At 65.0% G+C, this 56080-nt stretch carries 56 protein-coding genes (2 of these 56 cut by a window edge); 14 read left to right on the forward strand and 42 right to left on the reverse strand.

The genetic code is table 11. The features are described from left to right. From ftsE to H578_RS13090, 9 genes are all read right to left on the reverse strand, one after another. A protein-coding gene (gene ftsE / locus H578_RS16460; protein ID WP_022872363.1) for a cell division ATP-binding protein FtsE crosses the window boundary here: on the reverse strand, window positions 1-570 show its start. Its footprint begins 630 nt before the window's first position; only the first 570 of its 1200 coding nucleotides appear in the window; the start codon lies at window positions 568-570; its stop codon lies off the left edge, out of view. Window positions 571-597: 27 nt separating this feature from the next. Beyond that, window positions 598-1710 carry a peptide chain release factor 2 gene (gene prfB, locus H578_RS0103735; RefSeq protein WP_022872364.1) on the reverse strand — a complete coding sequence of 371 codons (1113 nt, stop codon included), beginning with the start codon at window positions 1708-1710 and terminating at the stop codon, window positions 598-600. Between the two features lie 71 nt (window positions 1711-1781). Then, the gene (locus tag H578_RS13080; RefSeq protein ID WP_022872365.1) at window positions 1782-2261 is read right to left on the reverse strand and encodes a pilus assembly protein TadG-related protein; all 480 of its coding nucleotides are present in this window, start codon (window positions 2259-2261) and stop codon (window positions 1782-1784) included. Beyond that, a complete protein-coding gene (locus H578_RS0103745) occupies window positions 2258-2668 on the reverse strand; it encodes a hypothetical protein (protein ID WP_156837197.1) in 411 nt (136 codons plus the stop codon). The genes H578_RS13080 and H578_RS0103745 overlap by 4 nt, the downstream gene beginning before the upstream one ends. Window positions 2669-2711: 43 nt before the next feature. Continuing rightward, window positions 2712-3119, reverse strand: a complete 408-nt coding sequence (locus H578_RS0103750; RefSeq protein ID WP_022872367.1) for a TadE/TadG family type IV pilus assembly protein — start codon at window positions 3117-3119, stop codon at window positions 2712-2714. Further along, window positions 3091-3279: a hypothetical protein gene (locus tag H578_RS0103755; protein WP_022872368.1), complete on the reverse strand. Its 189-nt coding sequence runs from the start codon at window positions 3277-3279 to the stop codon at window positions 3091-3093. The genes H578_RS0103750 and H578_RS0103755 overlap by 29 nt, the downstream gene beginning before the upstream one ends. 47 nt (window positions 3280-3326) lie before the next feature. Next, entirely contained in the window at window positions 3327-4259 is a 933-nt protein-coding gene (locus H578_RS13085) for a type II secretion system F family protein (RefSeq protein ID WP_022872369.1), read from the reverse strand. Then, complete coding sequence (locus H578_RS0103770; protein ID WP_022872370.1) at window positions 4256-5110, reverse strand: type II secretion system F family protein; 855 nt, start codon at window positions 5108-5110, stop codon at window positions 4256-4258. The genes H578_RS13085 and H578_RS0103770 overlap by 4 nt, the downstream gene beginning before the upstream one ends. Then, window positions 5107-6333, reverse strand: a complete 1227-nt coding sequence (locus H578_RS13090) for a TadA family conjugal transfer-associated ATPase (RefSeq protein WP_022872371.1) — start codon at window positions 6331-6333, stop codon at window positions 5107-5109. Before H578_RS13090 ends, H578_RS0103770 begins: the two co-directional genes overlap by 4 nt. Window positions 6334-6571: 238 nt before the next feature. Between H578_RS13090 and H578_RS0103780 the strand changes: the two genes are divergently transcribed. From H578_RS0103780 to H578_RS13095, 3 genes are all read left to right on the forward strand, one after another. After that, entirely contained in the window at window positions 6572-10390 is a 3819-nt protein-coding gene (locus H578_RS0103780) for an FtsK/SpoIIIE domain-containing protein (RefSeq protein ID WP_022872372.1), read from the forward strand. 76 nt (window positions 10391-10466) lie between these two features. Next, window positions 10467-11117, forward strand: coding sequence for a PepSY domain-containing protein (locus tag H578_RS0103785; protein ID WP_022872373.1), 651 nt, complete (start codon window positions 10467-10469; stop codon window positions 11115-11117). A gap of 86 nt (window positions 11118-11203) precedes the next feature. Further along, window positions 11204-11704, forward strand: a complete 501-nt coding sequence (locus tag H578_RS13095) for a MarR family winged helix-turn-helix transcriptional regulator (protein WP_022872374.1) — start codon at window positions 11204-11206, stop codon at window positions 11702-11704. Here the strand turns inward: H578_RS13095 and H578_RS0103795 are convergent. The 6 genes from H578_RS0103795 to H578_RS13100 all read right to left on the reverse strand — a co-directional run bounded on the left by H578_RS0103795 (window position 11701) and on the right by H578_RS13100 (window position 16178). Beyond that, window positions 11701-12564, reverse strand: a complete 864-nt coding sequence (locus H578_RS0103795; protein ID WP_022872375.1) for an SseB family protein — start codon at window positions 12562-12564, stop codon at window positions 11701-11703. The two genes, H578_RS13095 and H578_RS0103795, sit on opposite strands and share 4 nt — an antisense overlap. Beyond that, window positions 12561-13307: a bifunctional 1-(5-phosphoribosyl)-5-((5-phosphoribosylamino)methylideneamino)imidazole-4-carboxamide isomerase/phosphoribosylanthranilate isomerase PriA gene (gene priA / locus H578_RS0103800; protein ID WP_028463911.1), complete on the reverse strand. Its 747-nt coding sequence runs from the start codon at window positions 13305-13307 to the stop codon at window positions 12561-12563. Before priA ends, H578_RS0103795 begins: the two co-directional genes overlap by 4 nt. A gap of 24 nt (window positions 13308-13331) precedes the next feature. Beyond that, complete coding sequence (gene hisH / locus H578_RS0103805) at window positions 13332-13973, reverse strand: imidazole glycerol phosphate synthase subunit HisH (protein ID WP_022872377.1); 642 nt, start codon at window positions 13971-13973, stop codon at window positions 13332-13334. Beyond that, entirely contained in the window at window positions 13970-14596 is a 627-nt protein-coding gene (gene hisB / locus H578_RS0103810) for an imidazoleglycerol-phosphate dehydratase HisB (RefSeq protein WP_022872378.1), read from the reverse strand. Before hisB ends, hisH begins: the two co-directional genes overlap by 4 nt. Continuing rightward, window positions 14577-15710 (reverse strand): histidinol-phosphate transaminase, encoded by a 1134-nt coding sequence (locus H578_RS0103815; RefSeq protein ID WP_028463912.1) that lies wholly within the window; start codon window positions 15708-15710, stop codon window positions 14577-14579. Before H578_RS0103815 ends, hisB begins: the two co-directional genes overlap by 20 nt. Window positions 15711-15812: 102 nt before the next feature. Continuing rightward, window positions 15813-16178: a LysM peptidoglycan-binding domain-containing protein gene (locus H578_RS13100; protein ID WP_169558494.1), complete on the reverse strand. Its 366-nt coding sequence runs from the start codon at window positions 16176-16178 to the stop codon at window positions 15813-15815. A gap of 244 nt (window positions 16179-16422) precedes the next feature. Here H578_RS13100 and lexA point away from each other — a divergent pair, with 244 nt between their 5' ends. After that, complete coding sequence (gene lexA / locus H578_RS0103830) at window positions 16423-17133, forward strand: transcriptional repressor LexA (protein WP_022872381.1); 711 nt, start codon at window positions 16423-16425, stop codon at window positions 17131-17133. 53 nt (window positions 17134-17186) lie between these two features. Here lexA and H578_RS0103835 read toward each other — a convergent pair whose 3' ends face one another. Next, window positions 17187-19214: an ATP-dependent DNA helicase gene (locus H578_RS0103835; RefSeq protein ID WP_022872382.1), complete on the reverse strand. Its 2028-nt coding sequence runs from the start codon at window positions 19212-19214 to the stop codon at window positions 17187-17189. A 3-nt stretch (window positions 19215-19217) separates the two neighbouring features. Continuing rightward, on the reverse strand, window positions 19218-20765 hold the full coding sequence (hflX, locus tag H578_RS13105) for a GTPase HflX (protein ID WP_022872383.1): 1548 nt from the start codon (window positions 20763-20765) through the stop codon (window positions 19218-19220). A gap of 189 nt (window positions 20766-20954) precedes the next feature. Here hflX and H578_RS0103845 point away from each other — a divergent pair, with 189 nt between their 5' ends. Then, window positions 20955-21569 carry a class I SAM-dependent methyltransferase gene (locus H578_RS0103845; protein ID WP_028463914.1) on the forward strand — a complete coding sequence of 205 codons (615 nt, stop codon included), beginning with the start codon at window positions 20955-20957 and terminating at the stop codon, window positions 21567-21569. Further along, complete coding sequence (locus H578_RS13115) at window positions 21566-23026, forward strand: folylpolyglutamate synthase/dihydrofolate synthase family protein (protein ID WP_022872385.1); 1461 nt, start codon at window positions 21566-21568, stop codon at window positions 23024-23026. The genes H578_RS0103845 and H578_RS13115 overlap by 4 nt, the downstream gene beginning before the upstream one ends. A gap of 27 nt (window positions 23027-23053) precedes the next feature. On the opposite strand, the gene dapF is transcribed toward H578_RS13115, so the two are convergent. The 11 genes from dapF to H578_RS0103905 form a co-directional block, all read right to left on the reverse strand. After that, window positions 23054-23962 carry a diaminopimelate epimerase gene (dapF, locus tag H578_RS13120; protein ID WP_022872386.1) on the reverse strand — a complete coding sequence of 303 codons (909 nt, stop codon included), beginning with the start codon at window positions 23960-23962 and terminating at the stop codon, window positions 23054-23056. A gap of 8 nt (window positions 23963-23970) precedes the next feature. Continuing rightward, window positions 23971-24888, reverse strand: a complete 918-nt coding sequence (gene miaA, locus H578_RS0103860) for a tRNA (adenosine(37)-N6)-dimethylallyltransferase MiaA (RefSeq protein WP_022872387.1) — start codon at window positions 24886-24888, stop codon at window positions 23971-23973. After that, on the reverse strand, window positions 24888-26405 hold the full coding sequence (gene miaB / locus H578_RS0103865; RefSeq protein WP_022872388.1) for a tRNA (N6-isopentenyl adenosine(37)-C2)-methylthiotransferase MiaB: 1518 nt from the start codon (window positions 26403-26405) through the stop codon (window positions 24888-24890). The genes miaA and miaB overlap by 1 nt, the downstream gene beginning before the upstream one ends. 43 nt (window positions 26406-26448) lie before the next feature. Further along, on the reverse strand, window positions 26449-27117 hold the full coding sequence (locus H578_RS0103870; RefSeq protein ID WP_022872389.1) for a regulatory protein RecX: 669 nt from the start codon (window positions 27115-27117) through the stop codon (window positions 26449-26451). Between the two features lie 14 nt (window positions 27118-27131). Then, complete coding sequence (gene recA, locus H578_RS0103875) at window positions 27132-28175, reverse strand: recombinase RecA (RefSeq protein WP_022872390.1); 1044 nt, start codon at window positions 28173-28175, stop codon at window positions 27132-27134. A gap of 182 nt (window positions 28176-28357) precedes the next feature. After that, window positions 28358-28591, reverse strand: coding sequence for a DUF3046 domain-containing protein (locus H578_RS0103880; RefSeq protein WP_022872391.1), 234 nt, complete (start codon window positions 28589-28591; stop codon window positions 28358-28360). Beyond that, a complete protein-coding gene (locus H578_RS13125) occupies window positions 28588-29205 on the reverse strand; it encodes a MarR family winged helix-turn-helix transcriptional regulator (RefSeq protein ID WP_022872392.1) in 618 nt (205 codons plus the stop codon). The genes H578_RS0103880 and H578_RS13125 overlap by 4 nt, the downstream gene beginning before the upstream one ends. Before the next feature lie 59 nt (window positions 29206-29264). Beyond that, entirely contained in the window at window positions 29265-29666 is a 402-nt protein-coding gene (locus H578_RS0103890) for a helix-turn-helix domain-containing protein (protein WP_022872393.1), read from the reverse strand. Between the two features lie 69 nt (window positions 29667-29735). Beyond that, the gene (locus H578_RS15435; RefSeq protein ID WP_022872394.1) at window positions 29736-30356 is read right to left on the reverse strand and encodes a CinA family protein; all 621 of its coding nucleotides are present in this window, start codon (window positions 30354-30356) and stop codon (window positions 29736-29738) included. Between the two features lie 67 nt (window positions 30357-30423). After that, window positions 30424-31032, reverse strand: coding sequence for a CDP-diacylglycerol--glycerol-3-phosphate 3-phosphatidyltransferase (gene pgsA, locus H578_RS0103900; protein ID WP_022872395.1), 609 nt, complete (start codon window positions 31030-31032; stop codon window positions 30424-30426). Window positions 31033-31090: 58 nt separating this feature from the next. Further along, on the reverse strand, window positions 31091-34069 hold the full coding sequence (locus tag H578_RS0103905) for an FtsK/SpoIIIE family DNA translocase (RefSeq protein WP_022872396.1): 2979 nt from the start codon (window positions 34067-34069) through the stop codon (window positions 31091-31093). A 219-nt stretch (window positions 34070-34288) separates the two neighbouring features. Here H578_RS0103905 and H578_RS0103910 point away from each other — a divergent pair, with 219 nt between their 5' ends. Next, window positions 34289-35497 (forward strand): amidohydrolase, encoded by a 1209-nt coding sequence (locus H578_RS0103910; RefSeq protein ID WP_033420261.1) that lies wholly within the window; start codon window positions 34289-34291, stop codon window positions 35495-35497. Window positions 35498-35538: 41 nt separating this feature from the next. Here H578_RS0103910 and H578_RS0103915 read toward each other — a convergent pair whose 3' ends face one another. Next, window positions 35539-37173, reverse strand: coding sequence for a ribonuclease J (locus tag H578_RS0103915; RefSeq protein ID WP_051130776.1), 1635 nt, complete (start codon window positions 37171-37173; stop codon window positions 35539-35541). Between the two features lie 153 nt (window positions 37174-37326). Next, complete coding sequence (gene dapA, locus H578_RS0103920) at window positions 37327-38289, reverse strand: 4-hydroxy-tetrahydrodipicolinate synthase (protein WP_022872399.1); 963 nt, start codon at window positions 38287-38289, stop codon at window positions 37327-37329. A gap of 22 nt (window positions 38290-38311) precedes the next feature. Between dapA and H578_RS0103925 the strand changes: the two genes are divergently transcribed. Genes H578_RS0103925 through H578_RS0103935 form a run of 3 tightly spaced genes read left to right on the forward strand, consistent with a single transcriptional unit; the run spans window position 38312 to window position 40756 of the window. Then, on the forward strand, window positions 38312-39517 hold the full coding sequence (locus H578_RS0103925) for a heparan-alpha-glucosaminide N-acetyltransferase domain-containing protein (RefSeq protein ID WP_022872400.1): 1206 nt from the start codon (window positions 38312-38314) through the stop codon (window positions 39515-39517). Window positions 39518-39535: 18 nt separating this feature from the next. Further along, on the forward strand, window positions 39536-40294 hold the full coding sequence (gene dapB, locus H578_RS0103930) for a 4-hydroxy-tetrahydrodipicolinate reductase (protein ID WP_022872401.1): 759 nt from the start codon (window positions 39536-39538) through the stop codon (window positions 40292-40294). 9 nt (window positions 40295-40303) lie between these two features. After that, a complete protein-coding gene (locus H578_RS0103935; protein ID WP_022872402.1) occupies window positions 40304-40756 on the forward strand; it encodes a hypothetical protein in 453 nt (150 codons plus the stop codon). A 4-nt stretch (window positions 40757-40760) separates the two neighbouring features. Here the strand turns inward: H578_RS0103935 and H578_RS0103940 are convergent, their stop codons facing one another. The 4 genes from H578_RS0103940 to H578_RS0103955 are packed head-to-tail and all read right to left on the reverse strand — an operon-like array spanning window position 40761 to window position 43715. Further along, window positions 40761-41258 carry a molybdenum cofactor biosynthesis protein MoaE gene (locus tag H578_RS0103940; protein ID WP_022872403.1) on the reverse strand — a complete coding sequence of 166 codons (498 nt, stop codon included), beginning with the start codon at window positions 41256-41258 and terminating at the stop codon, window positions 40761-40763. Continuing rightward, window positions 41255-41845 (reverse strand): MogA/MoaB family molybdenum cofactor biosynthesis protein, encoded by a 591-nt coding sequence (locus H578_RS13135; protein WP_245554890.1) that lies wholly within the window; start codon window positions 41843-41845, stop codon window positions 41255-41257. The genes H578_RS0103940 and H578_RS13135 overlap by 4 nt, the downstream gene beginning before the upstream one ends. After that, window positions 41842-42330 (reverse strand): cyclic pyranopterin monophosphate synthase MoaC, encoded by a 489-nt coding sequence (gene moaC, locus H578_RS16160; RefSeq protein WP_022872405.1) that lies wholly within the window; start codon window positions 42328-42330, stop codon window positions 41842-41844. The genes H578_RS13135 and moaC overlap by 4 nt, the downstream gene beginning before the upstream one ends. Beyond that, window positions 42327-43715, reverse strand: coding sequence for a molybdopterin molybdotransferase MoeA (locus H578_RS0103955; RefSeq protein ID WP_022872406.1), 1389 nt, complete (start codon window positions 43713-43715; stop codon window positions 42327-42329). The genes moaC and H578_RS0103955 overlap by 4 nt, the downstream gene beginning before the upstream one ends. On the opposite strand from H578_RS0103955, the gene moaA reads away from it, so the two are divergent. Continuing rightward, window positions 43714-44811, forward strand: a complete 1098-nt coding sequence (gene moaA / locus H578_RS0103960; RefSeq protein ID WP_051130766.1) for a GTP 3',8-cyclase MoaA — start codon at window positions 43714-43716, stop codon at window positions 44809-44811. The genes H578_RS0103955 and moaA overlap by 2 nt on opposite strands. A gap of 4 nt (window positions 44812-44815) precedes the next feature. After that, window positions 44816-45181, forward strand: coding sequence for a MoaD/ThiS family protein (locus tag H578_RS0103965; protein ID WP_022872408.1), 366 nt, complete (start codon window positions 44816-44818; stop codon window positions 45179-45181). 25 nt (window positions 45182-45206) lie between these two features. Here the strand turns inward: H578_RS0103965 and H578_RS0103970 are convergent, their stop codons facing one another. From H578_RS0103970 to H578_RS13150, 4 genes are read right to left on the reverse strand one after another with little or no spacing between them, the layout of a single operon-like run. After that, window positions 45207-46733 carry a tripartite tricarboxylate transporter permease gene (locus H578_RS0103970; protein WP_028463920.1) on the reverse strand — a complete coding sequence of 509 codons (1527 nt, stop codon included), beginning with the start codon at window positions 46731-46733 and terminating at the stop codon, window positions 45207-45209. 12 nt (window positions 46734-46745) lie between these two features. Next, entirely contained in the window at window positions 46746-47198 is a 453-nt protein-coding gene (locus tag H578_RS15440) for a tripartite tricarboxylate transporter TctB family protein (protein ID WP_028463921.1), read from the reverse strand. A 60-nt stretch (window positions 47199-47258) separates the two neighbouring features. Further along, entirely contained in the window at window positions 47259-48254 is a 996-nt protein-coding gene (locus H578_RS13145; protein WP_022872409.1) for a Bug family tripartite tricarboxylate transporter substrate binding protein, read from the reverse strand. Window positions 48255-48283: 29 nt separating this feature from the next. Beyond that, window positions 48284-49045 (reverse strand): GntR family transcriptional regulator, encoded by a 762-nt coding sequence (locus H578_RS13150; RefSeq protein ID WP_169558495.1) that lies wholly within the window; start codon window positions 49043-49045, stop codon window positions 48284-48286. Window positions 49046-49158: 113 nt separating this feature from the next. Here H578_RS13150 and H578_RS0103995 point away from each other — a divergent pair, with 113 nt between their 5' ends. Then, window positions 49159-50232: an acetamidase/formamidase family protein gene (locus H578_RS0103995; protein WP_022872412.1), complete on the forward strand. Its 1074-nt coding sequence runs from the start codon at window positions 49159-49161 to the stop codon at window positions 50230-50232. A gap of 23 nt (window positions 50233-50255) precedes the next feature. Here H578_RS0103995 and H578_RS0104000 read toward each other — a convergent pair whose 3' ends face one another. Then, window positions 50256-51557 carry a M16 family metallopeptidase gene (locus H578_RS0104000; protein WP_022872413.1) on the reverse strand — a complete coding sequence of 434 codons (1302 nt, stop codon included), beginning with the start codon at window positions 51555-51557 and terminating at the stop codon, window positions 50256-50258. A gap of 217 nt (window positions 51558-51774) precedes the next feature. On the opposite strand from H578_RS0104000, the gene H578_RS0104005 reads away from it, so the two are divergent. Further along, entirely contained in the window at window positions 51775-52851 is a 1077-nt protein-coding gene (locus H578_RS0104005; RefSeq protein WP_156837201.1) for a CDP-glycerol glycerophosphotransferase family protein, read from the forward strand. Between the two features lie 101 nt (window positions 52852-52952). Here H578_RS0104005 and H578_RS0104010 read toward each other — a convergent pair whose 3' ends face one another. From H578_RS0104010 to H578_RS0104020, 3 genes are all read right to left on the reverse strand, one after another. Then, the gene (locus H578_RS0104010; protein ID WP_022872415.1) at window positions 52953-54485 is read right to left on the reverse strand and encodes a variant leucine-rich repeat-containing protein; all 1533 of its coding nucleotides are present in this window, start codon (window positions 54483-54485) and stop codon (window positions 52953-52955) included. A gap of 118 nt (window positions 54486-54603) precedes the next feature. Continuing rightward, a complete protein-coding gene (locus tag H578_RS13155; RefSeq protein WP_033420211.1) occupies window positions 54604-55680 on the reverse strand; it encodes an LCP family protein in 1077 nt (358 codons plus the stop codon). Window positions 55681-55774: 94 nt separating this feature from the next. After that, window positions 55775-56080 carry the 3' end of a glycosyltransferase family 29 protein gene (locus H578_RS0104020; protein WP_022872416.1) on the reverse strand. It continues 1374 nt past the right edge of the window, so the window shows 306 of its 1680 coding nt (coding positions 1375-1680); its start codon lies beyond the right edge, outside the window; it ends in the stop codon at window positions 55775-55777.

Consider the following 56080-nt stretch of genomic DNA (forward strand, 5'->3'; position numbering starts at 1 on the left):
CGTGGTGCCGGCGTCGTTGATCCAGTGCAAGACTTTCATCACCTCCGCCGAGGCCAGAGGGTCCAGGTTTCCGGTGGGTTCGTCGGCCAGCAGGATGGCCGGTTTGTTGATGACCGCCCGAGCGATCGCCGCTCGCTGCTGCTCGCCGCCGGAGATTTCATGGGGATAGCGTTTGGCCAAGTGGTCCAGTCCCACCCGGCTGAGCGTCTTCATCACCCGGGGGCGAATGTGGGTTCGTTTGGCACCGGTGACCCGCATGGCAAAGGCCACGTTCTCATAGACGGTTTTGTCCGGCAGCAACCGGAAGTCCTGGAAGACCATCCCCACGCTGCGTCGATACTCGGGCACCCGACGTTCCAACATCAAAGAGAGGTTCTGTCCGGCCACGGTCAGTTTTCCTGCCGAGGGTAAGCCCTCACGCAGAATCATGCGCAGCAGGGTGGACTTCCCGGAGCCGGAGGCTCCGATGAGGAAGACGAACTCTCCGCGACCGAACTCCACGGAGATGTCTTCGAGCGCGGGTTTCTCAGCGGAGCCGTATACCCGGCTGACCTTCTCAAAACGGATCACTGGTGGCGACCTTTGCGTTCCGGGGAGCTACTCGTTGTCTCCGCCTTGGGCCCGCCAGCGGATGCCGGCTTCGATGAAGCCGTCAAGGTCGCCGTCGAGCACTTTATCCGCGTTGCCGACTTCGTAACCGGTGCGGAGATCTTTGACCATCTGGAAGGGGTGGAGCACATAGGAGCGCATCTGGTCACCCCAGGAGGCTTTGATGTCCCCGGCGAGTTCCTTCTTCTCTGCGGCTTCCTGTTCTTTCTTCACCAACAGCAGACGGGCCTCGAGCACGCGCATCGCTGCAGCACGGTTCTGGATCTGGGATTTCTCGTTCTGCATGGACACCACGATCCCGGTGGGCAGGTGGGTGATCCGCACGGCCGAATCAGTGGTGTTGACCGACTGCCCCCCGGGCCCTGAGGAGCGGAAGACGTCGATCTTGAGGTCATTCTCATCGATGTCGACCGACTCGGTACCCTCCAGCAGAGGGATGACCTCCACAGCGGCGAAACTGGTCTGCCGGCGCCCCTGGTTATCGAAGGGGCTGATCCGCACCAGCCGGTGGGTGCCGGCCTCCACGGACATCGTGCCGTAGGCGTAGGGGGCGTTGACCTCGAAGGTGGCGGATTTGATACCGGCCTCTTCGGCGTAGGAAGTATCGAGGATCTTATAGGAGAAGTCACGGCGCTCGGCCCACCGGGTGTACATCCGCAGCAACATCTCAGCGAAGTCTGCGGCGTCGACCCCACCGGCTCCGGCGCGGATGGTGACCACCGCGTCGTGTTCGTCGTACTCCCCGGACATCAGGGTGACGATCTCCAGGGAATCGAGGGCTTGACGAATGGAGGCGAGTTCACTGACGGCTTCGCTGAGAACCTCGGTGTCGTCTTCCTCTTGGGCCATTTCAGCCATGAGTTCGACGTCGTCAATCCGGCTGGCCAGCCGGGTCACCCGATCAAGCCGAGCCTGTTTGTGGCTCAGTTGGGAGTTCACCCGCTGGGCGTTGGTCTGGTCATCCCACAGGTTGGGGTCAGCGGCTTGCTGTTCGAGTTCCGTGACTTCGGCGCGCAGGGACTCGACGTCGAGAACATCGGTGATGCGCCGCAGGGTGTCACGTAGCTCGGCGAGCTCGGTGGGAAAGTCAGTCTCTGCCATAACGGCACCACACTACCGGGGTGCATCGCCGGGTGCGGACAGGCGCACCCGAACGGGCTTGAAGGTCCCGGTCAGCGTTCCACGGTGAGACGGGCATGGGATTCCGCAGAGACTGGCACCTCAGCCGGTAAGACCCACCGCAGCACGGGCAGCTCCACCACGGCACCCAGTTCCACATGAATGGTCTCTCCCCCATCGGAGGTCCAGGTGCGCCGTACCTGCAGATTACTGTGACGGGTCGTGGCGCCTGAGGCCTGGAGGTAATCCTCGGCGGCGGCACGGGCCTGCTGACTACTGAAGACCGGAGGGTGTGGTCCTCGAGTGGTGTGGGCTGCCTCTGCTGCGGCGGAGGCGGCCCCGTCGGCAGCAGAGAGCACCTGCCGGGTCTCAACGGTCACCGTGGCAGCACCGATCACCACTGCCGATAGCATCAGAAGCATCGTGACCATCCCCACGGTGAGGATCGTGATCTTGCCGGTCTCGTCGCTGAATCCTGCGGTGGAGCACCGCTGTGTAGTGGATCCTCGGCGCTGAAGACCCCCTTGGCTCATGGCACCTCCTGCCGAACGACGTCCGATGCTGTGGCACTGACATTGACCAGTGTGAGGTCCACCCCACTGATCCGAGGCAACCCCGGCAGCGGTACGTGGACTTCCACGGTGATGGAGACCACTGATCCACTGCTGGTGCAGTCCGGGGTGCACTGACGAGTTACTGTGGCGTGCTCGGCGCTCACCCCGTAATCGCTCAGTGTCCGGGTGACCGCCTGTTCCGCGGCGACTTCCGGGGACACTGTGGATGTGGTGTGAACTTTCGCTCCCTGGTCCGCAGCCCCGGTGGCAGCGTAGGTAGCCGCCTGTACCTGTCCGATGGCCAGAAGGAACCACACCACCGGGATCATCAGCAGCACGCTCAAGGCAAGGAACTCCACGACCGCTGATCCGTGTTCCTCACGCATCAGCTGACGCAACGGTCCACGTCTGCGCCGGAGTCGACGTCGTCTACTCCACGACATAGGCTCCCGCAGTCACCTCCCAGTGTTCGATCCCCGGCAGAGCACTGATAAGTGGTAACTCAGCGGTCACGGTGATTCGCAGCACCTCTCCTTCTGGGGTGCTGACCTGCTCGTAGCGGACATCACGCGCTACCGATGAAGCCACACTGGAGTCCAGCAGCTCGCGGGTGCGCTGGGCTCCGTCCGCGCCGGTGCGGTCAGCGAGAGCCCCAAACCGCGCACCAGTACTGGCGGCATCGATGAGGGAATTCCGCACGTGTAAGGCCAGACCCAGTTGCACGGCGGCCAGGGTCAGCAGCACCAGCAGTGCAGCCACCATGGTGAACTCCACGGTGGCCGCACCGCGCTCTTCGGCTCCGAGCCGTTTACGGTGTGACCTGGTTGATGGCGTCATAGAACAGGTCAGACAGTGCGGGCCGAGCAATGGCCAGTAGGCCGGCGACGAGCACTGCGGACATCACGCAGATCATGACCCAGCCAGGAACATCGGCCCGTTCCTCCCGGTGTACCTCGCGCAGCAGAGTGGTCATCCAGGTCCAGATCGTGTGCATCATTGCTCTCCTTTTCCGTTCCGTTCATCGGTATGTGGTGGTCAGAGGTGTCATATGCCCAGCGACAACAGATGGAAACCGGGATAGGCGGCGAAGATCACTGCCAAGGGCAGGATCCCGAAAACCAGGGGAACGAGCATGCCGATCTCCTTCTGCCCTGCGGATTCCATGAGGTCGCGTTTGGACATCTCCCGGACATCTGCCGCCTGGGCGCGCATCACCTCAGCCATGGGAGTGCCGCGATCCAGCGCGACGAGCACACCGTCGAGGAATCGGCTGATCGGGGCGGCGTCCACACGGCGGTCCAGGTTCCGAGCTGCAACGGCGAAGGGGGTACCCGCCCGGATTTCGGCCAGCATCCGCTGCAGTTCGGTAGCGAACTCTCCGTGGGTCAATCGACTCACGCGTTCGAAGGCGGCCGGTGCTGTTTCGCCCGCGCTGACCGCCAGGGCGATCATCTCCGCCACCACGGGGAATTCCTCAAGGATCCTGCCCCGCCGTTTGGCCACCCGTGCCGAGAGGGCGGCATCACGCAGGACCACGCCGAGCACAGAACTGGCGACGATGCACACTAGGGCTAACAGCACATTGAAGGTATGCGCCACAGCAGAGACCAGACTCAGCACTGCTCCCCCTGCGGCACCTAAGGCTGAAGCGGCAAGCTGCTGCAGCCGGTACTGACTGACGGTGAGACCGGCATCGGCGGCATCAAGTCGCCTGGCCAACTGGTACGAGTCGACACCGAAACGGTCAAGCTGTCGCATCGCCGCGCGAACCGCTGGGGCGATGAGTTCAACCGCGGCCGGCAAGGAGGATTCCCGCTCATCCAGGGTGGCGGCAGTGCTGCGCACATAAGGAGCGATGCGCTCAGTCATTGTCGGCTGATTCCACGCCGGCACTGCGCCCAGGGCGAGGATCAGTCCCAGCCCGACTCCTATCCCCGCGGTGACCGCCCAGATGAGGACCGTGGTCTCCACTGTCACACCAGCACCCGCCTCTCCTGGGACAGCCGTCCAATACGCAGCATGGAGTGGTAACTGATAACTGAAACCACCAGTCCGATGCCTAATAACAGTGTTCCGGCGGCATCCGAGTACGCCTCGGCGGCAGCGGGCTGGGCAGCCATCAACAGGACGATGACCCAGGGCGCAGCCACTGCGAGCTTGGCGGCGTTGGTGATCCAGGACTGACGGGCCGACAGTTCACTGCGAGTGCGGGCATTCTGGCGCAAAAATTCACTGAGGGTGCCCAGTAGTCGCCCTAGATCAGTTCCTCCGACTTCCCGGGTGATGAGCAGCGCCGCGATAATCCGGTCCCCGACGGGATCGGCGAGCCGGTCCTTCAACCGGCGCAGGGCAGGTTCCAGATTTTGCCCGGATCGCCAGTCTCGCCCGAATTCAGCGAACGGCTCCCGCAATGGTTGGGGTCCGGCATTGCCCAGCCCGATGAGCGCTTCGGGAAGGCTGAGTCCCGAGCGCACCGCAGAGCGCAGGTGGTCTACGGCGTCGGGCCACACATCCGCTAACACGGCGCGACGGCGACGAGCCTGCCACCGCAAACCAGCCCATGGAGCGGCTCCGGCGAAGACCGCGAAACAGGCAGCCACCGGTGGTGCCTGGGTCAGGGCGAAGACCAGAAGGAAAACGAGGGCCGCACTGCCGACTATGACCAGTACAAGTGCGCCAGTAGAAATCCGCTGGTGCCCGGCTTCGTCGAGCAGTCGCCGCAACGGTGGGATGGTCACCTTCCGGGAACGCGGGGCCGACGGGGGCCAGAAGGATAAGTACATCAACAGCAGGCCCGTGCCCAGGCCGAGACCCAGCAGGACACTCATGCGACCTCCCCCTGCGCCTGTAAGAGGGACTGGGCTTGCTCGGAGAGTCGCGGGTTCTCGAAGACGGCGTGGGCATTGGGGCGTAGCTGCTCGCCGTCGTGACGGAACAACGACGTCGTCTCGATCGTCTCATCCTCGAGTCGCCCGGAGATGCCCAGGATCTCTTCGACGTAGCGGGTCCCGTTCCGATCCCGGCGACAGTGGACCACCAGATCAATACAGGAAGCGACGGTGGGCACCGTGAAGCTGCGGGAGATATTCGCACCGGCGAGCATCGGCAAGGTGGAGATCTTCGTGAGTGCATCGGCGGCGGAGTTCGCATGCACCGTGGCCATACCGGGTAGCCCACTGTTGAGCGCAATGAGCATATCGAGACTTTCGGCTTCCCGGACCTCTCCGACGATGAGCCGATCCGGGCGCATCCGTAGCGCTTCCTTGACCAGCCGACGTAGCGGGATCTCACCGGTGCCCTCAAGGCTGGGCTGCCGGCACTGCATACCGATGACATCACGCAGTGGTACGTCGAGTTCGAAGATCTCCTCGACGGTGATGACCCGTTCCCTGGCGCCAATGGCACCGGTGAGGCAGTTGAGCATCGTGGTTTTACCGGCTTGGGTGGCACCGCTGACCAGGATGTTCATTCCGTCGGCGACAGCCTGGGAGAGAAACTGGGCGGCGTGGCTGCTGAGGCTCCCCAGTCGGACCAGATCCTGCAGGCTGTGGGCCCGGGAGATGAACTTGCGAATATTCACCGCCCAGTGACGCCGGGTGATATCCGGGATGACCACGTGTAAGCGTGACCCATCAGGCAGCGCGGCATCGACGAACGGACTGGAGACATCGAGTCGGCGTCCGGAGGTCTTGAGCATGCGTTCCACCAGGTCACGGACACGCTCTTCGGTGAGGGTGATGGACGTCAGCTCAGAGCGGCCACCACGCGCGACGAAGACGGCGTGCGGGGCGTTAATCCAGATCTCTTCGATCGAAGGGTCATCAAGTAGAGGCTGAAGTTCGCCGAACCCGGCTACGGAGTTGAGGATGTCTTGCGCGGTCTGCTCGGCCTGGCGCAGTACTGGCAGTGAGGAGACCATGGAGCGCCGGTCGTAGTCGGTGATGACCGCATCGACGAGCTGACGGACACTCTCCGGATCCTCAATGGGGTCGATACCGGCTGCGCGAATTTTTTGCCGCACTTCGTCTTCGACGATCGCCGCCGCGTCCACGGTGTTGCCTCCTCTTCCGCTGGTGAACGCTCAACGCAAGGGGTGTGGCCGCCTGAAAGAGCGGACACGAGCTACACCTTAACTTCACGTTGAGGTGATCGCCAGCTGATGTGCAGCCTATGTGGAAAACACGCTTAGCAAAGGTGGTTTTCCACAAGATGGGACCCCGGCTCTGCGAGGGCAATACGGACTGCTTTATGGTCCTGCCGACATCCTTCAACGGTGTGCAGGAGGTGCGATGAGCCTGACGGTCACGGTAGTCCACGCCCCCGGAGCGGTCAGTAGCACACAGTGGAAACGGCTACGCGAGGAGGCACCGGGAGCTTATGACCACGAACTACGGCTGAGACTGGCCGGCACTGCCGCCTTCGACACCGTGGAGGGCGCCGAGATCGACAAGGCCCTGCGTACTGCCCTGGAGCTGCCACCCACTGTTCAGCTCAGTACCGGCGGGATCCTGCTGGCAGATCTGCCTGCCGGCTCCGACCGGCTGCATCCGGGCATGGTGGTGCTCTTGGCCCCTGAAGGCTTACCGCTGCGGAGTCCGCGGCACACTTTGGGTCTGTGCGTGGATTCCGGTCCCGATGCCGGACAGCTGTTTCCACTACGCCGGGGCCGATGGCGTCTAGGCCGAGGCGAGGTTGACTTGCCCGTGGCGGACCCGGCCATTGCCCGCCATGCCGCCGATGTCGTCGTCGGCTCCCGTGAGGTGCGGTGGAGCGATCACATAGAGGACCGGCCACTGACCACCGAAGATGTCATCGAAAGGGGCTCCACACGTCTGCTACTGAGCCGCAGTGAACCAGAACCCGGGGGCGGAGCCTGGCCCCCGAGCCCAGAACACGTGGATCAGAAACCACCTGAGGGCAAGCACCGCATGATGCTCGCCTTCGCTTGCATTCCCTTGGTGGTAGGTATCGTGCTGGTCCTCACCACAGGGATGTGGTTCTTCCTGGTCTTCTCGCTGGCCTCCGCCGCGGTCGCCGGGGGTGTGGCGGTGGCGGCTGGGCGCCGACGTCGGCAGTATCGGCGAGCCGTGCGCCACGCAGCCCGGCGATGGGCCCAGCAGTGCGAAACTGCCCTGCCCTCCCCTGGGATTGTGGCACGTAGATTACGCAGCCCGGTGGCCGGTCCCTCACCTGTGGAAACCCCTGCAGACGCCGTGCGCCTAGGACGCGGCAGCATCACGGCTGAGCTGGAATTCAGTGCTGCAGCATCGGATTCGCCCTGCAAGGAGATGCAGGTGAATTGCGCCACGGGCCTGTCGGTGGCTGGCGGGGAGGTCACCTGGCTGCGCGGATCAGCCCGCGATACCACCCGCCTCCTCCGGTGGATGGTGCTGCAGCTGTGCCTGCGCAACACCATCGACCATCATCTCCTCATAGCCGACGGCGGGACATTCAGCATCCCGGAGCTTCGTGACCTGCCTGTCGGGAGGCTTCAGCCCCATGAGGCTTCCACTCCTGATGAAAGTCTCGCACCGGGGGTGGCGGTGTTTCCTCTCGGTGCCCGCTGCGCCACACCGGATCTTTCCTCTTTCTTACGTGCGGGGTGGCATGTCATCGTTGCCCAGCCCACCTCTGGACCCGGGGTCGACACTGCCCCATCCCCGGGGCTCGGCCAGCATTCCGGCTGGATTGTTGATCTCACCGCACGGCATCTGCTCCGCATCGACGACGCCGGACGGCGCCACGAACACGCCACGGACCTCCGCTGGGACGGACTATCGGCTGAGACCTTTGCCGAACTGGCGCGTTTGGCAGTTCCACATACTGCCACAACGCACCGAACAGGCTTACCCACCCAGTGCACGGTCCCCTTGCCGGGGCAGCTGTTCACCGCCTCTGCTGGAAAACAGCTGGTGGCCCAGGTGGGTCGAAGCCAGACCGGTGACACCGTGCTGGATCTGGTCTCCGATGGTCCCCACGTGCTCATCGCCGGGACGACAGGCTCAGGGAAATCGGAACTGTTGAAGACGCTACTGCTCTCCCTGGCGGCGTCGTACTCTCCGGAGGAATTGAACTTTGTCCTCATCGATTTCAAAGGTGGTGCGACCTTCCACCAACTGGGCCGACTCGAGCACACCCTCAGTGTGGTCACCGATCTCTCCCAGGCGCAGGCGGAGCGAACATTGGAGGGAATCCGCAGTGAGCTGGTGCGGCGTGAGGAACTCTTCCTGCAAGCCGGTGCCGGTGATTACACCGAATACCGCCAGCTGAAACCCCAGGATCCTTTGGCTCGTATCTTGCTGGTGATCGATGAGTTCCGCATCTTCTCTCACGAACTTCCGGACACGATGGACGAACTCATGCGAGTAGCCACCCTGGGTCGTTCCTTGGGGTTGCATTTGGTGCTGGCGACCCAGCGCCCCCAGGGGGTGGTGACCGCTGATATCCGGGCCAATATTGGTGCCACGATCGCTCTTCGGGTACGCAGTGAGGATGAATCCCGGGAACTGATAGGCACTGCTGAGGCTGCAGAGATTCCGCGCACGGCCCCGGGGCGGGCACTGCTGCGCCGTGCCGGAGAGAAGCCCGAGGTGTTCCACACCGCCCAATTGACGTGCGGGCAGACCCTGCGCGCAGCGCCGGAGGTCGCAGATCCTGGCGCGAGGGCCCACGCCCAGGGTGCCGGTGTGGCGGAGCTGGTGGACCGGCTGGCCGATGAGATGAGCGCGCGCAGCCTACGACGCCGCCACTCACCTCTACAGCCGTCTCTACCCTCCTGTCTGCGGATCACTTCTGAGGATCAGGCACTGCGTCTGGGGTTGTTCGATGAGCCGATGGCTCAGCGCCAGTCCCCGATGGTCTTCACCCCAGATGAACCCCGCACCATGGCCCTGGTGGGAGAGGCCGAAGCCGGCGGCAGCCGGGTACTGCACGCACTCGGCCGGGGAGTGCTGTCCCTGCAGTCGACCTCGTTGTACATCTTGGACGGGGACCACAGTCTCAGCGATCTCAGCAGCCACCCCGGCGTGGGGGCCTATCTGACCTGCGATGACCTGCCCGAAGTCGACTATCTCCTCACCCAGTTGAGAGCCCGCCTCACGGCTCGCCGCACACGCCGATCCGGGCAGCAGGCCGCCGTTGCCGCAACCCCCATGGTGCTGCTGGTCACCGCGTACGGGCAGTGGCACGTAGCGGGGCAATCAGGACCCGGCAGCGGGATGGAACACCAGCTGGGCACGCTCATCGCTGAGGGCCCGGAGGCGGGGCTGTCTGTGATCGTCTCAGGAGGCCGGGAACTGAGCACCGGCAAGCTCGGCGGGCGCATCCCCACCAAGGTGTTTCTGCCGTTGGGCGTCAGTGAGGAGGTGAAATACCTGTGGCCCAAGCTGCGTCCTACTGACCCGCTGCCCGGCCGCGGGGTTTACCTCAGCCCCACCACGCCTTCGCCGGGATTGGAAGTGCAGCTAGCCACCGAGGCCGAGCCTGCTGAGCCAGACCACCGGTGGTCCGGGCCTGCCCCTGAGCTGCACGTGGCGCCACTGCCGGAGCAATTAAGCCGCAGAGAACTGCCACCGCCCCGGCCCGAAGAACTCTCCACAGGGATCATGCTGGGGATGACGCAATTCAGCCGGGAGCCGGCCCGGCTCCGTTTGGGGCAGGTCACGCTGCTGCTGGGCTCCCCGGGAACAGGGAAAACCAGCACCCTAGAAATGCTGCGGAACCGGCTGGACCAGATCAACCGTGGCCAGGCTGACAGACTACGCATCGTCCGGATCACCGGCGGGGCGGATTGGGATCTTTCCCACCCTCCAGAGATCCTGCTCCTTGATGATGCTCATCTCTGCCGGGCCGAACAGCACCAGCAGCTCTCGGCGCTGGTCTCAGCGGGCACCCGAGTGGTGGCCTCCGCGCTGCCCGGTGCAGGGGTCTTCACGCAGCTGCCGTGGGCGCACCCGGCACGCACCGGGGAGAACCTCGTCCTCAGCCCGACCCATCGGGCGGAAACGGATGCTTTCGCCGTCGTCGCGCCGGTGCTCGAGCGCCCCGTCCCGGGCCGTGCCGTACATCTGCGTCCCGAAGGTCCACGACTGATCCAGCTGGCGTTGTGAAAACTGCTCGAGTCGTCAGCAAAGTCACAGCATCTCAGCAGCGCCACCTCAGAGAACGGGCGTAGACATACCGACTATGGACAACACATCACGATCCACCACTGCAGGACTGATCTCCGTTGCCACCGCCGCAGCCCTGGCGCTGGCGGCCTGCGGATCAGACGACACCACTGAAGACACCACCGAACCGGCTCCGCAGGACACCACGGAGGCTCCCGAGCCCACCGAGGCAGAGGAGGAAGAATCCCCTGGGGTTGCTGAGCCGGATGAAACGGAGGACGCCGAGGCGACCGACCAGACACCCGATGCTGAGGAAGCCACCTCCGACCAGCAGGCCGGTGACCAGCCTGTCTATCAAGCTCTGGCTACTGTCCAGGAGGAGTACCCCGACGGTGTCATCATCGACTTCGACACCGAAGGAAACCACATCGAGTTCTCCGTCTTCGATGGAAACACTGAGTGGGAGGTCGACGTCGACGCCGAGACGTTCGAGATCATCGACACTCGCCAGGAGGGCCTCGACGCCGATGACGAACAGGAGGCACTCGCCGTGGAGACCGACTTCGGTGAGGCTTTGGCCACCGCGGAGGCAGAAGGCGGGGCGGAACCGCAGGAGGGCGACCTCGACACCGAAGACGGTGTGGTGGTGTGGCAGATTGAGCTGAGTAATGACACCGAGGTGTCAGTGGATGTCGCCACAGGGGAGGTTGTGCGTGTCGACACCTAAGCAGTGACCGGTTCGGCCGACTCCATAGGGGCCTGGGGATACACTTGTCCAGTTGAGACAAGTCCCAGGCCCCTATGGAGTGTGTTGTGAGCATCGACCCCGGGCAGTCAGCTGCGCGCCGGGATCTCACCGGCTACTCCCCTAAGGCGAAAGCGTGGCGGGCGTTTTTCGAAACGAGTGCGGTGATCTCTGACCGCATGGAGAAGCGGTTGCACACCACCACGGGACTGAAGCTTTCCGATTACAACCTGCTGTTGATTCTCACAGAGGCTGAAGACCACCAGCTACGCATGGGAGAGCTGGCCGAACGCATGGTGTTCTCTCCTTCCCGACTGAGTTACCAGGTCAAGTCCCTGGCTGCCCGGGGACTGATCGAACGATGCATCCACGAGCAGGACAAGCGGGGCATGACCGCTCGGCTCACCGCGGAGGGCCGGCGGGTCTTCGCCGCCGCCTCGCGCGTGCACGCCGAGCACATTCGGCAGCTGTTTCACCCCGCCTTGGACGATGAGGAAGCCGATGTGTTGCGTCGGATCTGTGAGTCGATCCATCACACGGTGGTCACCGTCGATGATGATCTCGCTTAGCTCTCCGCCAGCACAATTTCGACGGAATCCGCCCGGCGACGCAACGCCTCGGAGGCGGCGGCTTCCGTTTTGACACTGGCTAAGGCCAGTCGCCGGTCGACCGCGTCAAGACCTTCAGCGGTGACCACGCCAATACTGAGCTCCGGTCCCTGCCCACCGCCGAGTACCCGCTGGCCGGTGGCCGTGGCGGTGGCGATGCCCAAAGCAGGTGACAGACGCAAGCCGGTCACTCCGGGGCAGGCAGCGACGATCTCCTCTAATGCTGCGGCGAGTTGCTCGTCGGCATAGGAGGGCAGCCAGGGTTCACCTTGGGCGAGCTGTTCAACGGCGGGGCGTCGCAGCACAAACGTCAGCTCGGCCCCGGGGTCGAGCACCGCCAGCTCCGCTCCTTCGGCCAAGGCAGCCAGCATGACGCGTTCGGTTTCCGCCGCCACGGGTCGCCCCTGCGGATGCCAGGCGGTCAGTGCCTCCACGGAGGTGAACACCGGCATCGCGGTGCGTCCATCTCCGGCCTCCAGGGTAATGAGTGAGATATCTGCTTCTTTGTCTCCGGTGGCGATATCGCCTGAACCGGTGGCAAGCACCGCGGCGAAGAGCCGCTGACCTCGCAACACATTGACGAAACTGGCCTCATCGATCTCTCCGGCCAGCAGTTTCTTCCGCGCGGCAGCCACCACCGGCGCGGTGTGCCCATCGTCTGTGGGCCTGGTGTGTAACGGGTTACCCTCGGCGGAGAGGTCGCGTCCGTCCCAGGGGATGCCGGCAGAGTCGGCCGGGCGTCCGTCTGCACTTCGGTGCTGCCGGGCGAGCAGCTGGGCGATATGCCCCGGGAGCTGCCGTGCGTTTGGCTCGCTGCTCATGCCGAGTCGGCGGCGACCGCCAGCGCCTCAGGCAGTGTGAACTTCCCCGCGTAGAGCGCTTTGCCCATAATGGCCCCCTCCACCCCCGAGGAGACCATCTTCGCTAAGGCTGCGACATCTTCCAGGGAGGAAATCCCTCCGGAGGCGACAACTGGTTTGTTCGTCCGGGCACTGACTGCGGCCAACAGCTCGGTATTGGGGCCACGCAATGTGCCGTCTTTGGTGACATCGGTGACCACATAGCGGGGACATCCGGCGTCTTCAAGCCGAGCCAGCACCTCCCAGAGGTTTCCGCCCTCTTTGGTCCAGCCGCGGGCTGCCAGTGTTTCTCCTCGGACGTCAAGGCCGACGGCGATGGCCTCGCCATGGCGGGCAATGACCCGTGCGGTCCACTCCGGGTCCTCCAGAGCGGCAGTGCCCAGGTTGACTCGGGTAGCCCCGAATTCCAGGGCGCGTTCGAGGGACTCGTCATCCCGGATGCCCCCGGAGAGTTCGATTTTGATATCGATGGCTTCGACGACGCGTCGCAACACCTCACGGTTGTGTCCGCGGCCAAAAGCGGCGTCGAGGTCCACCAAGTGGATCCACTCCGCTCCCTGGTCCTGCCAGGTCTGTGCGGCCTCCAAGGGGTCGCCGTACCCGGTCTCTGATCCGGCTTCTCCTTGAACGAGCCGGACTGCCTGGCCGTCAGCGACGTCCACAGCGGGCAACAGCTCGAGGGCAGGCACAGTGGAAGGAGTCATATCAGTCAAAGTCCTCACGTTTTTCTACAGGCTGGTGATCCAATTGCGCAGCAGTTGGGTGCCGGCGTCCCCGGATTTCTCCGGATGGAACTGGGTTGCGGCCAACGGGCCGTTCTCCACGGCAGCGACGAAGTCGGTCCCGTGGTGGGACCAGGTGACTTTCGGTGGGGCCATGGCGGGGATGGTTTGGTCGAAGTCCCAGGACTGTACGGCGTAGGAGTGTACGAAGTAGAACCGTTCGTCCTCGATTCCCTCGAAAAGCACACTGCCCTCCGGTGGCCGCACGGTGTTCCACCCCATATGAGGGACCACGACGTCCTCCGGCAAGGCGGTGACCTCCCCGGGCCATTCCCCCAGACCCTGTGCGGTGACGCCGTGTTCGACACCTCGTTCGAAGAAGATCTGATGACCCACGCAGATACCCAGGACCGGGCGTCCCCCGGCGATCCGTTGTCCGATCCAACGGGGTGCACCGGTGGCGTTGAGTGCTTCCATCACTGCGGCGAACGCTCCAACACCAGGGACGACCAACCCATCAGCATTGAGCAGGGTCTCCGTGTCCCGGGTGAGTTCAACGGTGCCGCCGGCGCGTTCCAAGGCCCGCACCGCCGAGTGGACATTGCCAGACCCGTAATCGAGAACCGCCACTGTGGCAGAGGCGCTCATAGGGCACCCTTGGTGGAGGGGATCTCGTCAGTCCGGGGGTCGGATTCCACCGCAGCCCGCAATGCCCGGGCAAAAGCTTTGAACTGTGCTTCGACAATGTGGTGGGGATCGCGACCTGCGAGCACCCGCATGTGCAGGCAGATGCCGGAGTGGTAGGTGATCGCCTCGAAGACGTGCCGGGTCATGGAGCCGGTGAAGTGTCCACCGATGAGGTGATACTGCTGGCCTTCAGGTTCTCCACTGTGCACCAGATATGGGCGGCCGGAGACGTCGACGACGGCGTGGGCCAGTGCCTCATCCAGGGGCACCGTGGCTTCACCGAAACGCCGGATGCCTCGTTTGTCTTCTAGGGCGGTGCCCAGCACCTGACCGAGGACGATCGCAGTGTCTTCCACGGTGTGGTGGACATCGATCTGTGTGTCGCCTTCGGCGTCGACATCGAGGTCGATGAGGGAGTGTTTCGCCAGGGCGGTGAGCATGTGGTCGTAGAACGGAACGGTGGTGGAGATATTCGATGTCCCCGTTCCATCAAGCTTCATGCGCACCTTCACACGCGACTCGCTCGTGCGACGCTCCATACGTGCCTCGCGGGCGCCGATGAGTTCAGCGGGGGTCTCTGCCATGGGTCTCCTCTAACCAGTTGCGCAGTGCGGTGAGAAACGCTGTGGTCTCTTCCTCTGTTCCCGCGGTGACCCGCAGGTGCCCGGGAATACTGACTTCTCGGATGAGCACTCCCTCTTCAAGCAGGTGCTGCCACGCCGCGTGGGCGTCGTCGAGCCCGCCGAAGAGAACGAAGTTGGCATCAGATGGATAGGGCCGCAGTCCCATGCGCTGCAATTCGGTGACGATGCGGTCTCTCTGGACCTTGATTCGCTCCACGTTGGCCATGAGCGTCTCAGCGTGATCCAGAGCCGCACGAGCAGCCGCCTGGGTGACGGCCGAGAGGTGGTAGGGCAGCCGGACCAGCCGCAAGGCGTCAGTGACTTCCGGTGCGGCAGCCAGGTAGCCCAACCGTCCGCCGGCCAGCGCGAAAGCCTTGCTCATCGTTCGGGTCACGATCAGTCGAGGTCTGCCGTGGAGCAGCGTGAGGGCAGAGGCTGTGCCGGGCTGACGGAACTCCCCATAGGCCTCATCCACCACGACCATCGTCTCCCCCTCAGTGGCGGCATCATAGGCAGCCTCGACCACCTCAAGCCCCAGAGCGGTGCCAGTGGGGTTATTGGGTGAGCACAGAATCACCACATGCGGTTGATGCTGTCGAATCTGGGCCGCAACATCCTCCGGGGTCTGCGTGAAGTCGGCGCTGCGCGTTCCAGCAATGTATTCGCTGTAGGTCCCCCGGGCGTAAAGGGGGTACATCGAATAGGTCGGAGGAAAGGCCAGAACGGACCGCCCCGGTCCGGCGAAGGCCTGCAGGATGTGCTGCATCACTTCGTTGGAGCCGTTCGCTGCCCAGATGTTCTCGGCGCTGAGATCCGGAGTCGGCAGGTCTCGGTTGAGGAAGTCGGCGAGTTTTTCCCGCAGGGCAGTGAATTCCCGGTCGGGGTACCGGTTCAGCGTCTCCGCGGCGGCGCGAACTTCCTTCGTTATCGCATCGACGACATCCGCCGGCACGTCATAGGTTGTCTCATTGACATTGAGCATGGCCTTGACCGTTAACTGAGGAGCACCGTAAGGCTCTTGGCCCTTCAGTTCATCCCGCAACGGCAACCGGTCTAGCCGCTGCGCGCGTGTCATCTCGGTATCGGTCACGCCTCCATCGTATCGGCCCGACTCATTCGCCAGCGCCTCATCTTCCGGTGCCACGTCCCCGGGCCGTTGATGAAGGCATGGTGGATATCACTCGGCAGGGATGTACAGACGCTCACCCGGTTGTAGCTGTGAGGACTCCAGTCCGTTGAGCTCGGCAATCCGTTCAACGGTGGTGTGGATGTCTTCTTCAGTATCCGCCTGGGCCGCAAGTGACCAGAGCGTATCCCCCACCCCCACGGTGACTTCCTCTGCCTGTACCCCGGAGACCTCATGAGAGGCCGCCTGCGCCTGGTTCAGCGTACTGATCCCCAGGAATAGCCCCGCGGTGAGCAACCCGCAGACCACGGTGAGAACTGGAATGCCCAGCAGAACGAAGCGCCCCCGGCGGGTCAGGCTGACGTGCCCCGGTGCTGCCCCGAATGTGGTGGTGGTCATCTCATCTGTGGTGTTCATCTCTTCCTCCGTGATCGATCCGTTGAACGAAGCGCTCATCGAACTCGTGTTCTATTTTTAGCACACATCTTCGAATAGATCCACGCTGAGTCGCACACATCTCTGGAATCTGTCTGCGATGTGGCGTAGTGTGAAGCTAACTTCGAAGTGACATTCGATGCTGACTTCTATTCCAGCAAGGGGGTCGGACACGTCGAATGTCCCGGCAAGAGACCGCGAAGCCACACGATGAAGGAGGTACGCCTTGTCTGAGAGCTCAGAGTCGGTGCCGCCGCTGACCACACGGCAGCGGCAGATCGTCGACGTCATTCAGAAATCCCTGGCTGAGCGCAGCTACCCACCCTCTATGCGGGAGATCGGTGATGCCTGCGGTCTGGCCTCGCTCTCATCGGTGACCCACCAGCTGGCTCGTTTGCAACAGCTCGGTTACCTGCGTCGGGTCCCTGGTAAACCGCGGGCTATGGAGGTGATCCGGGATTCCTCGGGTCGCTTGGTCCATCAAGAGCCGTCTGCGTCCCCCGAATCCAGCGGGGACTCCACCGTGGTGGATCTCGATAGCTACCGCACGGCCAGCGACTCACGCCTCAACGAGATCCCTGTGGTCGGCCAGATTGCCGCCGGTGGACCGATTCTTGCCGAACAGAACGTCGAGGATGTCATGGCTCTGCCGCGTCAGCTCACCGGGGAGGGTGAGCTGTTCATGCTGCAGGTCCGTGGTGATTCGATGATCGACGCCGGAATTTTCGAAGGTGACTGGGTGGTGGTGCGCCGTCAGCCCGATGCGGACAACGGCGATATCGTCGCCGCACTGTTGGACGATGAGGCCACTGTCAAAGTCCTCAAGCGCAGGGATGGGCACCAGTGGTTGCTGCCGCAGAATACGCAGTACGAGCCGATCCTGGGCGATGAGGCCACCATCATGGGCAAGGTCGTCACCGTCCTGCGCAGCTTGTAACGGCAGTTCATTTTCCCCGCTTCCCGGCATGCCAGGCTGTGGGGAAAGCGGTCTCAGGCGTTGCGTAGCCTGTTAAGCGCCTGACGCACAGCGGTACCGTCAGTGGTACGCCACAATCCGGGCATGGATTTCACAAGGAATGTTCCATACTGTTTGGTCGCCAGCCGGGAGTCCAGCACAGCAAGAACCCCCCGGTCCTCAGAGCTGCGAATCAACCGTCCGGCTCCTTGGGCCAGGCGGATGGCCGCGTGAGTGGCCGAGACCTGCATGAACCCGTTTCCACCGGCCCGATCGGCTTCCACCGTCCGCGCAGTGGTCAGCGGGTCGTTCGGCCGAGGGAAGGGAATCCGGTCAATGGTCACCAGGCGGCACGAGCGTCCCGGCACATCAACTCCCTGCCAGAGACTCATCGTGCCAAAAAGGCAGGTCTCCTCCTCGTCAGCAAATTGCCGGATGAGCGCAGACATTGTGGCATCCCCCTGACAGAGAATCGGGACATCGAGTGTGCCCCGCAATTCTTCGGCGGCCTCTTCGGCGGCACGCCTGGAAGAGAACAGCGCCAGGGTGGCTCCGCCGGAGGCGTGAATAAGCCCGGCGAGTTCTTCTCTCTGATCCTGTTGGGTGCTCAGTGAGGGCGCAGGCAGGTGCCGAGCAACATAAAGCATCCCCTGCCGGGGGTAGTCAAAGGGCGTACCGACATCAAGGGGGTCCCATGGCGGGGCCTTCTCACCGCGCAACCCCAGCTGCCCGGCCATCACATCGAAACTCTCCCCAATGGTTAAGGTCGCCGAGGTCAGGATCACCGTACGGGTGCTGAAGAGCCCCTCCCGCAGTCGAGCTGCCACGGTCGTGGGCGCGACGTAGATCAGCGGGGGCTCCTCCGGGCCCGCCTCCTGGTACCCCTTCCCCGGCACGAAGGTGCCAGGCCGGGTCAGCCAGATGACATCGGGGGTCTGGTCCGCCTCAAGCATCCGCTCAGCAACAGTGCACACAGCCTGCAAGCGAGCTCGGGCGGTGGTCCGGCCGGCGTCTGCCTCGGAGGCAGCCTCCCCGCCGCTGTCCTTGGAATCCGCCAGAGCCGTACGAGCTGCCTGCCTGGCTGCGTCCACTGCCGCAGTCTGCTGCTCATTGAGCCCCCGGTGCAACAGTCCCGAGGGGGTGGAGGCGAAGGCCGCTTCTACGGCGGTGGCTGCCTGCTGTAGAGGCTCCACGTTGATCGCTGTGTGCCGGCGCGCGGAGGAAGCCGCCGCGGAGATCATCCCAGCCGAGAGGTGCTCCGTCACCGCTGAAGTGACCCGTTCGGCGAACTCGTGGGCCTCATCGATGATGACGGCGTCGTGCTCCGGCAGCACATCGAGGCCTTCGAAGGCATCGATGGCCAGCATGGCGTGATTCGTGACGACGACGTCGGATTCGTTGGCTTCAGTGCGGGCCAGCTCGGCGAAACACTCCTCCACCATGGGGCATTTTCTGCCCAGGCAATCCACCGCGTTGACCGAAACCTGCCGCCAGGCTTGGTCGGTGACTCCTTCGGGTAAGTCGTCACGGTCCCCGGTCTCGGTTTCTTCGGCCCACTCCCGCAGCATCATCACCTGTTTCCCTAACCGGGAGGTGGGTTCATAGGTGGTGACCCCGCCGGTGGGTTCGGTGGCCACCGAGAACAGCGCCTCGGCGTCGTCGTCGGTCTCCGGGAAACCTCCGGCCAGCTTGTGTTTGCAGAGATAGTTGGCACGCCCCTTGACCAGACCCACCTTCACCGGGCGGTCAAGCTCCGGTTCGATGGACTCCAACAGCCGGGGCAGGTCGCGGCCCATGATCTGGGCCTGGAGCGCCAGCGTGGCCGTGGAGACCAGCACCGGCCGCTCAGACTCCAGCGCATGGGCCACGGCCGGCACCAGGTACGCCAGGGACTTACCCGTGCCGGTACCGGCCTGGACCATCAGGTGCCGCTGTTTCTGAAGCGCTTCGGCAACCCGCCGAGCCATGATGACCTGACCCTCACGGCGGGTCCCGCCGAAGGAGTCCACCGCGGTGGTGAGCAGATCCTCGGCGCGCTGCTCCGGAGCTGTGGTCACCGTCATCGATCAGGCGGCCACCTGGTACTTCGCCATATCGGCGGCAAGCGGAGCACGGACTTTGACTCGCAGCCGGGTGCCCTGCTCTTGGTACTCGGTGGAGAGAATCTCGGCATCGGCCTCGTGCAGCCGGGAGACGATGTCACCTTCGGTGTAGGGCACCAGCAGGTCCAACTCGATGTCAGGACGCGGAATGGACTGGCTAATCCGTTCCTTCAGCTCGGCGATCCCTTCACCGGTGCGGGCAGAAACCACCGCCACATGCGGTTCGCGGCGCCTGATGCGGTCGATGACGTGCTGTTCGGCGGCGTCGGCCTTATTGAGCACGATGATCTCATCGACCTGGTGGGCTTCGACGTCGGCGAGCACTTGCCGCACCGCGGCGATCTGCCCCTCAGGCTCCGGGTGGGAGGCATCCACCACGTGGAGGATGAGGTCGGCGTCGGCGACTTCTTCCAGCGTGGAGCGGAAGGCTTCCACCAGCTGTGTGGGCAGCTGGCGGACGAAACCCACGGTGTCAGACAGCGTGTACCCGATTCCATCGGGGGTGACCGCTTTACGCACCGTCGGGTCTAGCGTGGCGAACAGTGCGTTCTCCACCAGCACCCCAGCGTCGGTGAGCCGGTTGAGTAAGGAGGACTTCCCCGCGTTGGTGTACCCGGCGATCGCCACCGAGGGCACGGCGTTGCGTTTCCGGTTGGCGCGTTTGGCCTCCCGGGCGGGTTTCATCGCGGCGATCTCCCGGCGCAGTTTGGCCATGCGCTGGTTGATCCGCCGCCGGTCCAGCTCGATCTTGGTCTCACCGGGACCACGGGAGCCAATTCCACCTCCGGCTGCGCCGACCCGTCCACCGGCCTGCCGGGACAGTGACTCACCCCAACCGCGCAGACGGGGCAGCATGTACTCCATCTGCGCCAGTTCGACCTGGGCCTTACCTTCCCGGGATTTGGCGTGCTGAGCGAAGATGTCCAGGATCAGCCCGGTGCGGTCGATGACTTTGACTTTGACGATGTCTTCGAGGCCACGCCGCTGAGAGGGTGCCAACTCGGAGTCGACGACCACCGTGTCGGCTCCGAGTTCGGCCACTGCCTCGCGGATTTCCTCGGCTTTACCCGATCCGAAGAACGTTCCGGGGTCCGGGGTGGAGCGCCGCTGGAGGAATCCATCCAGCACCGTGGACCCGGCGGTTTCGGCCAGTGCGGCCAGTTCCCGCAGCGAGTATTCGGCTTCGGCGGTGGATCCGCCGGTCCACAGCCCGGCGAGAACCACTCGTTCCAGGCGCAGCTGCCGGTATTCGACTTCCGTGACGTCTTCAAGTTCAGTGGAGAGCCCTTCGACCCGGCGCAGACTGCGCCGTTCGAACAAGTCGTACTGTTCGCCGTCGTGGTCGGTGTGCTCTTCGGTCTCGGCGAGTTCGCGGGCTCGGCCATCGAGCACACTGCGCCGGTGGCGTTGCTCGGGGATGATCCGACTCTGCTCGCTGGAGGCTTCATCGGCAGCGAGGATGCGCGCAATGGTGGCGTCGATCGTGGATTGGCTGGTGTGCTTTTCAGTCATGTTCTCCGTTCACCCGGGTGTTCTCCGGGGCCCGCGGCGAGCCGGACGGCTTCTGCGGCGGGGCTTGTCAAAGATGTGAATGGCCTTGGGATCGGGACTCAACCGCTCAGGCGGGAGTACAGCAGGGCATTCCACATGTGTGACAGTCTATCCGATCCCCGTGGCGGGGGCTGGACTACTATGCAACGGATGGCTGGTGCGCATTATTTCTCCCCGGACCCGGACACTCCCCTGATACGGCGACAGGTGGAGGTCGAGCTGGCCGGACGCAGAGTTGAGGTGACCACCTCCGGCGGTATTTTCTCCCCCGACGGGATCGATAAGGGCACAGCGGTGCTGTTGCAGCGTGCCCCAACACCGCCGCAACAGGGCGCTCTACTGGATCTGGGCTGCGGGTGGGGTCCGATCGCACTGACCATGGCGCAGCTGGCCCCGCAGGCTGCGGTGTGGGCGGTGGATGTCAACGAACGAGCCCGGACACTATGCCGGGAGAACGCCGAAGCCCTCGGACTGGACAACGTGACCGTCGCAGCCCCTGATGAAGTCGGCGAGGAAGTGCGCTTTGCTGGGATATGGTCCAACCCTCCCATTCGGATCGGTAAGGCGGCCCTGCACGATCTGCTGCTGACCTGGCTGCCGCGCCTGACCCCGGGCGGTGAAGCCTGGCTGGTAGTGCAGAAGAATCTGGGGGCCGATTCGCTCCAACGCTGGCTCTCCGAACACCTCTCAGCTGAATACGATGTCGACCGCCCCGCCTCCCAGAAGGGCTTCCGGCTGCTGCGGGTGGAGCGTTCATCCCCATGACCCGCACTGACCGCTCCTCGGAGGAAGAGGTGATCTTTGGCGAGTGGCGTGCGCTGCGCACTGTGAGTTCCCGCTCTCTGGCACGCACCCGAGCCCTACTGGAGGTGTTGGAGCATGATCCGGCGGGGTTCTCTCCTGCGGTGCTTGGCGTCGTCGGTTCCAAGGGGAAGGGAACCGCTGCGGTCTATGCCTCTGCGACTCTGTGCGGGCTGGGGCTGCGAACCGGCACGGTGATGAGTCCGGGCATCGTGTCCAATGCAGACCGGATCCGGGTCAACGGCACAGCCGTCAGCGCCACAGTCTGGCGCCGAGCGTTGCGGCGTCTGGCCGAAGCGAGACGCCACCTCCCCCCGGCGACGGCAGAGACCGGGTACTTGGCTCCCACAGGGTTGTTCATGGTGCTGGCCATGCTGATCTTCGCCGAAGAGGGGGTCGACGTCGTCGTCGCTGAGGCCGGAATGGGTGGGGTCTCCGATGACCTCTCCCACTGGCCATTGCAGACGGTGGTGGTCACGGAGATCTTCGCTGAGCACCTCGATGTGCTGGGTCCCACCCTCCGGGATGTGGCCCGGGACAAGGCCGGTGTCATCGGGGCGGGTACCCAGTGGGTGGTGAGCCTTCGGCAGTCTCCGCAGGTGCACCGTGAGATCGAGCACCAGCTGGACCGCTGCACCTGCCTCGGGCGCGGGCCGCGGGTCATCGAGGTGGCCACTGAGCCGACGACGCCGGCTGCCCTCCCTGAAGCGCTGAACACGCACCTTCCGCAGGGGATTCAGCGGAGCAACGCTGCAGCCGGTGTCCTCGCGGCCCTGGCCGTGGCAGGCCACGATCCACACCACCCCACCCTGGAGAGTTCCGGTACCCCAGCAACCGCAGAGGCATCACGCTGTGGCCACAGCTTGGGCCGCAGCCCGGTTCTTCCGCGCCTGACCTCCACGCTGGCTTCGGTGCGGTACCCCGGGCGGCTCTCGGTCCACCAGGTGCCCGCGACCGCTCCCGGGGACCCCCAGCCGTGGTGCATCGTGGATTCTGCGGTCTCCCGCGCCGGGCTGGAACACGCTTTAGCCTTCAGTCGCGGTCAGCTGGGGTCCGAACCGGACCAGGTGCTGGTGTGCTTGCCTCCGGGGAAAGACCTCCCGGGGTTTGTGGCGGGGTTACGACACTGGCCGGGGCGGAAAGTGTTCGTCGAGCTCCCCGGAGCCTACACCGGGACCCCGGATCGCTCGGCCTGGCCAGAGGGTCCCGGCTGGGAATGGGCGTGCCTCAAGGATCTCGGTGGCGCGGCCGTGCATGAGGCCGCCGGCTCGGCTCAGCTGGTGCAACTGCTCAGCCGCGGGGATTCCCTGGCGGTGGGGACGGTCCTGTTCACGGCCCTGGTACTGCGCACCGTGGGGGCTGAGGCTGAGACCCTGTTCACCGTGCCGCCGGAGTCGCCTGTGGAGGCTTGCTCAGCGTGACTCCGGTGGCCCTGTGGTGTCAGGGGCTCAGATGAGCGTACCGGTGTAGACCAGCACCGCCGGTCCGGAGAGGGTGACGTCTTCGGCACCGTCAGCCCGGGGGGTGAAGGTCACCGTGACCACTCCCCCGGGGACCTCGACACTCCAGGTGTCGACACCGTCGTCGGCTACCCACACTCGGGTCGCTGCGGCTGCGGCGCAGGCCCCGGTTCCGCAGGAGAGGGTCTCCCCGACTCCGCGTTCGTGGACCCGCATGCGCACTCGCCCGGCCCCCTCTGTGACCAGTGGGTCTCCGGGGACCACGAATTCCACGTTTGTCCCGTGCGGCGGGGTGGGTTCCACTGTGGGTGCGGTGTGAAGGTCGAGGCGTTGCAGGGTCCGCCCGTCTGGCAAAGCGACCACCGTGTGGGGGTTGCCCATGGAGATGCTCAGCCCGGGCCGCGGGTCGGCGAGGCCGGCCACTTTGACCAGGGAGTCGCTGCCCCGTTCGGCGGCCAGTTCTGGGTCGATGAAGGACCAGATCCCCATGCCCACCGCGTAGCCTTCAGGTACCTTCTGCACGGTCTTGATTCCGGCGCGGGTCAGCACCGGCAGTTCATCACCCTCGCTGAGCTCAGCGAGCCCTTCGGCGATGAGGAAATGCACAAAGGCCCGCACACCGTTGCCACACATTTCGGCCGCACTGCCATCAGCGTTGCGGTAGTCCATAAACCACACCGGTGCGGCATCGTCGCTGCCCAGGCCCGCTGCACTGAGCAGTCGGCGGGCTTCATGGTCGGCGTGGGCGGCCACGGCCCGGATGAACCCGTCGGCTCCGACGCCGAGGTGACGGTCGCAGACCGCAGTGACGAAGGTGGCGTCGAGGTCCTGCACCCCAGCAGGGTCGGAGACCAGCACGAAGTCGTTGCCGGTGGCGTGGGCTTTGGTGAACTGCATAGGGGTATTCAACCAGTCGCAGCGCGGATTGCTTCCTCGGCACGGTCAGTGAGGTCCTCAGCGGGTGCGCCCAGCCAGTGAATCCGCCCGTCGGCACGGAACCAGGTCTCTTGGCGGCGGGCGAATTTTCGGGTGGCGGTGACCGTCTGCTCGGCGGCCTGGTCTTCGGAGATCGCCCCGTCGAGCACCCGTAGGAACTGTTGATAGCCGATGGCGTGCTGCGCGGTTTTGCCGTGCCGGAGTCCTTGGGCGGCTAACTGCCTGACTTCGTCCAGGAGCCCACGACGGCGCATTGTCGCCACTCGATCTTCGATCCGTTGGTGGAGTACCTCTCGGTTCACGCGCAGACCCAGCTGTACCACCGGTTCCACGCTGGGCTCGTACTGATGTGGCGGCATGAAGGTGGTGAACGGCCGGCCGGTGATCGTCACCACTTCCAGGGCACGGATGAGTCGCCGGTCGTCTTGGACCACGGCGGCGGATTCGGGGTCGGCTGCGCGCAACTGGGCTCGCAGCGCCTGGGGGCCTTCGACCTGCAGGCGATCTTCGAGCTGACGGCGCACATCCGGGTCGGTGGGCGGAAACTCAATGATGTCCACTGCGGCGCGGATGTACAGTCCGGAGCCGCCGACCATGATGGGGGTTTTGCCGCGGGCTCGGATGTCGGCGACGACGTCGCGGGCTTGCCGCTGGTAGGCGGAGGCGGTGGCTTCTTCGGTCACCTCGAGCACATCGAGCAGGTGGTGCCGGATGCCGCGCGCCTCCTCCGCTGTGATCTTGGCGGTGCCGATGTCCATGCCCCGGTAGAGCTGCATGGAGTCGGCGTTGATGACTTCCCCGTCGAGACGTTCAGCCAGTTCGACCCCGAGCTGGGACTTACCGGAGGCGGTGGGGCCGGCGACGACGATCAGCGGCGGATGGGCCACTAGGAGGTCCGCAGGCTGGGCATACCGAGGGACACCGCCGCGGGTTTCTCCCCGGTGACCTGCGTGGTGCCGACACCGCAGGAGTCCGCCTGCCACCGGTCCCAGGCGTCTCCGGCACGCGAGGGGCGCACCCGGTAGTGCTCCTTCTGCGGGTCGGAGAGCAGATGGAAGCTTCCAGCACTGGTGATCGGCACTGTCACGAAGTCCCCGGGGCGAGGTGTCGCCGCCCCTTCGGGCACACTGAAGTGCACTAGCCGGTTGTCCGGGGCCCGGCCACTGAGCCGGCCGGTCTGCTCGGCTTTGGTGCCGCCGTCGTTGGTGACCAATAGTTCTTGAGTGGTGCCGACCAGCCGAGCGTTTTCTTCTGCGGTGATTCGGTTCTGCAGCTCCAGGAGGCGTTCGAAGCGCTCCTGGACGATCTCTTTGGGGATTTGGTCTTCCATAGTGGCCGCCGGTGTGCCGGGGCGGGGCGAGTACTGGAAGGTGAAGGCAGAGGCAAAACGCGAGGCCTCCACCACGCGCATCGTCTGAGCAAAATCTTCTTCGGTCTCCCCGGGGAATCCGACGATGATATCAGTGGTGACCGCCGCTTGCGGGATCCGTTCGCGCACGGTGTCCAGGATGCGGAGGAACCGTTCGGCACGGTAGGAGCGCCGCATGGCCTTGAGCACACGGTCTGAACCGGACTGCAGGGGCATGTGCAGTTGTGGCATCACGTTGGGGGTTTCAGCCATGGCGTCGATGACATCCTCGGTGAAGCTGGCCGGGTGTGGGCTGGTGAACCGGACCCGTTCCAGCCCTGGGATCTGCCCACAGGCGCGCAGGAGTTTGGCGAAGGCTCCCCGGTCTCGGAACTCCACTCCGTAGGTGTTGACGTTCTGCCCCAAGAGGGTGACCTCCACGGCTCCGTCGTCGACGAGGGCCTGGACTTCCGCCAGGATTTCCCCGGGACGCCGGTCGCGCTCTTTGCCGCGCAAGCTGGGCACGATGCAGAAGGTGCAGGTGTTGTTGCACCCCACGGAGATCGACACCCACCCGGAGTGCACACTCTCACGCTTGGTGGGCAGCGTGGAGGGGAAGGTCTCGAGAGCTTCAAGGATTTCAATGCTGGCTTCGTTGTTGTGCCGTGAACGTTCCAACAGGGCCGGCAGAGATCCGATGTTGTGGGTGCCGAAGACCACATCCACCCAGGGGGCCCGTTCCAGCACAGTGTTCTGATCCTTCTGTGCCAGGCAGCCTCCGACGGCGATCTGCATCCCGGCGTGTTGGTCCTTCACCGGTTTCAGCTGGCCCAGGTGCCCGTAGAGCCGGTTATCAGCGTTCTCCCGGACCGCGCAGGTGTTGAACACCACCAGGTCCGGGGTGCTGCCCTCGGCCGCTTTGGTGTAACCGGCGTCTTCGAGGAGACCGCTGATGCGCTCCGAGTCGTGGACGTTCATCTGACAACCGAAGGTGCGGACCTCGTAGGTGCGCAGCGTCTCAGTGGTCTCCGGGCGGTCCAGAACTGTCTCGGTCATCGCCGTCATTCTACCGGCTGCTGGTACAGCTAGCTGATGAGGCCTACGTGGCAGTGCGCTCCTCAAGGGCCTGGGTGACGATCCGGAACGCTACCGCGGGACTGTGCCCCCGACGACCCAGCATCCCCACCAGCCGCCGGGTGATCTTCTCCCGTTCCCGACGAGCTTCAGGATCTGCCCCCGGGGGAACATCAACACCCCGCAGTTTGGCCTCCACCAGGTCGCGGGCGGCAGCGTCCTCATCCTCTGCGGTGAGCTGATCCAGCGCGGCCTCAATGGTTTCAGCGGCCACCCCTTTGTGCTTGAGCTCTTGACGCAGAGCGGCGGTCCCTAATCCCTTCAGCTCATGGCGAGTACGCACCCAGGTACGGGCGAAGGCGGCGTCGTCGACCAGCTGGACGTCTTCCATCCGGTCGAGGACCGCATGGATCGTCTGCTCGCTGATCTCCTTGTCTCGCAAGGCTTCAGCCAGCTGGTGACGGGATTTCGCCGACCCGGTTAGTTTGCGCAGCACGATGTTCCGGGCCTGAGAGTACTCATCGGTGGCCTCTTCACCGGTCGTTGAGCTGGCGGTAGAGCCCACTGAGGTCTCAGCCCCGGATTCCAGCTTTGCCAAGGAGTCCCGCAGCGCGGCGAGGGTGGCTTCCTTCTCCCCCGGTACATCAGAGGTTGTGGGGGGTGCGCCAGGTGTGTGCGACCTCGTCTCAGACATGGTCGGTGTGACTCCTAGCCGTCAACGGCTTTCAGTTCGGGTCCCTGGTCCTGGTTCGCCGCGGGGATAATGCCCAGCTTTTCCTTGATCCGCTGTTCGATCTCATCGGCGAGGTCCGGGTTGTCCTTGAGGAACTGCCGGGCCTTTTCCTTGCCTTGGCCGAGTTGATCGCCGTCATAGGTGAACCAGGCTCCGGATTTCTTCACCAGCCCGTTCTCTACGCCGACGTCGATCAGCCCGCCTTCGCGGGAGATGCCCTCGCCATAGAGGATGTCGAACTCCGCCTGCCGAAACGGCGGGGCCATCTTGTTCTTCACGATCTTGGCCCGGGTCCGGTTACCCACGGAGGCGGTTCCCTCCTTGAGGGTTTCGATCCGGCGGACATCCACCCGGACCGAGGCATAGAACTTCAGGGCTTTACCACCGGAGGTGGTCTCTGGGGAGCCGAAGAAGACCCCGACCTTCTCCCGCAGCTGGTTGATGAAGATGGCGGTTGTCTTGGTCTGAGCCAATCGGCCGGTGATCTTCCGCAGGGCTTGGGACATCAGCCGGGCCTGCAGACCGACGTGGCTATCGCCCATCTCCCCTTCGATTTCAGCACGCGGTACCAGCGCGGCCACTGAGTCGATGACCACGATGTCCAATGAGCCGGAGGAGACCAGCATGTCCATGATCTCCAGAGCTTGTTCCCCGGTGTCCGGCTGGGAAACCAGCAGGGAGTCAGTGTCCACACCGAGCTTCTCCGCGTAGGTGGGGTCCAGAGCGTGCTCAGCGTCAATGAAGGCTGCGATGCCGCCGTTCTTCTGGGCATTGGCCACTGCGTGCAAGGCCACAGTGGTCTTACCGGAGGATTCCGGACCGTAGATCTCCACCACGCGGCCGCGCGGGAAGCCGCCGATGCCCAGAGCGGCATCCAGGGCGATGGAGGAACTCGGAATGGCTTCGATCGGCGCACGGGTCTCGTCGCCGAGCCGCATCACCGACCCCTTGCCGTACTGCTTGTCGATCTGGGCCAGTGCTGCGTCGAGCGCCTTCTGCCGGTCGGGGCTGACTGCCATGTTTCACCTCACGTGTTGCGATGGGTTCTTCGGATGCAGTCGAGACTAGAACCAGCCTCTGACACGTCCGATGTCCATTCCGGATACTGTGCAGAGTCCGGCGTGTCGCCGACTCCTCCCGTGCTTCGTGGAAAACATAACACCCGCATCGAACACAGTTTCGATCAACACGCCTGTGTCGCTCAGCTTTCCGGTGGAGTGATCTTCGCCGGTATATCCCGTCCCAGTCGACGTTCTTCGGGAACGTCCTGTTGGATACAGATCGCCTCCCAGACCCGCCGGGCATCGATACCCTGCTGCAGGGCTTGGCGTGCGGTGAGCTGGTATTCGGTAAGAACCAGCTCACCGGCGAGGATATGGGCGTAGGTCTCGCCGAACTCGTCCTCCATCAGGGACCAGAAGCGCGACTCCCTCATGCCGCCTTACTGTCCGGTTCCACGGCGACGGAGGCGACGTCGTCGTCGGCTGTTTCATCGTCCTCGGCGGTTTCGTCCTCGGCCGCGGCGTCGTCGGAGTCCTGCTCCTGGGTACTGTCCGTCTGGCCGGCGGTATGCGGAGGCCAGCCGGTGCCGTGGGCGGCGTCGTAGTCGGCGTAGGTCTTGTTCAGTTTGCTTAAGAGCTCGGAGAGCACTTCGATCTCTTCGAGGTTCCAGGCGGTGAGCATCTGCTGGTAACGCTCTGAGCGGTCCCGCTGGGCGGCCTCTAAGCGAGTGCGCCCTTGATCGGTGAGGGAGACCACCAGGGCCCGGCCATCGGCGGGGTCGGCCTTCTTCGTCACAAACCCGCGAGAGGCCAATGTGGATAACTGCCGCGAGAGTGTGGGTTTGCCGATGCCCAGGTGCCGGGCGATGGCGGTCATTCGCATGGGTCCACGGTGCTGCAGTGTGGCCAGCACCGAGTACGACGCCGGCTCAATCTCCGGGTCGATTTCTTGGGCCAGTTTGAGCGCGTTGAAGCGTCGTCGCACGAAGAGCCGGCTGAATTCACGCTCCAGTTCTTTCACTTTCGCGCGGCGATCGGAATCTGTCATACCGGCCAGTGTAAGGGCATCGAGTCATACCTCCCGGGGTAGGAGGCAGAACGTGAAGCCTAGAGGCCGACGAGTTCCTCGTTGCCGAATTCACGCTGGAACTCGGTGGGCACAGTGTCCGGAACGGTGAAGCCTTCGGCCTCAGCGATCCGTTCGGCCACTTGGAAGAGCATCGCGGCCAGGGGCACATTGAGCGCAGTACAGATGCTGGCCAGCAGCTCGGAGGAGGCCTCCTTCTGCCCGCGTTCGACCTCGGAGAGGTACCCCAACGAGACTCGGGCATCGTGCGAGACGTCCCGCAGTGTGCGTCCGGAGTCTTGGCGGATGCTGCGCAGCACGTCGCCGATCTCCTGGCGCAGGACCACGCCTTTGGCTTCACGAGTCTCCACCCCGGGCTCAGGGTGTTCGGCAGTGTCCTTCCACCGGGTGACTCCGTTGACGGTGACTGGCTGTCTCACCATGGGGATCTCCTCAAGTGCTGATGACGATTGCCCTATCACAACGGACGTGGTGCGCCTGTTGTTCCCACCTTAGCCCGAAGCGGCCTCCGGTGGGAGTCCTGGGGGCTCCGTGTGGAGGAAATCCTCGAGCAGGCTGAGGGCTCCTTCCACGGTGGCGGCACGGATCTCGGAGCGGTCACCGTCGAGGTCAAGTAACAGGGATCCCGCCAGCCAGTCGCCGTCGACGTCGCTGGGCTGGGTCTTCTCCGGCAGGCTGAGCCCCAGACGCTGCGCTGCCTCCGCGGTGCAGGCCAGTCCCAAGTAGACCGTACCGACGTCTTTGCCCTGGTGCGGTTCGGGACCGGCCACACCGGTGGTGGAGATCCCGATATCGGCAGCACAGCGGGTTGCGGCCCCACGAGCCATCCAGGCGGCAACATCTGGGTCCACGGCCCCGCGGGATTCCAGCAGATCCTCCGGCACGTTGAGGGTCTGGGTCTTCACGGTCACGCTGTAGGCGACGACCCCGCCCAGCAGCACTGCGGAGGTGCCAGGGACATCGGCGATCCGTGCGGCCAGAGATCCGGCGGTCAAGGATTCCCCCGTGGCTAAGGTCAGACCGCGGTGGGCGCACCGTTGGACGATCTCGACTGGATCGGTGTGCCGGGAGGCGTCACGGGCGACGTCGTCAGCTTCTCCCTCAATGGCCATGCCGGGCACTGTAGTCGGCGGGGCTGAAAACCGGCTCAAAGCCGAAGGCATCTGCGCTCACCAGCGGCTAGGACCGGGCAGCGGCCCGGATGCGCACCGCCTGGACCACGTAGTCGATGCCGGTGATGATCGTCACCACCAAGGCGACCAGCATGATCCCCAGTGCGGCATCGGCCAGCCAGCTGGCGATGACCGCCAGCGGCAACAACATCAGCTGCAGTCCCGCCGCCTGCAAGAGCGTTTTCAGCTTCCCCCCACGGGAGGCGGGCATCACCTGGGTGCGCAGCATCACCATCCGCAGCAGGGTGATCCCCAGTTCCCGGACCAGGATGAGGATTGTCACCCACCACCACAGCTCTCCCAGCAGGGAGAGCATCACCAGGGCGGCCCCGACCAATAGTTTGTCGGCAATCGGGTCGGCGATCTTGCCGAAGTCCGTCACCAATCCCCGGGAACGGGCCAGATCGCCGTCGATCTTGTCGGTAATCATCGCCACGGCGAAGACTCCTGCCGCCACCCAGCGCCACGGACCCTGCTGGGCTTCCAGCTCAGTGAAGGGCCCCTGGGCATCGAGCAGCAACAGCACCACGAACACCGGCACCAGGGCGATGCGCACCAAGGTGAGGATATTGGCGATGTTCAGCAGCGGAACCGGCTGCGGGGACTGGTCACTCATCCCCGTCAGAGTACTACTCCCACCACGCCTGCTTCAGCGTGATGACCGGCACCGGCGATCACCGGCCGGTCAGCTCCCAGGCGTCTTCAGAGTCGGTGGGGTGATCGGCGCCCTCGTGGTAGTGCTGCATCTGCGGTAACCCACGGGTGCGTTCGGCAAGGTCGGCGGCGATGAGGTCTTGGACCTCAGCGGTCTGGCTCTCCGGTGCCGGACCGGGCTCAGCGGCCTCCGGTGGGGGTGCACTGGCCTCAGCGGTCTGGGTGGGGGCCGCCGCGGCCTCGGTCAGTACGGGGTCATCGTAGGGTTCCGACGACGTCGTATCCTCACCCTTGATGGTGGCCAGCACCTCACCGAGCTGCTCGGGTGGCACCAACACGTCCCGGGCTTTGGACCCTTCGGAGGGGCCCACCACACCGCGAGATTCCATCAGGTCCATCAGCCGGCCCGCCTTGGCGAAGCCCACGCGCAGCTTACGCTGCAGCATGGAGGTGGACCCGAACTGGGTGGTGACCACCAGTTCCGTGGCCTGCAGCAGCAGGTCGAGGTCATCGCCGATGTCCTCGTCGATCTCCTTCTTCTTCGGCTCCATGGCCTGCACCGCGTCCTCGCGGTATTGGGCCTTCAGCTGAGACTTCACGTGGCCGACGACGGCTTCGACCTCGGATTCGTTGACCCAGGCACCTTGGACGCGCATCGGTTTGGCGTTGCCCATGGGCAGGAACAGCGCATCACCCTGCCCCAGCAGTTTTTCAGCCCCCACCGAATCCAGCACCACACGGGAGTCGGTGGCCGACGACGTCGCAAACGCCATACGGGAGGGCACGTTCGCCTTGATGAGCCCGGTCACCACGTTGACACTGGGCCGCTGGGTGGCCAGCACCAGGTGGATACCGGCGGCACGGGCCAGCTGGGTGATCCGCACGATGGAGTCTTCGACGTCGCGCGGGGCGACCATCATCAGGTCGGCCAGCTCATCAACGATCACCAGCAGGTACGGGTAGGGACGCAGCACCCGCTTGGAGTCCGGCGGCAGGGTGATCTTCCCGGCCCGGACGGCCTTGTTGAAGTCGTCGACGTGCTTGTACCCGAAGTGGGCGAGGTCGTCGTAGCGGTTGTCCATCTCTTTGACCACCCATTCGAGGGCCTCGGCGGCCTTCTTGGGGTCGGTGATGATGGGGGTGACCAGGTGGGGGATGCCGTCATAGGCAGTCAGTTCCACCCGTTTGGGGTCCACCATGACCATGCGGACCTCATCCGGGGTGGCGCGCATCAGCACCGAGGTAATCATCGAGTTGATAAACGCCGATTTACCGGCCCCGGTGGCACCGGCGACCAGCAGGTGGGGCATCTTGGCCAGGTTGGCGACCACATACCCGCCTTCGACGTCCTTCCCCACGCCCATGACCATGGGGTGGTCGGTCTTCCGCGCCGCATTGGAACGCAGCACATCACCGAGGGCCACGACTTCCTTGTCCCGGTTGGGGATCTCAATGCCGATGGCAGACTTCCCCGGGATGGGGCTGAGGATACGCACCTCATTGGAGGCCACCGCCAGGGAGATGTTCTTCTCCAAGGAGGTGACTTTCTCCACTTTGGTACCGGGGGTGAGTTCCACCTCGTAGCGGGTCACCGTGGGACCCCGGGAGAACCCGGTCACCGTGGCATCGACCTTGAACTGGGCGAAAGTGCCGTTGAGGGCCTCGACGATCTCGTCGTTGGCCGCGGTGTGCTCCTTCGGCACCGGCCCGGACGGCAGCAGGCTCTGGTCCGGCAAGGTGTAGGTGACATCCCCGGCCAGTTCCAGCTGCTCTGAGCGCACCGGGAAGTCCGACGCCGGCGTGGGAGCCTCCGGCTGGTTCGTTGGGGTGACTTCTGTGGTCGGCTTGGTGGTCGGTGCCGCAGAGGAGGTTTCGGCGTCGACGTCGTAGACTCCTGCGGCTTTCTTCGCCGCGGCGATCTGGTGTTCCTGCTGGGTGGGACGCTTGCGCCCGGGCTTCACCGCAGGGGTGGGATCACCGGGAGCGTCATCGGATTCGGAGAAGACAGGGGTGTCGAAGGCACCTTCGGCCGCGCGGGCGGCGTCGGGGTCGAAAGCCTCAGTCGGCGCAGTGTCCGCCGGGGGCTGGGGGTCCGCAGATCCGCTGAGTTTGGCGAAGAATCCGGGCCGCTCTGCGCGGGGCTTCTTCGACTTCTTGGCCTGCGGTTTGGGGGTTTGGGCGGTGTAAGCCGCAGTGGGCTGCTGGGCATCTCCACCGGCGGGCACATCATCATCGGTTGCCGCTGGTGGGGTCGGCTCACCGATGATGTGCCGACGAGCGACCGCGATCCGCGCGGGGATACGACGCAGAGGGGTGTCAGTGAGCACCAACAGTCCGGCCAGCAGCACCAGACTGAGGATGACCCACACCGGGTAGGCGGTGACCAGGGAGGCCAGCGGCACGGCGACAAGGTAGCCGATGATCCCCCCGGAGCTGAGCATGTTCTCGAATCCACCGGCGTCCGAGCGGGCGAAGGTTTCGTTCACAGTGGGCAGACCGGCAGCCAGGTGCGCCAGCCCAGCGGAGGCACCCAGGATGATGAGCAACCCGACGGCGACTCGCCCATTGGCTTCGTGCTCCTGGGGGGTGCGGAAGTAGCGCACTGCGGTGATGAGCAGCGCCAGGGGAAGCAAGACTGAGGCCCAGCCAAGACTGCCTGCGGTGACCCGGTGCACCAGATCCGAGGCCCAGTGGTCCCACTGCCGGGCACCCCACCAGTCGACGACAGCAGTGAGGACCGCAAGCAACAGGAAGACGAACCCGGCGGCGTCGCGCCTGTCATCGGGATGGATCTTCACCTGCCGGCCCAGACCACGGAACGCAGAAGCCACCGGGGTGGCCAGGGCAAGCCAGAGCCCGGTCAGCAGCCGCAGCGGCAGAGGGGCCTGATCCTCCTGCGCGGAGGTTTTCTTCGACGTCGTCGCGCGAGCTGTGGAAGAACCGTTCTTCGTGCTCGAGTTCTTTCCGGCGGCTCGCGAGGGGGAAGTACGTGTCGCCATAGGTCCAACCTAGCGGCAGGAGGGCACCCACCGGCGCATATCCACGCAGTCCTGTACTGAAGAATCGCTGGTGCACCTAGAGTGAAGAGCACACGACGACGGCACACCAGCCTCCGTCAGCACCAGATGAAGCACACCAGACAATACGACAGGCCCCCAAGCAACAGGCCCCCGTAGAAACACGACCGAAAGACCGCGACGCCGGGAGGGATTGTGGCACTGAGTCCGGAGTTCACACTCACTGAGCAAGAACAGCAGCACCTACACCAGCTGTACAAGGAACTGCACGCCCACCCGGAGCTGAGCATGCAGGAGCACCGGACCGCCGAGCGGATCGAGCAGCGCCTCAGTGCACTGGGGATCGAACACTTCCGTTGCGGAGGAACCGGAGTGGTCGGCGTCGTGCGCAATGGTGAAGGACCCGTGGTCGCACTGCGCGCGGATACCGACGCCCTACCGGTGGCTGAGCACACCGGTGTGGACTACGCGTCCACGGCCCAGGGCACCCTGCCTGATGGCACCAGCACAGAGGTGATGCACGCCTGCGGGCATGACACCCATATGGCCTGTCTACTCACTGCCGCCGGGGTGCTGCTGCGGCAACGGGAGGACTGGTCCGGCACGCTGGTGCTGATCTTTCAGCCCGCGGAGGAGACCGGGCAAGGCGCCCGGGCCATGGTGGCTGATGGCCTGTGGGAGAAGGTCCCTCATCCTGAGGTGATTCTGGGTCAGCATGTCTCCCCCGGTGATGCCGGCACCGTCACCATGGCGCTGGGTCCGGCGATGGCGGCGGCGGATAATCTGCGCGTCACCGTCTACGGCAAGCAGGTCCACGGTTCCCAACCACAGAACGGGATCGACCCGGTGGTGTTGGGCGCCTCGATGGTGACCCGGCTGCAGAGCATCGTCTCCCGGGAGGTGGACCCTCGCGACCCGGCGGTGGTGACCGTGGCGGTCTTCCGCGCTGGGCTGAAGGAGAACATCATCCCGGAGACCGCCGAGTTCACCGTGAATATCCGTACGCTCACCGAGTCGGTACGGCAGCAGGTGCTCGCTGCGGTGGAACGGATCATCCGCGCTGAGGCCCAGTCAGCCGGTGCGCCCGATCCGGTCATTGAGCACTACGGTCATATGCCCGCCCTCATCAACGATGCCGAGACCGCCCAGGGAGTGTTCGACGCGCTGCGCGGGTCTCTCGGGGCTGACCGGGTCGCCGTGGAACGTCCCCGCATGGGCTCAGAGGACTTCGGTGTCCTCGGTGAGCAGGCCGGGGTGCCGAGTGTGTTCTGGTTCTTCGGCGCCAGTGAACACGGGGCCGAGGACCCGCCCGGCAACCATTCGCCGTACTTTGCGCCGCTGATTGAGCCGACGCTGAGCACTGGGGTGGAGGCCATGGTCACCGCAGCCCTGCACCGTCTGTCCAGATAAACGCCCAGCACCACAGGGCTGGTGAGGTGCTGGGCAGCGCCTTAAGTCTCTACCACCACGGGCACAATCATCGGCTTGCGGCGCAGCTTCCGGTTGACCCAGGAGCCGATGGTGCGCCGCACCACCTGCTGCAGCTGGTGGGTGGTGTGTTCCTTGTTGTCCTGAATCGCTTCAGTCAGCGCCTTGGCAATCTTCGGCTTGATGTTCTTGAACACCTCGTCCTCTTCGGCCACACCGCGGGCGTGGATGTCCGGGCCGGAGATGATGGTGCCGGTTTGCCGGTTGACCACGGTGATGACGGAGATGAACCCCTCCTCCCCCAGGACACGGCGGTCCTTGAGCTCGGATTCGGTGATCTCCCCGATGGAGGACCCGTCCACGTAGACGTAGCCGGCTTCGATCTGACCGACCTCGCGGGCGGTGCCGTTGTGCAGGTCGACCACGGACCCGTCCTCGCAGAGCAGCACACGCTCTGGTTCCACACCGGTCTGCTCGGCGAGTTTGCCGTTGGCGATGAGGTGCCGGTGCTCCCCGTGCACGGGCATGACGTTCTTAGGTTTGAGGATGTTGTAGCAGTACAGCAACTCCCCGGCGGAGGCGTGGCCGGAGACGTGGACCTTGGCATTGTCCTTGTGCACGACGTCGGCGCCGAGCTTCATCAGCCCATTGATCACCCGGTAGACGGAGTTCTCATTGCCGGGAATCAACGACGACGCCAGAATGATCGTGTCCCCTTCACCCACCTGGATCTGGTGGTCACCATTGGCCATCCGGGACAGTGCGGCCATGGGTTCGCCCTGGGATCCGGTGGACATCAGCACGATCTTGTGGTCGGGCAGTTCGTCGACCTTCTTCACGTCAACCAGGATGTTCTCCGGGACGTTGAGGTAGCCGAGCTTGGCCGCAATCGACATGTTCCGCACCATGGAGCGGCCCACGAAGGCGACTTTGCGCCCGTGGGCAGCGGCGGCGTCGAGCACTTGCTGCACCCGGTGGATGTGGCTGGCGAAGCTGGCCACGATGATCCGCCGTTGGGAGCGGTGGAAGTAGGACTCGATCACCGGGCCGATGTCCTTTTCCGGAGCGGTGAACCCGGGGACATGGGCGTTGGTGGAATCGGAGAGGAACAGGTCCACGCCTTCTTCACCGAGCCGGGCGAAGTGGCGCAGATCGGTGATCCGCCCATCCAGTGGCAGCTGGTCCATCTTGAAGTCCCCGGTGTGCAGCACAGACCCGGCTTCGGAGCGGATGAACACCGCCAGGGAGTCGGGGATGGAGTGGTTGACGGCAACGAATTCGCACTCGAAGGGGCCGAAGCGTTCGGTGTCGCCTTCGGCCACGGTGAGCGTGTAGGCGTTGATCCGGTGCTCGGCGAGCTTGGCTTCCACCAGGGCTAGGGTGAGCTTGGAGCCGATGAGCGGGATCTGGTCGTTTTTGCGCAGCAGGTAGGGCACCGCACCGATGTGGTCTTCGTGCCCGTGGGTGAGCACAATGCCGACGACGTCGTCGAGCCGGTCTTCGATATAGGTGAAGTCGGGCAGGATGAGGTCAACCCCGGGCTGTTCCTCCTCGGGGAAGAGCACCCCGCAGTCGACAATGAGGATCTTCCCGTTGAGCTCGAAGACGGTCATGTTCCGTCCGACCTCCCCGAGCCCGCCGAGGGGGACGATGCGCATCGTGCCGTTCTTCAGCTTCGGCGGGGTGAGAAGTTTCTCCGGTGTCAACGTGTGAGGCTCCTTCGAGGTGTGTGGAGATCTATGCGGGTGTGTGGTGTTGTCAGGTGAGCTGGGGGTCTCGCGTGTTCTGCTGGGTCTTCGGGGGTCGACCGGTTAGAGCGTCCAGCCGGCTTCGCGCAGGTCACTGCGGATCAGTTCCTGTTCAGCGGCATTGGCTTGGACCAGGGGCAGGCGCACATCGGGGCGGATATCGAAGCCCAGCCAGCCGAGCACGAGTTTGGAGGCCACAGCCCCCTGCACTCGGGTCATCAGCGCACGGATGACGGGGCCGAGCTCACTGTGGGCGATGCGAGCGGCTTTGAGTTCATAGTTCAGCACCGCATCGACCATCCGCCGGAATGTGGGGGCCGCCACGTGGGAGGTGACGGAGACGACGCCGGCAGCACCCATCGCCATCCACGCTAAGACGTTCTGGTCGTCACCGGAGTAGATCTCCAGGTCGGTCTTGGTCAGCACCTCAGTGGTGGCGGTGATGTCATTCTTGGCGTCCTTTAAGGACATGATCCGTGGGTGCTCGGCGAGTTTGAGGATGGTCTCAGTGGCCACTGGGATGCCGGTGCGGCCGGGGATGTCGTAGATCATCAGCGGCAGGTCCACAGCGTCGGCCACTGCGGTGAAGTGGGCGTAGACACCGTCCTGGCTGGGTTTGTTGTAGTAGGGGGTGACCACCAGTTGGCCATCGGCCCCGGCCCGTTCAGCCTTGACCGCCATTTCCAGGTCGTGGCTGGTGTGGTTAGTGGAGGTGCCGGCGATGATCTTCGCGCGGTCGCCGACGGCGGATTTCGCGGCCCGGACCAGGTCGGCCTTCTCGTAGTCCTCCAGTGTGGAGGTCTCCCCGGTGGTGCCGGAGACCACCAGTGAGTCATTGCCCTCATCGACCAGTTTGGCGGCCAGCGCTTCGAAGGCTTTGAAGTCCACCCGGTCATCGGCGGTGAAGGGGGTGACCATGGCGGTGATGAGGTGCCCGAAATAGGGGTCGGTCTGGTCCGGGTGTTTGACTTCGCCCTGGGCCAGGTACGGGTCGAATTCACGCGGAGTCTGCTCGTCGGCCGTCATAGGCAGTAGCCTATCGCCTGTGATGTCCCGCACCCACACCCGCCGCTCGGCACGCCGCCGGCTGACCGGGGTGGATGCCGCCCGCGGACTGGCGCTGCTGGGAATGTTCACCGTCCACGTGCTGCCGACCACGGATGAACTCACCGGGGAGGCGACCTGGGCCGGCACCTTGTTCGCCGGACGCTCCGCGGCGCTGTTCGCGGTTCTCGCCGGGGTGGGCATCGCCCTGCTCACCGGGGGTACTAAGCCTGAGAGACCCAGTACGGAGGTGAACCGGGACCGGGTCTCCCTGGCGGTGCGGGCCGGCGTCATTGTGCTCATCGGCCTGTTGGTCTCTCTGCTGCCGGCCGGGGTGGCGATCATCCTGGTCCACTACGGGGTGATGTTCATCCTCGCACTTCCGTTTCTGCGGCTGCGGGCCCCGGGCTTGTTCCTGCTGGCCGGAGTCTGGGCTGTGGCGGGGCCGGCGTTCTACTGGGTGTGGCAAAACGCCCTGCGGGAGGGGATTGAACCCTGGGAGTCACCGGAGCGGCTATGGCGCTCCCCCATCCTGGTTGATGTCTTCCAGCCTCTGCAGCTGCTTCAGGACTTGGTGGTCACCGGATACTACCCGTTGCTGGTGTGGCCGGCCTATGTGTTCTTCGGTATGGCACTGGGTCGGCTGGATCTGCGTCGGATCTCCACTGCCTTGATGCTGGTAGTCGGCGGGGCTTTCGTGGCTGCGGTGACCGCGGTGATCGGGTGGTGGGTGCGGGAGCACTCCACCATGGTGGAGGTCATGCTGCAGATCTACGGGGGCACCCCGGAGCAGATCCGTGGAGCCATGGTCGCCGGGGATCACCAGGTCCCGTTGATCCTCGATGAGCGCTGGTTCCTGTTGGATGCCGCTCATCAGAACACCCCGGTGGAGGTGATTCAAGCGATGGGCTGCGCTGCCGGCGTCGTCGGCGTCTGTCTTCTCATCGCCAAGCCGCTGCCGTGGCTCTTGGCTCCGCTCTCCGGGGCGGGATCTATGCCGCTGACGCTGTATGTGGGCCACCTGGTAATGCTCAGTCTCTGGCGGGACGAAGAAGCCCCGCTGCATGCACTCTCGGATGCGGTCATGCTCACGGTGCTGATCGGTGGGGCCTTAGGCATGGGGCTGCTGAAGGCGCTGCTGGGGCGCCGGGGGCCGTTGGAGGCGATGACCCATGCGGCCTCGGCGGCTGCGACCGGGCGCCGAAGGTGACCCGATAGTCTGGAGACCATGGCTGAACAGATCAAAGTCGCGGTCCTCGGTGCTTCGGGGCGGATGGGTTCGGAAGCGGTCAAAGCGGTCGACGCCGCCGGTGACCTTCAGCTCGTTGCTCGCCTGGGCAGCCGGGATTCCTTACAGCAAGTGCTCGACGCCGGGGCCACCCATATCGTGGACCTCACCGTCCCCGCCGCCACAGAAGACAATGTGCACTTCGCGGTGGAGCACGGGATCCACGCCGTGGTCGGTGCCACCGGCTGGGATGCGTCCCGGTTGACGCGACTTCAGGAAGTTCTCACCGAGCACCCGGAGACTGGAGTACTCATCGCTCCGAACTTCGCCCTGGGCTCAGTGCTGGCCACCGCGTTTGCGGCCAAGGCTGCGCAGTTCTTCGAGTCGGCGGAGATCGTTGAACTCCACCACCCGAATAAGGTCGATGCGCCCTCGGGAACGGCCGTGCGCACCGCCGAGCTGATGGCGGCCTCCCGTCGGGACCACGGTGTGGGTCCTTCCCCTGATGCCACCGAAACACAACTGCCGGGGGCCCGGGGTGCGGTGGTCGAGGACATCCACGTCCACGCGGTGCGTCTGCGTGGACTGGTGGCTCACCAGGAGGTGTTGCTGGGCTCAGCCGGTGAGCAGCTGACCATCCGGCATGACTCCTTCGACCGGGCCAGTTTCATGCCCGGGGTGCTGCTGGGGTTGCGGACTGTGGCTTCCCGGCCGGGACTGACCCACGGCCTGGATGGCTACCTGGATCTGGGACTGTAGGGGCCGGTTGTGCGTTCGAAGATTTTCACCTTCATCATGATCGGGCTGCTGCTCATTATGCTCGGCGGCGCGTTCACCGCCGGGGTGCGGTTCCTGCGGGTCGATGACGCTGTCGCACAGATCATCGGCCTGGGCACTATTGTGCTGGTCATCCTGGGGTTCTGGGTGCTGATGCGGGAGATCAGTTTTGGGCGCAGTATCGAGCGGCTCGGCCGGATCCTCGATGCAGAGGGCGGGCTGCCGGAGGACACAGTGGACCGCTCCCCCGGTGGTCGGCCGGACCGCGAACAGGCCGACGAGCAGTTTGCCCGGTTCCAGGCGGAAGCTGAGGCGGCCCCGGAGGACTGGCGCAGCTGGTTCCGGCTTTCGGTGGCCTACGACGTCGCCGGGGACCGTCCGCGAGCCCGGCGTACGATGCGTCAGGCCATAGAGATGGAACGCGCTTCCCGCAACCGGAGGTGAGCCTTCAGAGCCCCACCCACTCGGAGGAGCCACCGGTGAAGTGCTGCTTTTTCCAGATCGGCACCTCGGCTTTGATGGTCTCCACCAGTTCTGCGCAGGCTTCAAAGGCCTCAGCCCGGTGCGCACTGGCCACTGCAGCCACAAGTGCGTGGTCACCGACCTGCAGACTGCCGATCCGGTGGGCGGCATAGATCCGCACCGTGGGGTGCTTGGCCGCGATCGTGGTCGCCACATCGGTGAGCACCTGCTGGGCGCTGGGGTGAGCGGAGTAGTCAAGCCGGGTCACAGGCTGGCCGGCATCGTGGTTGCGCACTATCCCGGAGAAGACCACGACGGCGCCTGCCCGCTCATTGCCGGCGGTTGTCTCCGCTTCGACTGTGCTCAACGGGGACTCGGTGATGGTGGCCGCCAGCACCCGCTCGTGGGGGAACTCGAAGGGCTCATCGGCGGGGTAGCCGTCGCGATTCAGCGGCGCGGGGGTTTGCTCTGCCTCGGAGCTCATGCAGGGGTCTCCTCGTCTGACCCGGGGCGCTGTTCAGCGGATGCGCCCCAGTCTTCGTGGGCCCGGATATCGGCTACCTGGTCACACAGGTGGGGCAGCAGCTCGGTGAGGACTTCCATTCCTTCCCGCACGGCCTTCGGCGAGCCGGGCAGGTTGATGACCACGGTGCCTTCGGCGACTCCGGCGACTCCGCGGGAGAGAGAGGCCAGCACGTTCTTGCTGCGCCCGTGGGCCCGGACTGCCTCCATGATGCCGGGGATCTCTTTATCCAGCAGCGGGACGGTGTACTCGGGGGTGAGGTCATCGGGGGTCAGCCCGGTTCCCCCGGAGGTGATGATGACCGCCGGCTCCACTTGCACCAGCAGTTCGGAGAGGGCGGCGAGGACCCCTTCCCCATCGGGGATGATGACCGGCGGCCGACAGATGAAACCGATCGTGGCGGCGTATTCGGCGATGATCGGGGCGGAGAGGTCTTCGTGTACCCCGGTGGCGGCCCGGGTGGAGACGATGACCGGGGCGATGACCCGGGCCTGGGGGTCGTAGGGGGTCTCAGTGCCGTAGGGGTCCTGGCTGTGGTCGTGACTCATGCGCGGGTCCATCCTCCGGATTTTCCGCCGCTTTTGGCCAGCACCTTGGTCTCGGTGATGGTGGCGGTTTTGTCGACGGCTTTAATCATGTCGTAGAGCGTCAGGGCTGCTACCGAGGCAGCGGTGAGTGCTTCCATCTCCACCCCGGTTTGGGAGGTGGTCTTCACCTCAGCGGTGATCCGCACCGCGGTGGGCTGGGGGGTTCCTGGCTCAAGGTCCACAGTGGCCTTACTGATGGGCAGCGGGTGGCACAGCGGAACCAGATCAGGGGTGCGTTTGGCGGCCATAATCCCAGCGATCCGTGCGGTGGCCAGGGCGTCCCCCTTGGGCAGTCCACCCTCGGTGAGCTGGGCGATGACCGCCTCGGTGGTGGTCAGTACCGCCTGGGCCCGGGCGGTGCGGGCGGTAGCGGGTTTGGCGGAGACATCAACCATATGGGCGGTGCCGTCCTGGCGGACGTGGCTGAACTGCGGGCTGTTACTCACAGGGCTCCTTGTCGTATCTGCCGGCCGGGTAGCAGGATCGCCTCCCGGTGGGTTCCGGCCGCTACCTCGACGTCGTCCTCGGTGAGTTCCAGCAGCGCATCGGCTCGGGCCAGGTGTCCCAACAAGTGGGAACTTGGGCCGCCGACAGCTCGGGCGAGGACGCCGTCTTCGGTGGCTTCCAACTCTACGCGTCTGTATTGCCGAAGTCCCGGCCGGGAGCTCAGCGGTTCGGCTAGACGCACCGCCACCCGCCGCGGCGGCGGGCAACTGGGGTCCACTGCGCTCAGTGCCGGGCGCAGGAGGGTCTCCACGCTCACTGCAGCGCTGACCGGGTTGCCGGGCAAGCACACCACCGCTATAGGTGGGTTCTGCCGGCCTCGTACCGGGAGCTCAGCATCGAGGATCCCCCATCCTTGCGGTCCGCCGGGTTGTTGGGCCACTGTGCCGAAGCGGATGCCGCGAGCACTGAGCACCTGCCGGACCACTTCGAAGGCCCCGGCGCTGACACCCCCGGCGGTGAGGATCAGCTGGGGGTGGTGGGCGGTGATGAGTGCGGTGAGCCCGGCGGTGAAGGTCTCGGGGTCGTCAGTGGCCAGCTGCGCGGTGGATACCCGGTGCCCCATCTGCTGGAGCACGGCCCCGATCAGCGGGGCATTGGCGTCGTAGAGCTCCCCGGGGTGCAGTGGCTGGCCGGGGCTGCGCAATTCTTCGCCGGTGGAGATGACCAGTGTGCTCACCGGGGCGAAGACCTCCACCCGGTCGATACCGCAGGCGGCCAGGACCCCCACCCGTTGTGGGGTGAGCAGTTCTCCCGCCTCGGCGAGCACATCGTGGGTCGCGATGTCACTGCCGGTGCGGCGGATGTACTGCCCGGCGGTGAGATCAGCGCAGGTGAGTCCGGTGAAGGTGACCTCAGCAGGTGGACCGGAGTCTGCGGCGTCGTGGATTCCGGTGAATCCGTGCCGGGTTTTCTCCACGGGGACGACGACGTCGGCTCCGGTGGGAATGGCCGCTCCGGTCATCACCGCAATCGCAGCACCGGCGGGCAGCTGGCCGGGGGCGGAGCCGGCCGCCACGATCCCGGCCAGCGGCAGGGTGGTCTCACCGGGTGTCACATCCGCGCTGCGCACGGCGAATCCATCCATCTGGGAGTTGTCGAATCCGGGTAACGGACCGGGGGCGGTGATCCGCACCGCGGCGAGGCGACCGGCCAACTCAGCGGTGACTGGTAACGACTCCGTGCCCCGGAGGTCAACGGCGGCCGCGAGGACTTCCCGCAGTCTGCCGATGTGCTCGGCCACACTGGCCCGGGGCTGTTCACCCGCGGCGATGCCGGCCTCTTTCCCCTGTTCAGAAGAGCCCCGGGACGTAGAATGGCTGTGCATGAAGACCAGCGTATCGATTCAGCCGAGGCCGGTAAGCGCCGAGGCTCCGGCTGCCTCACCGCATCCGGTGCAGGCCGGGCTGGTCGATTCCTATGGTCGCCGCGCTACGGATCTGCGGATCTCACTGATTGATAAGTGCAATCTGCGCTGCACCTACTGCATGCCAGAGGGTGGGTTGCCGTGGTTGAAGAAGGATCAGCTGCTCACCATAGATGAGGTGCGCCGGCTGGTACGTATCGCCGTGGAGATCTTCGGTGTCCGGGAACTGCGGCTGACCGGTGGGGAACCACTGGTGCGTCACGACCTGGTGGATATCATCGCCGGAATCCGCGCCGATCACCCGCAGTTGCCCATCGCGATGACGACCAATGCCATTGGTTTGGAACGAAAGGCCGCCGCCCTGGCTGAGGCGGGTCTGACCCGGGTGAACATCTCCTTGGATTCGATCCACCGGGAGACCTTCGCCCAGTTGACCCGCCGTGACCAGCTGGACAAGGTCTTAACCGGGGTGGAGGGTGCGGCACGGGCCGGGCTGACTCCTCTGAAGGTCAATGCGGTGCTGATGCGCGGGATCAATGACGCCGAAGCCCCGGATCTGCTCGCGTGGGCTCTGCAGCGGGGGTTCGAGCTGCGGTTCATCGAGCATATGCCGTTGGACGCTGACCAGCAGTGGAAGCGGGAAGGCACGGTGAGCGCCGAAGAGACCCGGCAATTGCTGAGCACCCGCTATCGGCTGCGGCCCACCGATGAAGACCGCGGTGGAGCGCCTGCCGAACGGTTCGATGTGTTGGACCGGGACACCGACGAGCTGCTGGGGCGGGTGGGCGTCATCGCCTCGGTGACCGAACCGTTCTGCTCAGCCTGCACCCGCACTCGCATCACCGCAGAGGGCCGAGTGATGAGTTGCCTGTTCTCCACCCAGGAGTACGATCTGATGCACCTGCTGCGGGACGAGACCGCCACCGACCACGATGTTGCCCGCCGGTGGGCCGATGCCATGTGGAATAAGCCGGCGGCCCACGGAACGGACCGGCCAGGCTTTGAGCTGGAGAGTTTCACTCGCCCGGAGCGGTCGATGTCGGCGATCGGAGGATAACCCGATGAGCACGGAGACAAACACGCAGACCTCCACCCCAGACCCGGCGCCGGAGGCCGCCGCCACGGTGACCGTGTGCTTCTACGCCTCGGCGGCGGAGGCCGCTGGTGCCGAACAGCTGACGTTTCGGCTCCAGAAGAGCCCGACGCCGTTGGATGAGTTCATCGCGGCTCTGCCAGCCCTGCTGGCGGACCATCAGGCCAGTACCGCACGTGCACAAGACCCTCCAACTGGGAACTCCTCCCCCAGCTTGGAGCGGGTGTGTGGCCGCTCCAGCTTTCTCATCAACGGAACACGGGTGAACCCGGAACGGGCCGTTGTGCACCACGGGGACCAGCTCGATATCCTTCCGCCCTTCGCCGGCGGGTAGCCCTTCTCTACCGCTGGGCCTCTGGTCACAGTCCGGTGGATTGGGTTTCCAACCCGGTGGCTTCCCGGGAGCGTCCCCGGATACCGCGGTAGACCGCGAAGGCCACTGACGCCAGAGCCAGCAGCAGGAACGCCGCGGAGATCGGCCGGGTGATGAACTCGCTCGGCTCGGCGATCTGCAGCGCCCGCAGCATGGATTCCTCCAGGGTGCTGCCCAGAATGAGCCCCAGAATGACCGGGGGTAGGGGCACGGAGAGTTTCACCAGGATGTAACCGATGACCCCGAAGATGAGCACCACCCAGATGTCGAAGATCCGGTTGTTCAGGGCGTAGGACCCGACCGCGGTGAGCACCAGCACGCTGGGCACCAGGACCGCTTTGGGCACCATGGTGACCCGTGCTAAGAACGGCAGCAGCAGAGTCTGGATGACCAGCACGCCGATGGCTGCGACGATGATCGACAGGTAGATGGAGTTGACCAGCACCGGTTGCCGGTCGAACAGTCCCGGTCCGGGGGCGATCCCGTGGAGGATCAACGCGCCCATCATGATCGCCTGCGCCACATCCCCGGGGATGCCCAGGGAGATGGTGGGAATGAAGGCACCACCGGCCACCGAGGAGTTGGAGGCCTCGGAAGCCACGATCCCACCGGGGTGACCTTTCCCGTACTGTTCGGGGTTCTTCTTTTCGGCTTTCTTCGCCCGGTCGTAGCTGATGAAGTTGGCCGACTCGGCCCCGGCTGCGGGCAGGGTGCCCACGAAGGTACCGACCATGGAGGACCGGCCCACGTTGACTTTTTCCTGCCAGATGTCTTTGGCCACTCGGCGTACCGGCACTCGGATCTTAGCGGCACCGGCGGCGGCCTGCCGGTTGTCGGTGCGGGATTCCTCCACGTTGATGAGTAACTGGGAGATGGCGAAGAGTCCGATGAGCACCGGCAGCACATCGAGACCTCCGGAGAGCTGTGGGTTATCGAAGTTGAACCGCAGCTGACCGGTCGGGGCCACCCCGACCATCGCCACCAGCAGTCCTAAGCACCCGGCGATGAGTCCTTTGACCAGGTGTTTGCCACTCAGCCCAGCGACGAGGGTCAGGGCGAACAGCACCAGGGAGAAGATCTCCCACGGCCCGAAGTTCAACGTCAGCCGCCCGATGAGTGGGCCCAGGGCGAAGAGCACGATCGCCCCGAGGATTGTTCCGATGACACTGGCGGCGATGCCGATTCCCAGGGCACGGGCCGGTTCTCCGTTCTTCGTCATGGGGAAGCCATCGAAGATCGTCACCACCGACGACGGCGTCCCGGGGATCCCCAGGAGCGTTCCAGCGATCAGTCCTCCGGACAGACCCCCAATGTAGATCCCGATCATCAGGGCCAGCCCTTGAATGGGACCCATCGCGAAGGTAAACGGGAAGGCGAGCACCAGCGCCATGGTGAAGGTGAACCCCGGGATGGACCCGGCGATGATGCCGAAGAACACCCCGGCGAAGATGGTCAGCAGCACCATCGGCTGGGCCAGCTCACCGGCGGCCTCGAGGATGTGGGCGAAGTCCATGCGTGTCTCTCCCTAGGGCAGGAAGGTGCTCAGCACCGTGCGGAACAGATAGTTCAGGCCGAAGGGCAGTCCGACGGCGATCAGTGCGGCTGCGATCACCACACCGCGGGTGTACTCGCGGATCAGCAGGGCGAATGCCCCGGCGAGGAAAATGATCGAGGCGACCACGAATCCCAGGGGGTCCATCAGCGCGATGTAGACCCCCACGGCGGCCAGCAGGGCCGGCACCCGCCAGTGCAGGCGGAAGAAGCCGCCGATTCCAGTAAATCGGACGGCCTCCTCCGCTTTGAGGAAGCTCTGCACGACCAGCAGTACTGACAGGGCGAAGATGGTCGCCAGGATGATCCGCGGCAAGAAGGCCGGCCCCACGGCGGCACCCCCACTGGGGCCGGGAAGCTGGGCCGATTCCACCCAGAACGCGGCCACCAGCACCATCAGCACCAGAGCGAAGACCCGGTCAGCCATGGGCACTCTCCTGTGTCTGCGTCGTCGTGGTCATCATCGTGGTGTGCTCCAGCAGGGGGCTCAGAAGGCCTGCATCTGATCGGCCAGTTCAGCCATGGCCTGATCGAGTTCGTCGAGGTGGTCCTGGTACTCATCCGGCCCCAGGAAGTTGCTGTAGGAGCCGAGCTCTTCGACGTCTTCCTGGAAATCGGGGTTGTTCACCGCGGCTTCGAAAGCCTCGGCGATGATCTCGATGCGGTCATCCGGGGTGCCCTCGGGGGCGAAGAAACCGCGGTCCACTGTCAGGGTGTAGTCCACGCCCTGTTCCTGCACGGTGGGCAGGTCAGGCAGGTTGGGGTCGCGTTCTTCGGCGACGATGCCCAGCGGGAAGAGGTCGCCGTCTTCGATGTACCCCTCTGCGGAGGCGTAGTCCCCGGTCATCCCGTCGATTTCACCGGCCACCAGGCCGGCGTACTGCGGCCCGGTGCCGTCGTAGTCGACGTAGTTGAGGATGTTGGTGTCCAGCCCGGCGGTATCGAGAATCGCGGCAATCGAGTAGTGGTCCTCAGAGCCGGTGGTGAAGCCCCAGTTGACGGTGTTCGGGTTGGCTTCGACGTAGTCGAGGAAGTCTTGGAGGTCCTCGATGTCGTTCTCCTCGGCGAACTGTGTGGAGACCGACGGTAAGTGCGGGGTGATGGTCCCCAGGGCGATGGGTTCGAAGGCGTCGAAGCCGTAGTCGACGATGTTGTTGTGGTAGGCCGCTGCCACCACCTGGTGGGACCCGAGGATGGTGTAGCCATCGGGGTCGGCTTCCATCACCTGGCGGGACCCCACGGTGGCGGAGGCTCCCTCCACATTGGAGGGGGTGATCGTGACATCAAGCTCTTCGGAGGCGTATTCGGCCATGAGCCGGAAGAGCACATCGGAACCGCCACCGGGCGGGTAGGGGATCACCATTTCGATGTCCTGAGTGGGGAAGTCTTCGTCTCCCCCGGCCTCGGCGCCGCCGTTGTCGCAGGCGGTGGCCAGCAGGGCGAGCGCGGCGGTCGCGCCGATGAGCGTGGTGGTCTTCTTCATCGTTGTTGTTCTCCTCATAGTTGCTGGTCTTATGTGTCCTGGTGCGGAAGTCTGCGGGGCCGGGCGAAGCCCGGTGCCTGGGCACCGTGCAGCGCGCGGGCCAGGGAGTCGTTGCGGGTGGAGACGATGTGCTCGGTGAGGGCTTCTTCGCCGTCGTCGTACCGTTGGTTTTTCAGCGCCTGGATGACCCGCAGGTGTCCGGCGGCGGAGGAGGCCAGCTGCTCGGGGGCGATGTAGCCATACATCCGCAACGCACGAATCCGGTCGTTAATGTGGCCGAGCACATCGACCAGGGCCGGTTCTCCTGCGGCGGCGAGCACTCCGCGGTGGAAGGCCTCATCCCAGGAGGTCAGACTCGGTTCGATCTCCGGTGGGTCGGTGAGGACCTGCTCCCAGGTCTGCTCGAGGTCATCGAGGATCTGAAGGTCGTAGCTGGCCGCTCCGGCGGCGACCCGGCGGATGCCTTGGAGTTCGATGGCCAGACGCGCCTCGTAGAGTCCCCCGATAGTGTCAGCATCGGGCAGGACCAGTCCCACTCCGTCGGCATTGCGCTGCAGCAGACCTTCGGCCACTAGCCGCGCTAGGGCTTCCCGTACCGGGGTCCGGGAGACTCCGAAATGCGCTCCGATGGTCTTCTCCGTTAAGCGGTCCCACGGGTAGACCCGCCCGGCGCGGATGTCGTTGCGCAGCCCGGCGTAGACCCGGTCGGTCGCCGAGCCGCCGCCGGCACCCACGGCCGGAGCGTCATCCATCGGCTCGTTATGCCGATGTGTGGACACTGATGTATACATGGTGGAACACACTAAAGATGAGGTGTTACAGGTAGGTTTCATCGAGAAATCCTGACTGTAAATCGGCCGTGGAATCTTTACGTTTCCACTCTGCGGAAAAACGAAGGAGCGCGATGAGCCGCAGCATTCTCCAGCCTGGTACGGGGCCGATCCCGGGGGATCACTACCTGCCCACCACACCGGCCACCTCCATCTGGGGGTGGTTGCCGACGACGTCGACTCCCCCGGTCCTCGAGGTGGCACCTGGTGCTTCGGTCACCATCGACACGCTCTCCCATGAGGGGATCCTGCCGGACCAGGGCCGGGACCCGGTGGGCTTCTTTGCCCGCCACGGCGTCGATGAGGTGCTCGAGGATGCCGTCGGGATGGCAGCATCGGATACACCACTGGGCCCAGACGCCGGAGCCCATGTGGTCACCGGCCCGATCCACGTGGCCGGGGCCCAGCCCGGGGACACCCTGCAGGTGGAGATCCTCCAGCTGCACAGGCGGGTCCCCTACGGGGTGGTGAGTAACCGGCACGGCCGTGGGGCGTTACCGGGAGAATTCCCGGAGTCCGAGGGCAATGTCAGCCACTTCAGCTGGGTGGAGAACCACCAGGGAGCCGAGCACGGGTTCATCGACGCCGGGGCCGGGCGCACCGTGCGTTTCCCGCTGGCACCGTTCCTGGGCCTGATGGGAACCGCCCCGGCCGCCGAGCACGCAGTGAAGAGCTCCCCGCCCGGTGAATACGGCGGGAACATCGACATCAAACACGCCGTAGCCGGCACCACGCTCTACCTACCGGTCAATACCGAGGGTGCCCTGTTTTACACCGGGGATCCACACTTCGCCCAGGGCAACGGGGAGGTGGCACTGACTGCCATGGAGGCCTCACTGCGGGCCACGCTGCGGCTGTCCATTCTGCCGGCCCCATGCGCCGGTGAGGTGATCGGCGGGGCCGTGGGACCGGTGGTCGAAACCCCCGAACACTGGATTCCTTCCGGCCTCGACGAGGACCTCAACGTGGCCATGGCCAACGCCACCCGCAATGCCATCGCGTTCTTGAACCACCGTTTCGGCGTGCCCCGGGATGTGGCCCTGGCTTATCTCTCTGCCGCCGGGGACTTCGAGGTTTCCCAGGTGGTCGATGGCGTCAAGGGGATCCACTGCATGATCCGCAAGGCCGATTGGACCGCCTGGGTCTGAGCTGGCTGGTCTCACTGGCCGCTCTAGGCGGGTCCGACCACGGTGATGGCTCGGGGTGAGGCCACCAGCCGCTGGGCCACACGCTGGACATCGAAAGCGGTCACCGCGTCCAGTTTCGCCAGCGATTCGGAGATATCGGTGTACTCTCCGCGCACCAGTTCAGCTTTGCCCAGCCGGGACATGCGGGAGCTGGTCTCCTCCATCCCCAGCACCGTGGCCCCACGGAGTTGCCCTTTGGCCCGGGCGAGCTCCTCAGCGCCCACGGGCGTTTCGGCAAGGTGTTCGAGTTCAGCGGTCATCACATCCACCACGGTCTGGACTTTCTGCGGCAGACATCCGGCATAGAGCCCGAAGTATCCGGCGTCGGTGAAGGCCGCGGAGAAGGAGAACGTCGAATACGCCAGGCCGCGGCGTTCCCGGACTTCCTGGAACAGGCGGGAGCTCATTCCGCCGCCGAGCACCGCGTGTAACAGGCTCAGGGCAAACCGGTCGTCATCGTGGGCGGGCATCCCCCGGCCTCCGACGATCACCTGGGCCTGCTCAACATCCTTGCGGTGGTGCTCCACACCCTCTTGGACCGGGATCTGCACTGCCTCACCGAGCCGCCGGGGCGCCGGATAGCCGGAGATGCTCACATCCCACGCCGAGGCCTCGAGCGCTTCGTGGACCACCTGGCAGAGTTCGTCATGGCGCAGTCCCCCGGCTGCGGTGATGACCAGTTCATCAGGCCGGTACCAGCGGGTGTAGTGGTCCCAGACATCCTCACGGGTGGCGGCACGGATGGCCTCCGGGGTGCCGCCGATCGGCCGACCCAAGGGGTGGTTGGAGAGCACCTGGGCGGCGAAACGTTCGTGGACGACGTCGGAGGGGTCGTCTTCGGCCATGGCGAGCTCTTCGAGGATCACCCCGCGTTCCAGTTCCATCTCATCGGGGGCGATGATCGCCGAGGTCACCATATCGGTGAGCACCTCAGCGGCCATGGGCAGATCGGCATCAAGCACCCGGGCGTAGTAGCAGGTGGATTCCTTGCCGGTCATCGCATTGGATTCCCCGCCGACGGCGTCGAAGGCGGCCGCGATGTCCAACGCTGAGCGGCGCCGGGTTCCCTTGAACAGCAGGTGCTCGAGGAAGTGGGTGGAACCGTACTGGTGCTCGGCTTCGTCCCGGGATCCCACCGCCACCCAGTAACCCAGCGTGACCGATCGCACACCGGGCATTTCTTCGGTGAGGACACGCACTCCGGAGGGAAGCACGGTGCGCCGCACGGTGGAGCCGGCGTCGGCGTTGAGGACTCCTTCTGTCGTCGGGGTAATGTCCACGCGCATAGCAATCCACGGTACCGGAAAGCTCACATCCAGAAATCCAGAAGACGGGTACAGGATGCGTTAGGGTGGCGATGTTAGCCGGGCCGAGCGGCTCGGTCCGGCACTCGTGCCCGTACGGAGACCGCCTGGTCAGGCAGGAAGGATCGCGCACATCAGACGTATCCTGCCACACGCTCTGGGGGTCCTTGTGGTCGGGGCTCGGGTGATCTATGCGGTGATGAAACTGCTGCCGGTCCAGAAGAAAGTGGTTCTGATGACCCGGGACTTGCGGCAGTCGCGCGTGGATTTCGCCCTGCTGAAAGAGGCCATCAGCAGCCACCACCCCGAGTACCGGATCAAAGTCATCCGGCATAAGAAGCTCTCGGCCGGCTACCTGATCGCCGCCCTGCGGGAGATGTACCACTTGGCGACCTGCCGCGGCATCCTGGTGGATGGTTACATCATCCCGGTCAGCGTGCTCAACCACCGCAAAGATCTGCCCGTGGGTCAGATCTGGCATGCCCTGGGCGGGTTCAAGAACTTCGCCTATATGGTGACCGGCACCCCGGAGGGGCCTGATCCCAAGGTGGCCCAGGTGATGCGCATGCACCAGAATTACACGTTCATGTGCGCCGCCGGCACGGTGCCCACTGAGATCTTCGCCCGCGCGTTCCACATCGACCGCGAGCTCATCAAACCCCTCGGCGCAGCCCGGATCGACTACCTGCTTGATGAGCAGCGCACCGCCGCGGCACGGGAGAAAATTCTCACTCGCTACCCGGAGCTGGCCACCGGACGTACGGTGCTCTACACCCCGACCTCCCGCCGGGGCCGCGGGATCCCGTATCAGCGCCTGGCTGCGGCGTTCGCCCAACAAGCCGACGACGCCGACACCCTCGTCATCATCCCCCACCCGCAGGATAAGACCGAGTTACCTGCGGACAATGGCACCCTCATCGGCACCGAGTTCAACGTGCTCGACTGGCTCACCGTGGCCGACGTCGTCATCACCGATTACTCGGCGGTGACCTATGAGGCCGCACTGCTGGATATCCCCACCGTCTATTGGGCCTACGACCTCGAAGAGTTCCGCGCCTCCCGCGGGCTGCCCATGGAGAACTATGAGGAGGCTGTGCCTGGCCCGGTGGTGAAGACCTCCAAGGAAGCGGTGGCCCAGTGCCTACCGCCGGTGGAGTGCGACTACCGCCCGTGGCGCCAGCAGCACCTGGACTTCATCTGTGAGCCGGACGGAGAACTGCCTCGTCAGCCGCCACGGTGTGCGGAGAAGATCGTCGCCGAACTCAAGCTGGACTGACCAGCTGAGCTAACCAGGTGGGCTTACCAGTTGGACTGACCAGGTGGGCTAACCAGGTGGACCCATTGGGCCGGCTCGAACGGCAGGGGCCTCACCAGCCCTTATCCGCCGTAGGTGTAGTGGCCGGTCTCCGAGACCTCAAAACCTAGCCCGGGGTTCAAGGCGCTGTAGCAGCTGACCCGGTCATCGAGGACCGCGCATTCGAGGAACCCGTCGGTGGCGAGGTCGTCGGCACTGAATTCTTCGCGGCCTTCAGGTTCCACGGTGGCCTCACAGGCCAGGGAGGCCCCGGTGACCTGCAGCTGGTAGGTGGTTCCGTCCTCGCAACCGTCGGGTGCGGAGAAGTTGTGGTCGTAGACGGTGCAGCGGACGCCGTCGTCGAAGACACATTCGATGTTGCCGTCGTGGGCGGCGAATCCGGTCACCACCTCGGCACCCCGGTCGGCTAAGCCCCGGTCGACCCAGTCGTAGTCCAGCCCGGCGAGCACCTCGGGTGCGTTGCCCGCTTCGGTTCCCGCCCGGACTTCGGAGACTACTTCTCCGGCGTGTTCGGCGTCGCAGGTGTCTTGCAGTCCAGCGAGGGCTTCTTCCAGCTCGCTGGTGTGCTCCTCGGCGGGGAAGTTCTCATCGTCGGCTCCGGCGGAGAGGAATTCGGCCAGCACCCCGGCATCATCGGTGGCTTCGCAGCTGCTTTCCTCCGGTAGGGCGGCGAGGGCGGCCCGCGCCTGGGCCAGGGCGTCCTCATCGGGGCCTTCGGCGGCTTCTTCTTCGGTGGTGTCCTCGTCTTCTTCTTCGGCTGGTGCCTGGGTGAAGGGCCCCTCGGTGGGTTCGGGTTCGGCCACCGGATCGTCCTCACCGCCGAAGAACATTCCCGCTAAGAACATCACCCCGGTGAGCACACCGACGGCGATGAGCACCAGGCCGGTATACATCAGCGCGTTCCCGCGGCTACCGCCGGCGGGCTCGGTCTCAGAGTTTTCCTCCCCGGTGGACTCCCGGTACCCGACGGGTCCGGCGGGGGCCAGCACCGAGGGGTGCTCTCCGGTGCTGAGGCCTGGCTCCGCCGCGTAGGGGTCTCGGGGTGGCTCGTAGTGGTCATCGGGCCGCAGTCGCAGCGGCGAGTCAGCCGCTGTGAAGCCCTGATGCTCCGGCGCATCAGCAGCCTCGGGTGCCTTCGCAGGGGGTGTCTGCGGTGTGGCTGCACTGGCTGCCGGGTCCTCGAAGAATTCCGGTGCGGGTTCCTCGGACCCCGGGCCCACCCCAGGCTCGGGCTCAGCTTCCGGTGCGGGGGCATGATCCAGCTCCGGCTCTGGGGGGAGCTCGGAGGCTGGTTCTTCCTGGTAGGCGGGGATGGCCTGCTGGGTTTCGGTGTCATACATGCCCGCCAGCGGATTGGTGGAGGCTTGGGCACTGGAGACATCCCGCCCGGGGTGCCGGGACGCGATGGCCACGTCAATCTGCGGGTCACCGAGGGAGGCGAGCGCGTCGATGAGCTCCTGGTAGGTGCCGGGGTTGGCGGCCACAGCCGGCCGCAGCTCGGGGTAGTTCTCCGCGATCCAGTGCAGAACGTCCCAGTCGGTCTCCGGATGTGACGCGAGGGCTTCAATCTCTGCGTACTCGTCCTCGGTGCTCATAGCCGTCCAGCATATGGCCAGCGGAGAGGACACGCCGAATCCCGGCAGCTAGGTGACACCGCACCCGCGGGCCGCTCACCAGCGCGCATGAGGCCGGCGCTGCGGCGTGGGCTCTGCCTTACTGTTGGGCAGCGAACTCGTCGAAGCTGCCTTCGCGCATGGCTTCGCCGGCTTCTTCGATGGCGTCCCAGTCGGCGACCACAATGGATTCGCTGCCGGCACGTCCGGTACCCAGGTTGGGGAGGGTGAAGGTTTCGATGTCTCCACCGCGGATGTTACGCAGTTCCCAGCCGAGGTCTGCCACGTAGCCGCCGTCGGCCAGCCGGGAGTCCACGGACATGTGGGGGCTGAATCCGCTGACCATGCTGTGCACCCGGGCGGGGTTGCTCAGAGTCTGGGGGGTGGCGACGTCTTCGATAACCCCGCGCATGAAGGCCTGCTGGTTCTGCACGCGCTGGTAGTCGCCGTCGCTGAAGGCGCGGCGTTCCCGCACAAAGCTTAGTGCTTGGGATTCGTTCATGTGTTGCGGGCCCGCCTGGAACTGGTATCCGTCGCGGGAGGTGAAAGCCACCGGTGAGTCCACGGTGACCCCGCCCATTTCTGCGACCAGCCCTTGGAAGCCCTGCATATCGACTGCGGCCACATGGTCGATGGGCACACCGAACATGTTCTCCACGGCGGCCTGGGCGTATTCGGCCCCTTCACCGAAGCTTAAGGCGGCGTTGATTTTCGCTTCCCCGTGTCCGGGGATCGGAACCCAGGTGTCCCGCATGATGCTCATCATGTAGACGCTTTCCCGGTCGTGCGGGATGTGGACCAGCATCATGGCGTCGGCCCGGCCGGCGTTGGGCAGCCAGGGGACGTTCTCGTCTTCACCGGAACCGCCACCGGCGTCGGAGCCGATGAGCAGAATGTTGAGCTGATCGTCGGGGACTTCGATGTCTTCCCCGTCTTCGCCGGTTTCGGTGCGGGTGACGGCGTCGGGCTGTTCGTGGCCCTCGACGCCGTCGCTTTCGGGGATCACGTTGACGGAGTCTTCGTAGGCCCCGCGCACGGAGTTCAGGAAGAGCGCGGCGATGGCGACCCCTCCAACGACGAGCACGAGCGCCGCCGAGAGCGTCATAACGGCGACGCGCTTGGCCAGGGATTTGTTCCTGGGTTGCTCGTCGACCTCGTGGAGCAGTTCATCAGTCACGCGCTCCAGGGTACGGGACACCCCGGATACGCTCACAACCGCCATGCCGGGCACTATCCGCACACCGGGTGGCTACCGCCAGTGAGTGTGCCGGTCAGCTGCTGCCCAGCGGCCCGTTTTCTAACCGGGTGAGGTAGGTCTCTTCTTCCAGACTGAGGACCTCTGCGGCGGTGCCGTGGGCGGTGACGAGTCCCGCGGTGACCAGCTGCTGGGTGATGGTGAATTCGTAACGCAGATCATGCATCATGACCAGGTCGTTGATGGCCTGGCGGGGCCCGAATCCGGTGGCCGCCTGCCGGTACCCGGAGGCGAAAGCGGCCGAACCGGCGTAGAAGTCAGCGTGCATCAGGTTGATCTCCGCTGGCCGGAACTGCAGCAGGTCGTAGAGGATCCTTTGGAT

Origin of the sequence: Nesterenkonia alba DSM 19423, assembly GCF_000421745.1 — a bacterium.
GTDB classification, from domain to species: Bacteria; Actinomycetota; Actinomycetes; order Actinomycetales; family Micrococcaceae; genus Nesterenkonia; species Nesterenkonia alba.

Coding starts and splice junctions, on each gene's coding strand:
- prfB (WP_022872364.1), bottom strand. CDS start 1,710: ATGGCAGAGACTGACTTTCCCACCGAGCTCGCCGAGCTACGTGACACC.
- H578_RS13080 (WP_022872365.1), bottom strand. CDS start 2,261: ATGAGCCAAGGGGGTCTTCAGCGCCGAGGATCCACTACACAGCGGTGC.
- H578_RS0103745 (WP_156837197.1), bottom strand. CDS start 2,668: ATGCGTGAGGAACACGGATCAGCGGTCGTGGAGTTCCTTGCCTTGAGC.
- H578_RS0103750 (WP_022872367.1), bottom strand. CDS start 3,119: ATGACGCCATCAACCAGGTCACACCGTAAACGGCTCGGAGCCGAAGAG.
- H578_RS0103755 (WP_022872368.1), bottom strand. CDS start 3,279: ATGATGCACACGATCTGGACCTGGATGACCACTCTGCTGCGCGAGGTA.
- H578_RS0103770 (WP_022872370.1), bottom strand. CDS start 5,110: ATGAGTGTCCTGCTGGGTCTCGGCCTGGGCACGGGCCTGCTGTTGATG.
- H578_RS0103780 (WP_022872372.1), top strand. CDS start 6,572: ATGAGCCTGACGGTCACGGTAGTCCACGCCCCCGGAGCGGTCAGTAGC.
- H578_RS0103785 (WP_022872373.1), top strand. CDS start 10,467: ATGGACAACACATCACGATCCACCACTGCAGGACTGATCTCCGTTGCC.
- H578_RS0103795 (WP_022872375.1), bottom strand. CDS start 12,564: ATGAGCAGCGAGCCAAACGCACGGCAGCTCCCGGGGCATATCGCCCAG.
- priA (WP_028463911.1), bottom strand. CDS start 13,307: ATGACTCCTTCCACTGTGCCTGCCCTCGAGCTGTTGCCCGCTGTGGAC.
- hisH (WP_022872377.1), bottom strand. CDS start 13,973: ATGAGCGCCTCTGCCACAGTGGCGGTTCTCGATTACGGGTCTGGCAAT.
- hisB (WP_022872378.1), bottom strand. CDS start 14,596: ATGGCAGAGACCCCCGCTGAACTCATCGGCGCCCGCGAGGCACGTATG.
- H578_RS0103815 (WP_028463912.1), bottom strand. CDS start 15,710: ATGACACGCGCGCAGCGGCTAGACCGGTTGCCGTTGCGGGATGAACTG.
- H578_RS13100 (WP_169558494.1), bottom strand. CDS start 16,178: ATGAACACCACAGATGAGATGACCACCACCACATTCGGGGCAGCACCG.
- H578_RS0103835 (WP_022872382.1), bottom strand. CDS start 19,214: ATGACGGTGACCACAGCTCCGGAGCAGCGCGCCGAGGATCTGCTCACC.
- hflX (WP_022872383.1), bottom strand. CDS start 20,765: ATGACTGAAAAGCACACCAGCCAATCCACGATCGACGCCACCATTGCG.
- H578_RS0103845 (WP_028463914.1), top strand. CDS start 20,955: ATGGCTGGTGCGCATTATTTCTCCCCGGACCCGGACACTCCCCTGATA.
- H578_RS13115 (WP_022872385.1), top strand. CDS start 21,566: ATGACCCGCACTGACCGCTCCTCGGAGGAAGAGGTGATCTTTGGCGAG.
- dapF (WP_022872386.1), bottom strand. CDS start 23,962: ATGCAGTTCACCAAAGCCCACGCCACCGGCAACGACTTCGTGCTGGTC.
- miaB (WP_022872388.1), bottom strand. CDS start 26,405: ATGACCGAGACAGTTCTGGACCGCCCGGAGACCACTGAGACGCTGCGC.
- H578_RS0103870 (WP_022872389.1), bottom strand. CDS start 27,117: ATGTCTGAGACGAGGTCGCACACACCTGGCGCACCCCCCACAACCTCT.
- recA (WP_022872390.1), bottom strand. CDS start 28,175: ATGGCAGTCAGCCCCGACCGGCAGAAGGCGCTCGACGCAGCACTGGCC.
- H578_RS0103880 (WP_022872391.1), bottom strand. CDS start 28,591: ATGAGGGAGTCGCGCTTCTGGTCCCTGATGGAGGACGAGTTCGGCGAG.
- H578_RS13125 (WP_022872392.1), bottom strand. CDS start 29,205: ATGACAGATTCCGATCGCCGCGCGAAAGTGAAAGAACTGGAGCGTGAA.
- H578_RS0103890 (WP_022872393.1), bottom strand. CDS start 29,666: ATGGTGAGACAGCCAGTCACCGTCAACGGAGTCACCCGGTGGAAGGAC.
- H578_RS15435 (WP_022872394.1), bottom strand. CDS start 30,356: ATGGCCATTGAGGGAGAAGCTGACGACGTCGCCCGTGACGCCTCCCGG.
- pgsA (WP_022872395.1), bottom strand. CDS start 31,032: ATGAGTGACCAGTCCCCGCAGCCGGTTCCGCTGCTGAACATCGCCAAT.
- H578_RS0103905 (WP_022872396.1), bottom strand. CDS start 34,069: ATGGCGACACGTACTTCCCCCTCGCGAGCCGCCGGAAAGAACTCGAGC.
- H578_RS0103915 (WP_051130776.1), bottom strand. CDS start 37,173: ATGCGCATCGTCCCCCTCGGCGGGCTCGGGGAGGTCGGACGGAACATG.
- dapA (WP_022872399.1), bottom strand. CDS start 38,289: ATGACGGCCGACGAGCAGACTCCGCGTGAATTCGACCCGTACCTGGCC.
- H578_RS0103925 (WP_022872400.1), top strand. CDS start 38,312: ATGTCCCGCACCCACACCCGCCGCTCGGCACGCCGCCGGCTGACCGGG.
- dapB (WP_022872401.1), top strand. CDS start 39,536: ATGGCTGAACAGATCAAAGTCGCGGTCCTCGGTGCTTCGGGGCGGATG.
- H578_RS0103940 (WP_022872403.1), bottom strand. CDS start 41,258: ATGAGCTCCGAGGCAGAGCAAACCCCCGCGCCGCTGAATCGCGACGGC.
- H578_RS13135 (WP_245554890.1), bottom strand. CDS start 41,845: ATGAGTCACGACCACAGCCAGGACCCCTACGGCACTGAGACCCCCTAC.
- moaA (WP_051130766.1), top strand. CDS start 43,714: ATGAAGACCAGCGTATCGATTCAGCCGAGGCCGGTAAGCGCCGAGGCT.
- H578_RS0103955 (WP_022872406.1), bottom strand. CDS start 43,715: ATGCACAGCCATTCTACGTCCCGGGGCTCTTCTGAACAGGGGAAAGAG.
- H578_RS0103965 (WP_022872408.1), top strand. CDS start 44,816: ATGAGCACGGAGACAAACACGCAGACCTCCACCCCAGACCCGGCGCCG.
- H578_RS0103970 (WP_028463920.1), bottom strand. CDS start 46,733: ATGGACTTCGCCCACATCCTCGAGGCCGCCGGTGAGCTGGCCCAGCCG.
- H578_RS15440 (WP_028463921.1), bottom strand. CDS start 47,198: ATGGCTGACCGGGTCTTCGCTCTGGTGCTGATGGTGCTGGTGGCCGCG.
- H578_RS13145 (WP_022872409.1), bottom strand. CDS start 48,254: ATGAAGAAGACCACCACGCTCATCGGCGCGACCGCCGCGCTCGCCCTG.
- H578_RS13150 (WP_169558495.1), bottom strand. CDS start 49,045: ATGTATACATCAGTGTCCACACATCGGCATAACGAGCCGATGGATGAC.
- H578_RS0103995 (WP_022872412.1), top strand. CDS start 49,159: ATGAGCCGCAGCATTCTCCAGCCTGGTACGGGGCCGATCCCGGGGGAT.
- H578_RS0104000 (WP_022872413.1), bottom strand. CDS start 51,557: ATGCGCGTGGACATTACCCCGACGACAGAAGGAGTCCTCAACGCCGAC.
- H578_RS0104005 (WP_156837201.1), top strand. CDS start 51,775: ATGAAACTGCTGCCGGTCCAGAAGAAAGTGGTTCTGATGACCCGGGAC.
- H578_RS0104010 (WP_022872415.1), bottom strand. CDS start 54,485: ATGAGCACCGAGGACGAGTACGCAGAGATTGAAGCCCTCGCGTCACAT.